This is a genomic window from Methanobrevibacter sp. YE315 (genome assembly GCF_001548675.1).
Lineage (GTDB): Archaea > Methanobacteriota > Methanobacteria > Methanobacteriales > Methanobacteriaceae > Methanocatella.
This window is the reverse complement of record NZ_CP010834.1, coordinates 403,347-461,017: the sequence shown is the minus strand read 5'-3', so window position 1 is coordinate 461,017 and position 57,671 is coordinate 403,347. Positions and strand designations below refer to the sequence as shown.

The window sequence follows — 57,671 nt, the reverse complement described above, 5'->3', positions numbered from 1 at the left end:
TTGGGGAATCTTATTATTTACCCGTATGGTTGTCTGTTTAACTGCAATTATCATATACTCATCAACAACACCCCTTCAGGAAATGGCAAGTTCTTTTAGAAAATTAAAGATGCCAAGAGATTTAGCAATGATTTTATCAATTATGGTCAGATTTTTATTTTTATTCGTAGATGAGCTTGCAGCGATTAGAAAATCACAAAAATCAAGGAACTTCACCATCCACGGAAATAATACACCCTACAAATGGAGAGTGAAGCAAGTCGGTTATACAATAGGCATGATGTTTTTAAAAGCATATGAACAGGGAGAGCGAGTTCACAAAAGTATGGTGAGCCGTGGATTTTCAGATGCATCTGAAATGTTTAATGAGAAAAAATCTCCTGAAAAAAGCGATTATATTTACTTATTTACAATCATAATCTTTGTTATTGTGCTGGAAATAATATTATTTAAATATTCTGGACAATTGGGTTACTTTGGTCAAAACTTAGCAATAAATTAGGTGGCGAAAATGGAACAAATACATTTAGAGACAAAAAACTTATCTTTCACATATCCCGATGGAACTGAAGCTTTGAAAAATGTAAATCTTCAAATTAAAAAAGGAGAGAAAATAGCTATCATGGGACCTAACGGTGCAGGTAAATCAACACTGTTTTCTCATTTCAATGGTTTAACAGAACCTACATCAGGCCATGTTGAAATTGATGGTGAAAAAATCATTTTTGAGCGTGACGAATTACTTAAAGTAAGACAAAAAGTGGGAATAGTGTTCCAAGACCCAAATGACCAATTATTTGCCCCTACCGTTAAGGAAGATGTCGCCTTCGGACCTATGAATTTAGGTCTTGATTATGATGAAGTTGAAAAAAGAATTGAAGAATCCTTAGAAATGGTCGGAATGTCCGGTTTTGAAGAAAAAACTCCTCATCATCTAAGTGGAGGCCAGCAAAAAAGAGTGGCAATTGCAGGAATTATTGCAATGCGGCCTGAAATAATGATACTTGATGAACCGACTGCGGGTCTCGACCCCGAAGGTGTTGATAAAGTATTGGCCATTCTAAATAAACTGAATGAAGAAGGAATAAGCATTGTAATTTCATCACATGACATTGAAATGGTTAATCAGTTTGCAGATAAAATTTTCGTTTTATACAATGGTGAAATAATAGCTGAAGGAGATAAGCATCAGATATTCTCCGATAAGGAACTGTTAAAGAAAGCTCATTTAAAAGCACCAGTTACAACAGAAATATTGTATAAATTAAAAGAAAATGGATTGGATGTTGATACTGAAAAAATCAGCATTGATGAAACTGTCGAAGAAATATTAAAAGTAAAAAAAGTTTAATTTGTTGAGTTTTTCTTTTTAAGTTTTTCCTTGAGTTTTGTTATGAATTCGAATTCCTGATCTAATTCTGGAGAGTTGGCAAAACCGCAGTTCGGACAGTGATAACTATTGCAGTTATGTTTTCCGCAACTAGAGCATCCTCGGTTTTCCAATGCATTTTCATCAAATTCAAACCCACACATTCTGCATTTCATAATATAACACCGTTAATAAAATCAGTCTAAAAAAATAAATGAAAAAATTGAAGCTTATTCCACTTCAATGTTTTCAGCTTCTTCTTTACGAAGGCAAACATCATATCCTTTAATACTCATTTCGATAGGATCGCCTAAAGTAGCTACTTTTTTAATTTTAATTTCAGCTCCTTTAACAAAACCCATACCTAATAAGTGTCTTCTTAAACCTATATCCCCAGTTTCATGATATTTTACCAATTTAACTGTTTCCCCAGGTTTTGCATCTTTTAAGGTTTTCATCTTATCACCAAAATAAAACATTGATAATTTTTAGGCATGCTAAAAACTTGTTATTTAATAGTATGTATTAACAAGTATATAAATATTTAGTTATGACTAAAAATCGAAAAAATGACAATTAGAATAAATCCTAATCATCATCTTTTGAAGGAAATTTTGCACATTCAACAATAGGAATTGACTATCCAAATCCTGCTAACATCCCAACATTGTAGATTAAGAATGAAACAACATATGCAGTCACTAAAGTGATACCACACATAATCAATGCCCATCTGTAACTGTTGGTTTCTTGTTTAATTGCACCGATAGCTGCGAAACATGGAGTGTATAATAGAGTAAATGCCATGAATGAAAATGCTGATAATGGAGTGAAAGTATCATGTACTAAACCAGTAATACCATCTTCATCATCTTCTTCCATTCCTGCAAGAGTACCGAATGTTGCAACTACAACTTCTTTAGCAGCCAAACCTGCGATAATTGCTACGGCAGCTTGCCAAGTTCCGAATCCTAATGGTGCGAAAATTGGTGCAAGAACAGTACCAATCATACCTAAAAGACTCATTTGAGGATCTGTTCCTCCCCATGGGAAGATGTTTTGTAAAATCCATAATACGATGGAACAAGCAAGAATAATAGTACCTGCTTTTCTTAGGAATCCTTTTACTTTTTCCCAGGTATGTAATAATACACCTTTTAGGGAAGGCACTTTATAGGTTGGCAATTCCATTACAAATGGAGTTGATAAACCTTTAAACATTGTTCTTTTGAGAATAGCTGCAACAATAAGAGCCACAACAATACCCAATACATAAATTAAAACCAACATAAGCCCTTGATTTTCTGTGAAAAATGCTGCTATAAAAATACCGTAAATAGGCAATCTAGCAGTACAGGACATGAATGGAACGAGCATCATAGCAAGCATACGATCCCCTTCGTTTTCCATGGTTCTTGTTGCCATAATAGCAGGCACACCACAACCAAATCCTAAAATCATAGGGATGAAAGCTTTACCGTGAAGACCAACAATTTTGTGCATAATCTTATCTAAAGTAAATGCTGCTCTTGCCAAGTAACCACAATCTTCTAAAATACTTAAGAATAAGAACATTAGAATAATAATAGGCAAGAAAGTGAGCACACCACCTACTCCTCCAATGATACCATCACAGATGAATGATGAAAGCAGACCTTCACCAAGAACTTCGGCAACAGCACCAGCTATCATTCCAAACAATTCATCAATCATATCCTGGAAAGGAGCACCGATAGTAAATGTTAATTGGAACATTGCATACATGATAATAATAAATATAAATGGAGCTAAAAGCCTATTTGTAACAATCTTATCAATTTTATCGGTCATAGTTTCTTTTTCAACAGCCGGCTTTTTAACAGCCTCGGCCATCAAACCGTCGATAAATGCGTATCTTGCATTTGCAACAACTTCTTCAGCACCTTCATTATAAATAGTATGAAGGTGTCCTGCAACTTTATCAGTCTCAGCCATAATCTGAGAACTTTTTGGAGATCCTTGTACTTTTTGTATTACGATTGAATCTTTTTCCAATAACTTGATTGCAGTCCAAACAGAAGGAACATCCAATAAATTGCTATCTTGTTCGATTAATTTTTGAAGGTCACCCAAGTGTTCTTTTAATTCATCACCATAAGATAATTTAGCACTGCTATCTACCGGATTTGCGGCTGCCTTTTCAACAGCAGTTAATAACTCTTCAAAACCGTCTTTGGTTTTTGCATTAACTTCAACCACTGGGAATCCTAAAAGTTCACTCATTAATTCAATATCGATGATATGATCTTTTTTCTTAGCAAAATCATTCATATTAAGCGCCATTACAAGATTAGCACCTAATTCCATCATTTGAACTGTTAAATATAAATTACGTTCTAAATTAGCAGCGTCAACTACATTGATAATAACATCAGAATCATCATCTACAATGAAATCCCTAGAAACAATTTCTTCCATAGAATGAGCACTTAATGCATAATTACCAGGCAAATCAATAACATCATATTCGTAGCTTCCATGTTTGAAATGACCTTCTGCTCTTTCAACAGTTTTACCCGGCCAATTACCTACATGTTGCCTCATACCAGTTAATTGATTGAATACTGTAGTTTTACCCACGTTCGGGTTTCCTGCTAACCCTACAATTAATTCTGTCATTAACCATTCTCCCGTTTATTGACTTTAATGAATCATATTTTACCCTTAAAATATCATTCATTACCAAAAAAATTATTTTTAGTTTAAGATTATCCAAATAATAATAAAAATTAGGTTAACCTAAACATGATTTTATATTGAATTTTATGTTATTTAAATATTTAGGTGCACCTTAAATATGTAATATTTATATAATATTAATAACAATTGTTATATGATAATGATTCTCTATCTTGAAAATATGTTGAGGAAATTTAGGCATACCTAAATTTTTAGAAACATTTATATACTATTATCGCCTACTTTTATACAAGTGAGAAATAATTTAGGTACACCTAAATTTTTCACTTGAAAAACATACAATGATACAAAACATGTATCAGTCAATAAAAATACAATCTCCAAAAAAAATACATACTTTATATTAAATTAGCTTTCCACAATTTTCTAATTTAATATATCCGGAAAATTTATCTGCCAAAATTTTCCAAAAAACACGAATTGGTGTTTAACTCTCCTCAACTAAACACCAATCATCTCTCTTTTTTTAAAAAAAATCAATATCCTTCACCGTCATAGGTGTAGGGATCATCATAAATCTCTTCATCCCAGTAATTATACTCAAGATAATCATCCACTTCCTGGTTCAATCCCCAATTATGATTATCATAATATGTGTAAGGATCGAATGCTTTTAAAATGACCGTTTTGGTTTCTGTAGCTTTATCATACTTTGAATCGCCTTTGAATACTACTTTAACCCTATATTCGCCGACATCATATTTTTCTCGAATTTCACCATTATATGATTTGCATTTCCACACGTAATTGCCATTTTGGTCTGTGATTGTGTAGTTTATCTTGCCTGCTGATTTTATCGGCTTCCCATTGCCGTCGAATAATTTGATTACGATGATGCCTTTATTATTCAATGGATATTCATCGGTTGAAATCTTTACATTAACTTTCTGCTTTGCGCATACAGGGCTCAATAGCACAAAGCAAATTCCGATTATTGCTAAAATGATGATGATTTTTCTTTTCATGTTAATAAATTGTTACAAATATTATTTAAAGATTGACATATTATTAACAGGTGCCAAGAAAAGACTTGGACAATCTGATTTGGGGAAATTGGATATCTCCATGATGATTTATCACCCAGAATTTCAATGAAATCGCAGGAACCCAATAGAAGAAGATTTCGACTATTTTTTGAAATCAACTCCCTCAAATAACTTCAATTTTACCGAATTGCTTAAACAAAGTTTAAATATTCGTTCAAATAATTAATAGCCATGATAGAATTGGTTATAGCTTGTTTTATAGGTATATTAATTGGAACGACAACAGGAATGATACCCGGAATACATGTCAATACTGCCGGAGCAATATTGTTTGCATCATCAAGTTTCTTATTATCGCAGGTGTCTCCAGAGTTCCTTTGCGTACTGATGGTTTCAATGTCAATCGCACATGCGTTAATCGAATTTGTACCATCAATGCTTTTAGGAGTGCCACAGGAAGGAACAGCAACTTCAATTCTTCCCGGACATAGAATGGTTTTGCAAGGAAGATCAAAGGAAGTGATACGCATTGTTAGTGTAGGTGGCTTCGGAGCAATCATAGTTACCATAATATTGCTTCCCCTATTTGCAATCGCCCTGCCGTTTTTACATGATGTTTCCAAACCCTATACATGGATTATTTTACTTGTTGCATCAGTTTATTTAACTTATAAGCTAACAAACACCACAAGAGACTTTTTATGGTCTTCATTACTGTTTATACTCTCCGGAATTTTAGGTTGGATTATATTTCAAACACCTATTCCATCAGGAATCTCGTTGATGTGCACATTTTCAGGACTATTTGGAATAAGCACCATACTATTCAGCCTCAATGATTCATCAACCATCCCCCATCAAAACCCTTTTTATGAACTCAATATAGACTACAATAAATTCAAAAGCATTTTTGCTGGAGGAATAACCGGTGCAATTCTTGGCTTTTTGCCGGGTTTTGGACCCGCACAGGGAACCGTAATCGCTCAAGCAGTCAGCGGAACGAATGACAATAATGATGATGATACCGTCAATTTTCTACTTGCGACATCCGGATTAAACATTTCAGATTGCCTATTCTCATTAATAGCCATTTATATCATCGGAAATCCCCGAAGCGGCATTGCAGTCTATATGTCCTATTTGATCTCTGAAATGAGTTTAAATCATTTGGCAATCTTTATTTTTGCATCTTTAATTGCCGTTTCCATATCCTTGGTGGTGAGCCTGAAATTAGGTGATTCATTTTCCAGATTAATGAGCAGGTTTGATTATAAAAAGTTATCAATTGCAGTCATCTTACTTCAAATTGCAATACTGTACATATTTGTTTTCTATTATAAAGCCCCTATTGGATATATGACCTTAGCCTTAATCACTTCAACGGCTATGGGAATGTTGCCCCACTATATTGGCGTTGGCAAATCTCATTTGATGGGTGTTTTAATCATTCCTGCCATAGCAATCTATATGCAGATGTTCCTGTTTTAAAAAAAATAAGCTATATGATGATGACATCATCTGCTGTTTTTTGTGCTTTTTCAATGATTTCAGAAGTGTCTGCTCCCGGATAAGCATCAATTACGCACAAGTCAACATGACCAACATCCAAGTCTTCAAATGCTTCATTGTATATTTCAAACTTATCATCGATTCCGTTAATGTCCAGATTATATTTCAGGGCTTCAATCATTTCAGGATTAATATCATTGAATATTACCTTTTCAAATCCATATTTAATCAAATAGATGCCTAATGCTCCCAATCCACACATTCCATCAATAGCTATACCCTTTTTAACGGAATTATTGTCCAAATAGTTATGTAATCTGAGCAATTTTTCTTCGGTTGTCATGGCCACTTCAATGTGATGTTTAGATTGGTTTTTTACCAAAACGACCTTTTCGCCCAGTAGGGTCCTCATTACATTGATTTGCGTATCATCGCCTTCAAGTATTTCAAAATGATTAATTTCGGAATCCTTGTCTAATTGACCTGTTAAAACTTGAGGACTTCCTTTTAAAACGCATTTGACTTCCGGAACCTCATTAATTAATTTTAAGGCGACTTCATTTGTAAAATCAGGATGAAGCAAAATCAATGTTTTTTCTCCAATGAACTGAGGGTTCAGACTGCTATAATAAAATTCAGAAAGCGGAACCGGTGAATTGCGCCTAAGTGTAGCGGTTTGCGGAACTATTTCCGATTCAATCATTATTTTTAGAATATGGCTCATAACAATGTCAATTGGCCTTTTTCCACACACACATTTCATATATTCCCCATCAAGTTCATCGAAATCTATTAACTTTTCCAATGGAGTGAATTTTTTTATTTGGATATCTTGACAATTTTCACATTCTTTGAGCAATTCTATTTTTTCATCTATATTTATCATGAAAAAACCCCCACAACATGTAATATTTTATTAGTGATTCATATTTATAATTATGATGTAAAAAGTAATAAAAACTATATAAATTAGTATTACTAATCTCTAAGTGTAATCAAAATCGCCATTGGTGAAAAATATGAACAAAAAAGAGATTCTACCTCAATATGACATAGAAAAACAAAATTATTCCAACGAAGAAAAAATCCTTTTGGGAGAAATAAGAGAAAATCTGGTTGATTTAGCAATATCTTCAGGTGAAAATTTCCAGCCAAACGAAGACAAACTGCTAAAAGACATTAAAAACTTTTTAGTCAACAGGTTTTTCGAGATGGATAACAAGCCTAACGCCACAAATGAATATTTAGATACATTATCAGAGAAATTTCTCAGGGACATAATCGGATACGGAAAAATTGATTCGCTAATCCAGGATGATGAACTGGAGGAAATCATGATTAATGGAACAAACAAACCGGTTTTCATCTACCACAGAAAGTACGGCATGATGAAAACCAACATTCAGTACACGGATGAAAATGAATTAATGAATCTGATAGATTCGATTGCAAGACAGATCAACCGCAGAATTGATAAGGAAACACCCATTTTAGACGGAAGATTAACAAACGGATCTAGAATAAACGCCACAATCCCTCCGGCATCTGCTGACGGACCTTCCCTGACCATACGTAAATTCAAAAAAGACCCATTTACCATTATCGACTTAATAAATTCAAAAACAATATCTTGCGAATTAGCTGCATTTCTATGGGTATGTATCGACGGATTAGGGGTAAAATCGGCAAATGCAATAATTTCCGGAGGAACAAGTTCCGGAAAAACAACCACTTTAAATGCTCTTTCAGCCTTCATCAACCCTAAAGAAAGAATTATAACTATTGAAGATACACTGGAACTTCAAATACCCCATGAACATATAATAAGAATGGAAACTCGACCGGCAAATATTGAAAACAAAGGGGAGATTACAATGAATGACCTGGTTAAGAACTCCTTAAGGCAAAGGCCAGACAGGATAATCGTTGGGGAAGTTCGCGGAGAGGAAGCAATAACATTGTTTACTGCTTTAAATACAGGACATTCTGGTTTTGGTACATTGCATTCCAATGATGCTCGTGAAACAATCACCAGATTGACTAACGAACCCATGTCCGTGCCGAAAATTATGCTTCAGGCAATCGATTTTATAATAATGCAGAACAGAATATATACGCCGTCAGGAGTTTCCTACAGACGCATAAGCGAAGTTGCTGAGGTAGTGGGTACAGAAGAAGGGGTTGTGCAATTAAACAGATTATTCCAATGGAATCCGGAACTTGATAAAATCGAAAATGTCTCTGTAAGCAGCAAGACATTGAATCAGATTGCTAATTTAAGTGGAAATTCATTGAATGCCCTTCACCGTGAAATTAACAACAGGGAAGTGGTCTTGAAACATATGGCTGAACAGGGAATCCGTCGTGTTGATGAGGTAAACCCGGTTTTAGACCTATATTATAGGGAGCCTGAAAAAATTTTAAATCAGATTATTTAAGGTGATTACAATTCTAGAGAATTTTTTTATAACTGTTGGGGGAATCTGCATCTCCCTTATTAATTTTTTAAAGAGCCCCAATCAAAAATCTGAAAATGAAGCACCCTCTAAAGACTCTGCATATAGCATATTTGAAAAATTGAATTTAAAACCGGACACTTCCCTAAAACTTGAAAACGATAAATTGAATGAAATTCGAATTGTTCTAATGAGGCATATGTTGAATAAAGGATTTATCATATTATTAATAAGTTTAATGATGATTTCAACGTTATTTTTTAGTTTGGAGCTAATCGGAATTGTTGTTGTTTTGAATATTATGGTTTATGTATTCATATTATATTATCCTCAGATAAAGGAACAGAATAGCTATTCTGATTTGAATCAGGAACTGCCCTATGCATTAAGGCATATGGGTATTGAACTGAAATCCGGAAAGGGGCTTCATGACTCATTGATAACAATCAGAAATGGGAATTATGGGTCACTATCCAAGGAATTTAATCGCGTTTTGGAAGAGATTAAATTCGGCAAATCAACCGAAACATCATTACTTGAAATGTCACATAGGGTTAACTCCCCGCGCTTTTCAATAGCTATTCAGCAAATAATCAGCACATTGAGAGTTGGGGGAAATCTGTCCAACAGTCTGAATATAATCGCAAAGGACATAACATTCGATATGCAAATTAGCCTAAAAGAATATTCTCAAAAGTTAAATTCTTTTATATTGATTTATACATTCATTGCTATTTTAGCCCCAGTTATAAGTTTAGTGATGTTGATGGCCAGTTCTACAGTAATAGGTGATGTTGTATCTTCAAATCTGTTATTTACAATATATACATTATTTTTTCCAATGATTGTAGTGTTCATGGGAATATTAATTAAAAAGCTAGAACCTAAAATTTAGTTTAAAAAAAAAGAAAGTGAAAAGGAATTACTTGAAGAAAGTTTCAATTCCTTTTGATGCTAATAATCCAACAAATGCCCCTTGTTGATCCATGATAATATTACCTTTTGAATATTGGTCAAGGGCAGCGTTCACCATTGCAGATTTTTTAACAGGGTCTTTTGCAGAGTTTGCAGCTGCTTTAACAATCTCCATTACTGCATCTCCTCTATCAACACCTTTGCCCCAATCTTCTTCACGAATAATATCAATACCGCTAGCGTTTAAAGTTTTGCCATTTACTTCTAATGGAGCGGCGGCTGATAAAACAGCATCTAAACCTTTAACATTAATGGCTACAACAGAGTCAACTGAATAATTAGTACGGTATTCAACAATTTCTTTAGCATATTGCATTCCTTTAGAATTATCCGCATCCCAGAAAGCATCGTGAAGTAACAGTGCTGATCCTGCACCTTGCTCTTGGGCCTCTCTAGGTTCGGAGGCCGTTGGATGTGTCATGCCTCCCGGATAAACAGGAGTATAATTTTCAAGAGTACCATTATCTAAACTAACAATAAATGCCATATCACAAGCGCCCATTCCAGGCCTATCTTCACTTTCATCGATAGCACATACTAGAATATTTTTCTTTCCCTCTTCCAGATGTGCATCGTTTCCAATGAATAGTACACTAGCAACAATTGCAGCTAACGCTATTAAAACAACAATTATTATTGCAATAATCAGTTTTTTTGTCCTATCCATAATAATACCAACTATTATTTATTTATAAAATAATTTTTATTTTATTATACTTAAATATTATTAAATATTAATAGAGTATTACAAAAATAAATTAAAAATAAAAGAATTAATGACAATTACATCCAAAAAAGAAACACCAAATTTTCTGCAGTATGCCTTTTTCCTTTTTTGAATCTTTTTTATCAATTGTACAGCATTTTGGTTTATTCTCATTTTCCGCCATAAAATCACCAATTTAGATATAAATAGGGAAATTAAATATGGCGACCATATTTAATTTCTTGAGAGTAGTTATATGCTTGTTATCAAATTAGAAAGAGAGTGTAAACTAATTTAATAACAATCGGAGTGTAGTATTGTGGTTTTAACCAACAACATAAAGTAGTAATTCAAATTAGATTTTTAGGTAAACCTAATTTTTATCACTACATAATAATATTGTTGCAAGTACTTATAAATGTTTCTAAATTTTTAGGCAAACCTAATAAAAATTAAAGTGATATTGAAAAAATCATGAAAAAGAGATAAATAATGGTGTTTAATGAGGAGATTTAAACACCATACGTGTTTTTCGGAAAATTTGGCAGAATAATTTTCCGGCATTAAATTAGAAAATTGTGGAAAGCTAATTTAATACTATATCTATATTTTGGAGATTGTATTATTATTGACTAATATTTAAAGAATTATGTTATACTTAAGCCCAAAATTGTAAAGATTATATTACATTTGGGTTGTGAATACTTGTCAAATGCTCTCACTATGTTTTATAATATTATTGAAAACTAAATGTGATATTATGAATGACGAGAACATATTGAATGAAGTACACAGTACCTTTAATCATTCAAAGGCAACACGAACCTTGTACAAACAAGCGGTAAAGAAATACACTAACTTCTTTGGCATGTCAATGGGTGAATTAATTGAAGAAGCAGAAACAGAAGAAGACAGTGGTGTCAGGTGGAAAAGAAGAACAATAAAAAGAAGACTAATCAATTATAGGCAATACCTTCTTGAAAACCATTGCATAAATACTGTACTTACAATGATGAGGCCTATTTTGGTAATCTACAAATATTTCGAAATTGAAATTCACGAATTACCAAAATTAAACAGGAAACAAGCAATCAAACCAGAACCTATCCGTTTTAAGGATTTGCCTGACAAGGAAATAATCCGTGAAGCGGTGAACATTTCTGATCCTAAAATGAAAGCAATAATATTGGTCATGTGCTCCAGCGGATGTGCAAGGCGAGAAACATTGAACTTAACTATTCAGGATTATATTGATGCTTTAAAAGAATATACGAATAAAAAAGACATTTATGACATATTGGAAGATTTGGAAAATAATAGAGATATAATTCCAACTTTCAATGTTCGCAGACAAAAGACAGACAAGTATTATACTACATATTGTAGTCCTGAAGCGGTCTTGGCAATTAATAGCTATTTGTTAAGCAGAGAAGATGAACTGGAACCTACCAGTCCATTATTTAAAATTCATGAGAATTATCTGACAAGAATGTTTGAGAGAATCAATGATGATTTAAATTTAGGTAGGAAAGGTAGTTTCAATCGTTTCAGAAGCCACATGCTTAGAAAGTTCCATGCTTCAGCATTATACAATGACGGCATGAGCAGAGACAATGTAAATGACTTGCAGGGAAAAGCCAAAAACAAAACTGATGATGCATATTTCATGACCAACCCCGAAGATTTGAAATATGAATACGTCAGGCATTTACATGCTGTAACTATCAATAAGGATGTAGAGAAGTTATCCATCAAATCTCCGGAATATATTAAAATGGAAAAAGAAAAAGACTATTATAAAAACAAGGTGGATACACTTAGTGGAAAAGTCGATTTCCTCATGGAACATGTTTTGGATGGAGAAATCGAATCTCCTTAAATTCAAAAGTGGAATTTATATTCCACTACTCTTTTTATTTTAACGTAAACACTCGCAAATAGCTTATTGTCTATAACTTTTTTTGAAATATTACTTACCAAATGCTCTCTTGGAAAATTCGCATATTTTTAATTAATATGATATATCAATAGGAGTCACATATTTCAGATGCTTTTTTTATAAAAAGTGTAAAATTGATAAATTAGGTGATGGTGGAGATCCTGGAAATGTGACTCCCTACTCATTTTTCATAAAGCTTTACATTTATTTAAATCACAAATTGGTAATTCACAAAAATGGAAAATGGTAATATGATACGGAAGAACAATAAAAACTTAATTGAATGGGTATATGAGAATATAGTTGACTTTACAGATGAGAATGACACCTCAACATTGACATGGAACAGCACACAAAAAGATGCCTTGAGATTTCTGCAGTCTATTCCTCAAAAGGAAAGAGTTCAGAAATACGGATTCTTTTCCAGCCGTTCACATTTTTTTCTTGTAGAATCCTTTGATGATATTAAGGAAGTTCTTGAAAGAGGATTCATCTCAGAGTTGACATGCAAAAAAATCTACCGGTGGAACTCAGAAGTCGAACGTGAAAATTGGAACATGACTGATGTTAGAGGAGTATTATATCCTGATGCTGCATTGGATGATGGAACAGAAGAAAAGTTTCTCTCCAACATGATGCTTAAATTATTAAATGCAGGCCTCCTTGAATCGGTCAATTCTGAAGAAGGGCATAAAAAGATGTTTATATTAACTGAAAAGGGCGAAGATGTATTTGGGGATATATTATAATTCCCCATTGTCCAAACTATTTTTACAATTAAATTCCTTTGAATAGATTTACATTAACGTCTGGGTATAGCTATTCAAATACTAATTTTAAAACCTTTGATATATATCCCGACTTTGAATCAGCTTTGTTTTTTAAATATTCTTTTGTTAATGTCAAATCCGATTCATTAAATTAATCAGATAACTTTAACATTAATTTAATGTTAGGGATTGTGAATATTTTAATAGCTATCATTTCATTTTTCACGCACAAAAATCATTTGAGATTTTATCATTTTGATTTTATACATTCTAGTTTTGTGACACGAAGTGGTTGTTTAGATGTTTAACAAAATCTCCAAAAATACTAGGGTCGAAAACATATTTTTTTGAAAAAAAATTAAACAATGTTCATTTAAATTCTATAGTAATCTTTAAATAGTTCAAATTGTAATGTAGTATTGCCCATCACAAAGTCAGTACAATTTTCCAGAGTGAAAGCAATTTTTCATGATGGAAACGATTTTTTGTGATGTAGTTAAACACGAGGTGAATATCGAAATAAAACAAGGAAAAAAAGATCAGCGTGAAATAAGGATTATAAAAAAAATATTTAATTGAATGACGAGTTAATATTTTTTACATAATCCTAGTGGGGTCAGTAAAGAAAATAGAAATATTAACAGAGCCAACCAACTATGTTGAAATTAATATTTTCCAAAACTTAACCCAAGTAAAAGTATAGTTCATAGAATATATAAACATTTGTACAATTTAAAAAGAAATGTTTATCTTATTTTACAATTTGGGCAAAGAAAGGAAAATCAACATTTATCTCTACTATTTTTATTTTATAATTTTCTGACCCTTATGACTGATGAAATTTTTAGATTGAAAATACAATCGATCCCAGCTGTTTATTTCAATAAGCAGCTGGTGAAAATAAATGGAGTCACAAATCATGAAGGGAATAAGAAATCGCATAACCCCAGAAGTAATTGTTCCAACTAACTTCCATGCACTGGAAGAGGCCATCAGTGAAATTACAGAATGTGAAAACATCACTGATGAAAAGGAATTCTTCGACTTATACCAAATCAGGATATTGAAACTGGAATGTTGAATGACATTAACATTAAAGGAGCCAATCAGCTATGTTGAGAAAAGAGATAAATGGAAAACAATATGTTTTAGTCCCTGAGGAAGCATGGGATGAAATAATTGACATATTCAAAATAATCAAACAAAAGGGTGAATAGAATGGATAGCTATTTGCCACATTGCGGAATTGCATATAATCAATTCGAAGACAACTACCATGGAATCCTAACTCACAATGGTGAGATTAAAGTTGCCAAAGGGGATGTTGAACACGAAATCATCTACATTGACGATGACGGTATCGTACTGGTGGATGGCGGTAAAAAAGCATATCAGACAACAATACACTCCAAGCTATTGTCAATGATTCAATATGCAAAGGCAGGAGATACTGCATTCATCAAATTCATAAAAGGTGAATCATATATTGTCGGATTCAGGAAAAACAAAAGGGATGATAAAAATGCAAGAGACAATTCTTGAAATGCAAAAGAACCTTGAAGAGGGATATTTTATTGCATTCATATCTGAAAATGAAAATCCATATTTCGTTGTGTTAAAATCAGATGAATTGAATTTCCCAGACAATAAAACAGTTGTTATTCGCAAAAAAAGGGGAAGAACTACAATAATTAACTTGAATTTAATTATTGAGGTTTGCATAAGGAGAGTTGGTCAGTATGCCTAAACCAGCAAGATTGTATCCAAAAGAAGAACCGATGGATCCAAATCCAAAAATGATTATTGTTGGAAGCGTTATGTTTGCCATAGCTATCGGATGGTTTGGAATTACAACCGCAAGCTTTGGAGTATTATAAAGGTGATAAGAATGGTAAAAGCGGAATTAATAGAAAATCCACAAGAAGCTGAAATTGTTACTGCTGTTGATAATGTCCCGGATGTTGATGTAGCTATTGAACAGTGGGACGCTTATCAAAAACTCTGTAAAGGGTTATTGAATGACAGTGACTATCAGGAAATAATTGTTAAAGAAAAAGATGAAGACGGAAACTACGTTAAAGTGAAAAGACACTTCAAGAAAAAGTCAGCATGGCAGAAGCTCTCAAGGGCATTCAATGTTGATACTGAAATTGTTGACCGTGACATTGAGAGAACCAAAATGGGCAGAATCAGAGAAGCATACTACTGTGTACGCGCAACCTTGCCTAATGGCAGAAGTGTAGAATCAGATGCGTTATGCTCCCGTTCTGAGAGAGGTAAAGACAAAGTGTCTGACCATACTATAATGAGCACTGCAAAGACACGTGCAACCAATCGTGCAATAGCTGAACTGATTGGAGCCGGTGAAGTGTCAGCAGAAGAAATGTCAGCAGAAAAGATTGTATCACAATCAAAATTTCTAAAAGAGGATAATTCCTCTTAAATAATTTTTTAGGAGACAAAAAATGAGTTTTGAAAATACTAGACAAACAATATTTACAGGAACAGAATTGGACTTTGAAGAAATCGTGGAAATCCCAGAAGGATATGAAAAAGCAGAATTAAGAGACTTTGAAGATGGAACACTCATCACCGGAAGGCCTGAAATGTCATCTGTCACATCCTACACTTTCGATGATGACGGTGAGGAAAAAACCGTCAACCGCTTTAAATTATTCATTTTCAAAGATGATGAAAAAATATACGTTGAAATAAACGTCAACCTCAAAAACGACGGCGACCTTCACAAAAACATCAGAAAAGGAAGTGTGCTCTTCGACTTCATCACTTCAATCTTAGAATTGGAAAATGCAGGTTCAGTTGGCAGATCCAATATCTTAAGAAACGTCAACCTTGCAGAATACCGTGAATTCGTAAACAACTTAGATGAAATGACAATACAGGTCAAAGAAAAGTCTGGAAGCTATGTATACTACAGTTTCATCGTACGTGACGTCCAAGTAAAATAAACGGAGTGTAGAAATGAGTAATGTAGCTGAATTACCGACAAAGGATACAATAACACTCATTATCAACAGGGATAATGTTGATAAGGTCACATATGTATTTAAAAACAGGTATGGTAATAAGATTGGAGAATACTTGAATAAATCTCCCGCTACATTATCTTCCCAAAGTAATGTCGCAAGACAGTTCAAGCAGATTGTAAATCCCAACGGTGAGATGAAACCGAGACAGGTCAACAATCAGTTTTCAGAACTGAAGCAATTGCTGCAGCTTCACTATGAAAATGAGCTCTCTGTTATCGAGCAGGAAATAGCTGACAAGAAACAGGCCGAGCAGGAAAAGGATTCCAATAAATTAAAGGAAGCTATTGTGAAGCTCAAATCATTGGATTGTCCATTGATTTATATCGGCAGTATTGTTGAATGGTTTACTGCAGGTGAGCGCAACAATATCCTTTATGCATTCACTGTATATGCCGGGCAAGTTATCTTGAAAAATCCTGTTTCAGTAATATGTCTTGGCGAGGCAAGCAGCGGCAAATCCCACATCCAGGAAACAGCTTTAAGACTGATTCCAAAAAGGTTTGTTGTCAATGAAAAAAAGATTACCGAAGCAGCACTCTTCAACCGTGCCAAAAAGGACAGGTACTTCTATGACGGCATGATTGTCAACTACGGCGATATGGGTGGAACCAATGACCATGAATTCATGGAGGAATCCAAAAACCTCATGAAGGAACTGCAGTCCGATGGATTTCTAAACAAGCCGTTAAACATTCCCGACGGTGAAGGTGGATGGGATGTAAAAGACTTGGAGCTTGAAGGTAGGCCGTGTCTGACATATACTACTGTACCTAATCATTATTTTGATGATCAGGAAATGAGTAGAAGCATTTTCATCACTCCAAGAATGGATAACCAGAAAATCTTCAACAGAAGAAAAAGTGCACTTGAATTCAAGCACGGCAAAAGCTATAGGATTTTAAAGCAATACGAAAAGGAAGCTGAACTGGTGCCGTATATGCTATTGCATCTAAAGGAGATATTTGAAAATACGGTAGTGATAAATCCTTATGTTCATTTTGTCATAGACTTTTTAAAAAACTCCGCTTTTTACAAAAGGGATTTTGACAAGTTCAACGGGTTACTCAAAACAATAACTGCCTTGAATTATTATAATCATAAAGTCTATGATGTTGACGGGAAAAAGGTGGTGCTGACAAATATAGCTGATGTGCAACTGTTCATGAGTCTGCTAAGGCCCTACAAGGAAAGCATATCAGCCAACCTTGCTCCTAAAGCCGTTGAGGTTTTAAATGATATCAGAAACAATATTGATGAGTGGAAGATAAGCAAGGACAGGGAAGTGCTGAACATGGGGATTACAACCAATGATTACTTCACACTTCAGAGTCTCGGACTGAGCAAGGCATCCTCCAGAAAATACATGTATGAACTGGCAGACAAGGGATTTCTACAGATTACTGACAGGTCAGGAAGATCCAATGTATATGATCTTGCAAAAAGTGAAGTGGAATCAATCAGCTATGATTTAAAGCACATGGATGATTCTGTATATGATGATATCTGCTATGAGATTGGGCAGTGGGTTGTAGACATTATGAAGGAAGATAAATTTATTGAGGGGTTAAGTATAATGAACTTTGATTCAGATATAAAAAAGCCAATATGGATTGGTAAAAAACCATAAAAACTGAAAAACCATGAAAACCAAAAAACTAAAAAAACCATGTAAACTTATAAAAACTTTTGTAAAAGTTTTTTTAAAAAATCGTTTATAATTGTTTTTAGGTTAATTGAAGGATTTTACTTTGGTTTTGGTGAGGTGGTTTACACAAAAAAACTGAGGTTGCGGAAATGTGTGGGGCATGTTTAAAAGTGGCCCCGCATACTCCAGCAAAATTTGGTTTTTTAAAAAATCATTTTCGTGAAACTTCCTTTAAATTATTCTTTTTGGATTTAAAGGATTTTAAGGTGTTTTTAAAAAAACCATTGAAAAAGTTTACAAAGGTTTTTATGGTTTTTTTGGTTTTTATAAAAATTGATTGTTATGAAATCTATTAAACAACAGATAATCGAAGCCAAAAAAGAAAAGACAGAAAGAGAGGAAGAATTGTGGTTTGTAGATTATTGCAACAACTGCAAAACAGGATTGGCTTCAGAACACGATATTCCCTGCCATCATCCATACTACTGCTGGCATGAAGGCGAAGCAGCTATTGTACAGGCAGCTATTGTTCGTATTGACGAGTTTAGAAGGCTGCATGGATACGTCACATCACAGATGTATTGGGAGTATAAAGAGTTAAGAAAAAGACAGCGTCAGTTGATTGGTAAAGGTAGAAGAAAATTGCTTAGGAGTTAAATAAATAACTATTAATCAACGATATTGTATTTACTAAAAGATTAATGTTTTTGAATACTTATGTATTATGCATAGATATTTTTATTTTAAACTAATTCTATAATTCCATTTTTTTCTTTAATAATATTCTCTGCCAACATATAATCAATTATATAATTAAATCTTTCTTTAATTTTTGAACCTGCAGATTTAAATCCTAAGTGTGTTGATGCAGATTTTATTAAGTTTGACCTACTTGATGAAAATTCTGTTTTTAATGTATTAATTATTGCTTTTGCTAATTCTTCTTCAGAAATACGATTAATATTTGGTTTTATTCTTTTCCTGACTTTCATAGTTTTAACATTGAAGCTAGTATCATAATAAAAATCATTGTAGCTATAAATTGTATCAACACGAGCTAAACAGAATTTAATATTTCTTTTAAATCGTTTATCAGCCCTTTGATTTCCAATTTTTTTAACAGTATCATAGATGTCATCAATATGTATCGGGCATTCACATTCAACTAAAGCTTTTAGGACAGCTTCATAGCTACGACCATATTTATTAAAATCAGTACAGTATTTATAATCTTCAAAATAATCATCAAATTGTTCATTAATTAAATCTTCATTTGTTTTAATTATTATTTCAGGTTCAAAATTTGATTCAACTGTTCTAGCAGCATCTTCATTATCCTTTTGTTTAATTGCATATTCAACAGCATCAAGTAATCTTTGCTTAGCAGATTTAGTTTGATGGAACCAATCAGTTGACCAAATCCTATAAAATTTCCATCCCAAATCTTCTAAAACACTTTGCCTTAGTCTGTCACGATCTCTTGCAGATTTTGATGAGTGATATGTTGCTCCATCACATTCAATAGCTAAAATATATCTGTTAGAATCTTCTTTATCAACAATTGCTAAATCTATTTTGTAACCTGCACATCCAACTTGTTTTTCAACTTGATATCCTTCATCAGTTAAAAAGTCATATACAGATTCTTCAAATGGTGAATCAAAGTCTTCTCCAGTGTGGTAATTTTCAGGTAATTCTCCTAATTCAGCATAATAAAGGAAAGTTTTCAGTGCTTCAACACCTCTAGGTGTTTTTTCATTAGTAACCATTTCTGAAGATTTAAAATTACTGAAAACAATACATTGCATTCTTGCTCTTGTTATTAATACATTTAATCTTCTCTCTCCACCATCTTTATTCAATGGTCCAAAGTTCATGGTCAATTTACCATTTGAATCTTTTCCATAACCCATACTTATTAAAATGATATCTCTTTCATCACCTTGTATGTTCTCAAGATTTTTAACAAAGAATCCTTCTTTTCCAGATTCATCAAAGTACTGTTCTAATTCTGGATGGTCTTTCAGTTTGTTTTCTAAAATATCTAAAATTGTATTTCTTTGTTTTATATTAAATGTAGCTACACCAATACTTCTTGAGTTTCCATATTTCCTAACAAGACCAAATAAGTATTCTATAAGGTTTTCTGCTTCTTTTATATTATTTGCTCCATATCCTCTTTGATATTCAGTGGTAGGATCATATTCAAATTTCAATCCTAAATCTTCATCATATATCATTGGAGATGGGAATACGTATAATTTATTATCATAGAATTCATTATTTGATACATTGATTAATGATTCGTGACGACTTCTATAATGCCATTTCAACATTTTAGTTTCAGTTGTATTTTTACATAGATGCAATATACTTTCAATATCTGTGGTGTAACTATCTTCATCTAGTTCATCAATGTCCAATTCTTTTTCAAAGAATGATGTTGGAGGTAATTGTTTTGTATCTCCCATAACCACATATTTTTTTGCTCTAAGAAATGCTCCAATTGAATCTTCAATTTTTACTTGACTTGCTTCATCAAAAATAACATAATCAAAATATGATTCAAAAGTTGAAGGATTTAAAAATTGAGCAATAGATATTGGACTCATCATGAAACAAGGTTTTATTGATGATACTGCATCAAAGGTTCTTGATAAAAGTTTTCTAATAGGCATTATTCTTCTTTTCTTAGTAAATTCATGTTTTAAAATACCTAAACTTGAATTTTGACTTACAAGAGTTAAAATATTTGGTCTATTATCGCTTAGTTTTTCTTTAACTCTGATTATATTAGATTTCATAATCTCTTCATCTAATTGTTTGAATTTTTCAATTTTTTCTTGATGAAGAGCATAATTAAAGTCATCCAAGATATTGTCTTCTGAAAACACTTTTCTCAAAGCAGTTCTAGCAAAATTATAATAGAAGGTATTAATGATTAAATCTGAGTTTATGTTATCTTTTTGAATAAGATTTATGATACCTTCAGTATTTTCATCTTTATATTCTTCACAATATTTAACAAATAATCTATAGTTATTTAAATCATCTATATTACTTAAAAAATCAGCCATATAGGTTTTGTACTCTGAAATATTAGTAATAGTATTATAATTAGAATCATTAGTTGATTCATCAAAACAATTTAATTCTTTATTGAGATAGAGTTTATTATTTAATTTATTATAAATAGAAATAATTTGATGTTTATTTTTCACTAACTGTGACATCAGGCCATTTAATTCATCAAAGTCAATTGTTTCAACTAATGTAACTGTAGTATCATTGAAAAATCCATCATGATAATATTCATTAAATTCATTTAAATTATTTAGTATAGCTATTAAATAATTTGTATTTGAATTGTAACTATCCCATCCTGTGTTAAAGTAATATGAACCTACATTATCACTATCACTTATTTTATTTAATAATTTATTTAATTCAATTAATTCTACCATTTTTTCTTTTATGGATTTTGGAGTGGTGATAATATTATATTTTTTAAATTCTAAACATATTTCATTTAACTGGGCAAAATAAGATAATAAGTTATTTGAATCAATTATAATTTCATTAACAGTTAAATTAGGTTCTTTAGAATAGTTTAAAATTTTATTTTTAATAATTTCTAACTCATTATGGGTTGGGATTAGTTTTTCTAAATCATCTATTAATTGTTGATCGGATATTTCATTAGTGTAATATTTATTGAAACTATTTTTTAGTATTGTGAATTCTTGATGTATTTGTATTAATTTTTCTAAATCATCAATTAATTCATCATCTTTTACTTCATAATCGTAATATGGGGTGAATTTATTTTTCAGTAAGTTATATTCTTCATTTGTTTTTATTAGTTTTTCCAAGTCGTTTATTATTTTATCTTCAGTGACGGCAACAGGATAGAAAGAATTAAATTCTTTTTTAAATTTTTTATAAGGAATATAAGTTTCTATTAATTCTTCTAAATCATTTATTATTTGATTATCATCGACAGGAATGACATAATATGAACTAAATTCGTTTTTAATAGTATTGAATTTGTTATTTGTTTCAATTAGTTCTTCTAAGTCAGCTATTATTTTGTCACTGGAAATTTCAGTTGAATAATATTCATTAAATTCATTATAGATGATGTTATACTCGTTATTTGTTTTAATTAATTCTTCTAAATCATTTATGAGCGCATCATCTTGTACTTCGTTATCATAATATGAGCTGAATTTATTTTTCAGTAAGTTATATTCTTCATTTGTTTTTATTAATTTTTCCAAGTCGTTTATTATTTGGTCATCAGGGGCGGAAATAGCATAATAAGAGTTAAATTCGTTTTTAATAGTATTGAATTTGTTATTTGTTTCAATTAGTTCTTCTAAGTCAGCTATTATTTTGTCACTGGAAATTTCAGTTGAATAATATTCATTAAATTCATTATAGATGATGTTATACTCGTTATTTGTTTTAATTAATTCTTCTAAGTCGTTTATTATTTTATCGTCTTCGACAGCAACAGCGTAATAGGAATTAAATTCTTTTTTAATTTTTTTATAAGGGACGTTAGTTTTTATTAATTCTTCTAAATCATTAATTATTTTGTCATCTGATACTTCAAGAGGATAATATTTATTAAATTCTTTTTTTAATGTTTGATATTCATTATTTGTTTTTATCAGTTTTTCCAGGTCATTTATTATTTTATCGTCTTCGACAGCAACAGTATAATATGAAGTAAATTCTTTTTTAATTTTTTTATAATCTCCGTTAAAAGTTCTTTTTAAAAAAGAATCTTTTTTGTTTTTGAATTGATCTAGTTTTAAGTCTAGTTCTGGGTCGGTTAATGTTTCTTTTAGGTTGGAATTTTCTATGAATTCTTTTTGTGATTTGAAGTTGTTGAGTTTTGTAGTTAATTGTTCGTCATTAAGTGTTTCTTTTAGATTGGAATTATTTATGTATTCTTTTTTAGATTTGAAGTCGTTTAGTTTTTGTTCTAGTTCTGGGTCGGTTAATGTTTCTTTTAGGTTGGAATTTTCTATGAATTCTTTTTGTGATTTGAAGTTGTTGAGTTTTGTAGTTAATTGTTCGTCATTAAGTGTTTCTTTTAGATTGGAATTATTTATGTATTCTTTTTTAGATTTGAAGTCGTTTAGTTTTTGTTCTAGTTCTGGGTCGGTTAATGTTTCTTTTAGGTTGGAATTTTCTATGAATTCTTTTTGTGATTTGAAGTCATTTAGTTTTGTAGTTAATTGTTCATCATTAAGTGTTTCTTTTAGGTTAGAGTTTTCTATGAATTCTTTTTGTGATTTGAAGTCATTTAGTTTTGTAGTTAATTGTTCATCATTAAGTGTTTCTTTTAGGTTAGAGTTTTCTATGAATTCTTTTTGTGATTTGAAGTCATTTAGTTTTGTAGTTAATTGTTCATCATTAAGTGTTTCTTTTAGGTTAGAGTTTTCTATGAATTCTTTTTTAGATTTTAATTGTTCTACTTTTAAGTCTAATTCTGAATCTGTTAAAGTATTTTGTAAGTTAGAGTTTTCTATGAATTCTTTTTGTATTTTTAGTTGCTCTAGTTTTTGTTCTAGTTCTGAATCATTTAATGTTTCTTTTAGGTTGGAATTTTCTATGAATTGATTTTTAATATCAAGTTCATCTTTTAAGTGTTCCAAATCTTCATTATCAATAATATTAAAATCGATATTTGAAACAAATATCTTTTCCCATAATTCATTTATTTCATTATTAAAATTCTCTAAATCTAGATTAAATACATCTAAATTGATATTACTTGTCTTTTCTTGAAAAGTTTCAATATCATTAATTAGCTCATTAGGATTATCCTCTGATTTAATTAATTTAGAATTAGAATTTAATATATTTAGTTTATTAATTTTACTTTCAATATCCAAACTATCAAATTTATTTATTCCTGTCTTGTCATGAATTTTTTTTGTATTTTCCTCAAAATCATTTAGAGTATTAATTAATTCCTTTAGATTTAATTCTATTTCTTTAATGTCCATTGTGGAAATATCATATGGGTATGTGTCCCTCCATGCATTTTCAGAAATAGGTTTTACTAAATCATAATAAGATTTTATTTCATCTAGCTTTTTAATATATTCTCCACGTGTTTCAAGATCAAATGATGAAACATCAGTCAAATGAATATCAAATAATAATTGTTTATTTTTCTCAAGAATTTCTTTATTTTGAATATAATACCCTATTAATGTAAATGCGGATAATCCAGTATTTCCATAAATAGAATGCAATGTATTAATATACTCATTTAATTCTCTCTTTAAATAGTCTAACTCTTGAAAATTACGTTTATCTTTTAATTGGATATGTTCTAGTTCTAAAGTATTTTGTAATTCTTTTAACACTTCTTTTTTATTTGAATTTTTTCCATGTAATTCTAAACAACCCTCACCTAATCCAAGATAATCAAGTCTAGATTTTACAACATCAAGAGCAGCTTTTTTCTCACTAACAAATAATATTTTTTTATTCAATGCCATTAATTCTGCAATAATATTAACAATAGTTTGAGATTTACCAGTGCCTGGAGGACCTTCAACAACTAAATTTTTTCCATTTTTAATATCTTCTAATACTGCAAGTTGGGAAGAATCTGCATCAAGAACATTATAAATTTCTGTAGAATTAATCTTATCGAAATCATATTCAGTATCTTGTTCTGAATCTATGGAATTAGCATTTTGTCCAGATAATCCATTTACACAAGAATTGCCTATGTTATGCCAATTTTTTGAATCTAAATCTTTGAACATGACAAATTTCTTAAAACTAAAATTAGATATAAATATGTCTTTTGTTATCCTCCAATCTTTTTTTGGAGTAATTGCTTTTTCAATACTTTTCAAGTAATTAATTAAGTCATATTCGCTTTCTAATTCATCAAATTCTTCAATATCAATATTTTGATCTTTTAATTTGTATATCAATGATAAATTTGAACGAACTTCATCTCCGGTCCAATATATGGTATATGGACTTGAAACTTTTTCTTTAACAATAGTCATAGGAACTAAAATAATGGGTGCAGAACGAAAAGCTTCTGAAGTATCATCTTCTTTCCACTCTAAAAAACCTAAAGCTAAAAATAAATTGTTATATCCTTGTTCTTCAAGATTTGTTTTGTTTTCACGATATAAATAATTTAATTTTTTTCTTAATTCATCTTTAGTATAATCAGTTTGAAGAAATTTATCTAAATGACTTTCTTTTATCTCAGCATTTGGATCCCAAGTATTGTCATTTAGATTAAGAGGATTAATTTTTAAATATCCATCTAAATTATTTTTATCGTATTCCGGTTCTGGTTCAGGTTCACTTTCTAAATTTTCTTTAGAGTAAAATTTCATTTTTGTTTCTTTTAAAACAATTAGGTTATATAAAGAAACAATATCTTCATCAACAATTTCAATGGATTTTTTACGTGGTTTAAAGTTTAATAAATTGTTTCTTAAGCTCATATCTAAGAGGTTATCTCGTAATAATTCAATATCCTTAAAATCAAAATTTTTAATATTTTCCATTTTAACCCTCTATGAAACTTAATATCAATTTAATATCATTATTATATATGTGTGTTTAAATTCCTATTTAACATTAGTGAATTTTATTTTTTGATAATTTCTCATAGTTATTCAACTCCCAACCCAAAATATATTACTTATTTTATATAAAAAATATAATAAATAATATAATAAAAATATATTTGGAAATGATTGATATGGGAATTACTGATTACATTAAAACCAGATTATTAAATAATCGTGTGGAGCAGTACAACACCAAGCGCAGCTATTGGGGTGAGGATGAAAGGCAGCCTAGAACTGATGGAATCAATACGGGTCTTGATCTTATTGATGCACTCCCTCCGGTTATTAATAAGACAATAGCTAATGCTCGTTATGCTGTTAAGCTTGATGGTTATACTTCAGGAATTTTGAAAAACAGAATTGATAAAGCTAATGTAAATATGGTGCTTGTTGATAAGGAAAATAAGTTATCTCAGGAGCAGAAATTGACTTTAATTTTGTGGGCGAGAAAAATTGACATCAGCCAAGTAGCTAAAAATATTCTGCAAGGAGGAATGGTTGATGGAGAAGGATTGATTAAACCTGTAGAGAGATGGGATAAATCTATAGGCAAATACATTAAACCTATCTTTTTGGAAATCGGTGCGCACGGTTACGGATTAAAGAAAGAGTTCAATGATGATAATGAAGTGCAGCTATACCTTCATGAAATGCCTAAGGATGTTGTTGCCGGATCGCCTGAAGAGTTTGCAAACTATGTTAGTGTTGAGGAAGGAACATTAACGGTCAAATATGAAGCTGATGAGGTTATTAACTTCATGTATAATGAAATATACTGCGAAGCTCAAAGCATTATCCTGAACTGTCTTGATGATATTTATCACAAATGCAACCTTGAAAGAAATCAGGTAGAGAGAATTAATAAGGATAATATTATTGAAGTAAAGCCTGCAATGGATGCAAACGGCCAGCCTTACATTACTGAGCTTTCAAGCACTGCTAAGGAAAACTTATATGCTGATTATGGAACTACTGCCGGAAGCAATGTAGCTATTGTGCCTCCAGGTATTGAATCTAAAATCTTAGGGGGTAACAACTATCAGTCAGACTATACAAGGCAGACTGAAATCTTTAGGAATAATATTTTAAGAACTTTCGTGACACCGCAATCTCAAGCGGGTAATGAAAAGTCAAATCAGAATGTGGCCGAGTACATTAACGATTCAGCTATTACTGGGTTTATTGTTAATGTTGCCAATGACCAGAAATGGGTGTTAAAGTATTGCAATCAGCTATTGAACATGCAATTGGAGCTGATGGGTATTAGTGAAAGTTTAGATATTTACTTCAGCTATTCAAGAGATGATGTTATAAAATACATTATGGAACTTTCTGCTGAAGGTGATGAAATCTATAAAAACTATCTAAGTAACTTTGAAGAGGAACAGCCGGTAGGTGAAAGGATTCTATCTGAAAGTGGTGTTGAAATATAATAAATATTTATATAAAATAAATAATAAATAATATAATAATTAATATAATAAAAAGTGATAATGATGAGGCATGAACTTTTTGAAGTCGGATCCTATGACTACTCCGACCTGGACGATAGACTTGACAAACCAGTTGAATGGACGGAAGATGATCTAAAGCTAATAGCTGAAAACTACCGTGGAGGAATTCCACTAACTTCCGAGCACGACAATATCTATGTAGGTATTGGAAATAATATTGAATTTGAGGAAGGAAAGCTATTCATAGAGATTCCTGATGAGCTGGATATGGAAGGTAAAGGACTGTCTCCTAAAGTTGATGTCTTATTGAAAGATAATGGAGATTCATTTGGAATTGATACTATGAGCTTAATAGACGTAGGCGTTACTAAACACCCAAGAAAAATAAGACTTCTGAATTCTGAAATAACTGGTGAAACTGGAAATCCAAATCCAGAACCAGCACCGCAACCACAACCTCAGCCACCTGCAAAAGACACTAATGTAGCTACAAGTTTACTGTTAGAGAAGCTGCAAGGTAAAGATGCGGAGATTGGAAAGCTTCAGGATGAAATAAATAATCTAAAAGAAGAATCTAAAAAATATGATGAGATAAAAAAAGCTATTGAAGAAAATAAGGAATTTATAGATTCTAAAGATGATATTTTAAAAGAATTGTCTGAGCTTAGAAAAGCTGAAAATGAAAGGAAAATAAAAGACTACGAAGCTAAATACAACTTTAACTATAATGAAAATGCTCAGGATAAAGAGATAATTGATAAGCTATTATCTGGTGATGTTGATATGGAGCTAATGGAAAAACTTGCTGAGAGAAGAATTAAAATTGAAGCTGCAAGTGACGGTTCCACACCTGGAGGAAGAAATCCTGCAAACTCCGGTGATGTAGGTGAAACTGGTGATACTGGAAATGCTGGAGATGAGAACGCTCCTTCTTTCACAACCCGTGAAGAATATAATAAGATATTAAAAGATATGGGATTTAATCGTACAAGGATTTAGCTATGATGGTGTTTTATTGCTTTTCGCCGGAGCTAAAATTTTTGATATGTAGGAAAACTCGTTATTCATAATTGGAGAAGTGTTTTAATGTGGCGTTTCTCCTTAAAAATCTTGCATTGAAACCCTTAATGCCTAATTAAGGGGGGACAAGCCCCCCTTTAATTACCCACGAATGCCAATGCAAGGAATTGAAGTTTATCAAAACTTAACCTCGAACCGACCGCTAAAGGGTCGGTTCTTAAATTTGACAAATTCATCTATGCCAAATCCATGAACTCGGAATGGGGGACAAGCCCTCATTCCTCGGATTCGACAAACTAATGTTTTCAAATCCATAAACTCGGAACAGGGGACAAGCCCCTGTTCCTCGGGACATGACGTGGCTATTATTGTTAGGTCTATAGTATTGGCCTTTCGCTTCGCTCAAGGCGTCCAGTCCTCGCTTACGCTCGGACGGAACATAATGGTAAAGAAACTAAAATGAAGATGTTTATTTAATTATTACTTACGGAACCGACCGGCGAGGGTCGGTTCCTCTCTACAGTATATGCTCGCCAATTCTATTCACCCAGGCCTCCCACACACGCCTCCCTTCGGTCGGCGTGGGGTCGGCCTGGGCGAATTGGCTCGCTTAAAACGTGGGTATGGCAAGGTGGCTTGATTCAAAAGTTACCAAATGCTCACTGAAACTTTATATCGTAGTGTAATGGGAAACAAGTTTTAAATTTGCAAATGTTAATTTTGAATCTGGTTGGGCTATCATCGTAAATGCCCTCACAATAAATTCATCTTAAACATAAGTTAATTAAGTAAAAGAAGAAAAATATAATATGTGTTTGAAATGAATATTTTCCCTGAGAATTATTCAAAACCATTTTAAGAGGTAAAATAATGGATAACATAGTGTTTAAAGATTGTGAATATCGTTTCACTGAAAACAATGAATTATACTGTAAAAACAAAACAGGTACCGACACAAACTGCGATAACTGCAAAGAAAACATTCACTTGAACTGTGACAACTTCAGTCCGAAAAAAGATTATTGCTTGAAATTTTTCAAGGAAAATATAAGTGAAGTAACTGAATGCCAAGAAAAAACAGTGTTCAATGATAAAGATTTGTCCAGAAAGTGGAGTAATTAGTTATTGCTAATCTTGTATGAATTGTAATGTTTTTTAGGGAAACATTCACCACAAACCTTTTTAGAATTATTTTCTTCAATTTTTTTCACATTAACAACAGGTAATGTTAATGTCGAATCCAGTTTTACTATCGTTAATGTTAACGTTAATACCGATAAAATCAAAAGTAGATTTCTATTTTTAATTATTTGAATCATATTTCACATTAACAGAGGGTAATGTTAATGTTGGTTTTTTCTCAAAGCTTGCATATATATCAAAGTGCATGGGGAAAACAAAATCCGAATATTGAATCGTTAATGTTAATGTTAATATTACTTTTTTTATTATATAATTTATATAAAAAGGATAATAAAATATTAATTATGACATTGCAGAAAAAATTACAAATCAATATTGTCATGAGTAATTACAACACAAGAAGCGGTAGCTTTTCATCCAGTTACGATTATATCTTCTTGGACAATTTAGCCAGCAGTTCTTTCTCTAATTATTTCAGAAGTGATTTGAAAAACCTGAAGATCAAAACTACTAATGGTACCGAATGTCCAGTTTTATATATTCCTGCTTATGGATCACAAGGCGCAGCAATTCTTGCAAGGGTTCCTGTTGGTCAGATCTCACAAACCACAAAGCTATTATTGGACGTCCATGATACCGGAACAACATTCAGCAGCACGTTATCAACAGGTAATGAAGTGTTAATGTTTGATGCAAACTCTGATACATACTCACAATTTTTCATGAACTACTCAGGTTTATCATCAAACAATGACTCAACAGATGGAGGTCATTTTTTAAGAGCTAGATTTGTTCCAAACCTTGACGGAACCTCCCCAACTGATTTAATCACAACATTTGCTTCAGGTCAATCTCTAAGTAACAATCGTGTTACTGTAGCCAGATTTAAACGTATTGGCGGTAATGTTGATGTTAATGATAATGCAACATATCATGGTTCAACTTTTGGAAATGTCATGATGCAAGTTGATGGCAGTCTCACAACTTATGGAGTAGATACGAAAGGCACAATATGCTACTGGGCCGATGAGGAAAAGGACTATTGTATGTTTAATGGTGCTAAAACTTTAGTAATGGCAAGTTCCTTCGATGCTTACGCTTCAGGCAGTGATGAGGAAGGAAATTATAAACAATATCACCGTCACGGCAGTGTAGGTACCGGAACCTCAAACAGCTCAGATTATCTGGAAGGATTCAGCAGAAACAATACGGGCAAGATTTATGAAACCAATTATGCTGAAATTCAAATCTCTCCAACATTTTATGCTACAACTGATTTCGAAGATTTCAATTATGTTGATCTAAAATGGTTGTTAGTATTTCCATCCCCATTATTTGCAGCTAATGGCATTCCAACAATAACTGTAACCAAAAGAGATAAGACTGGTATTCGCTTATATAAAGGAAGTCATGAATATACCAAAGCTTACAAAGGCTCAACGTTAATGTGGGATGCTAATGATGATGACATGGATGATACTGGACTTCATATTCCAGATAAAATAATTAACCATAATTGGGATTGGGTGTTTTAAAATGATTATTGATTATGATGTAAATTCAACAATCGGGCATGGCCGTGGATATCCAACTGGCCTTGAACATACAGAGAAAATGGATGTAATAGCTTGCCTTTTAGATGAGGGCGAAAGGACATATGTTAATGATGAGCATACGGCTTGGATTTGTTCCAATCAATGTGCAGTAGGGGACATGGTGACTTTAGACATGTCCTCAACTATGGAACATACAATAGTTAGGAAAGCCCAGGCAGGCGAACTGGCCTTCGGGTATCTTTTAGGTAAAGTTCAGGTTAAAACATCTGGATTAACATTAGTTGCTGTGGCGGTATTGGGAGATGTTTTCAGATTGAAACTCAAAAGGCCAGTGGCTGAAGATATATTGCCGAATACCAGAATCTACATTGACAGTGACGGCGAGTGCAATCCAGTCGAAGGTCATGACTTAAGGATGTTGTCAATCGTTAATCTTCAGGAAAATGAACATACGGATTACATTAGAGTTTATAGACAAATGTCTGAAGTTGAAATGTATCCTGAATCTCAGAACTGTATTGATCTTGGAGATTGCAGTTTTGAACAGGATGAGATAACTCATGTCGTTAATATGATTGTACCTTCAGAATCTAACATTATGGCGCAGGCCAATTATGTTAAGGATGCAGACGGCGTTACCTATTGTGAGCTTCCGGATGTAGCTATTGTCAATAATGTAAGGTTTGTATGGGAAGATAACAAGTTATACATGGAATGGGAAGGTTGTGATGATGGCCAAAGTGTACATTTTATATAAAATAAATAATAATTTATATAATAAAATATATAATAAAAAATATAATATTATTAGTGAGGGAATAACATGACAATAAGGAAACTTGTAGGAACTTTAGAAAACAAAGGGCCATACATCGACCAGTCAACAGGCCACTGGTTCTACTGGAACGGCACAAGATACGTCGATAGCGGATATCCTTACGCTGTTAAACCCATCATTGAATTCAAAATAGAAAACGGCATCTTATATTATTCAATAACTTGGGAGGCACAATGAAATACATCAAATACTTTGAAACAATCGAAGAATACGAATCCTGGATGAAAGTAGAAGAAAATGCTGAAGAGGTATATCAAAGTGAAGAAAAGATTCTTGTTGATGGAGTAATCATCAGCCACACATACAAAGAGGAGGAAATCTAAATGATTTACGAATGGTTAGAAGCAAACAGAACAGACATTGACATTTTAACTTCATTCCTTGTTACAGCTATCCCAATTGTCATGCTCTATTCAGAAGCATTAGGTATTAGTGAAAACACTATTCCTTATTGTATTCTCATGATAATTTTAGGTATAGCTAGTCATTACGCAAGCAGGATAAGAGGCGAAGCTGATGTTAAAGACGCAAAACAAAATGTTAAAAGAGTATTGGGATTCCCTGAAGAAAAATAAGATTCTTTGGAGGATATTGTTATCATGAACAAAATAAAAAAGAAGATACTCATTTGCAACTTTACCAAAACAATTTCAAGTGCTGTTTTAACAGCAATAGCTATCAACATTATCATGACCAATGCAACAAAGTATGCTTTAATCGAAGGACTATTGCCATTTACATTAGCCATCATTATTGTTGCATTAATCGATTTGTATGAGTATAGATGTGAGCGTGAAGATAAGATTAGTTTAGATGAACTGGAAGATAGAATCGAAAAGCTGGAAGGTAATCTTGATGAAAGGTAAGATTCTAATTGCAGTTCCGACATTTGAAAACATCAAACCGCAATGCTTCAAAAGCATTTATGGCCTCGCAAATCCTAAAGATTTTAATCTTTATTTTGATTATGTGAAAGGTTATGATTGTGCACGTGCAAGAAACGAAATAGCAAAACTGGCAATCAATTATAACTTTGATTATGTGTTAATGATAGATTCTGATGTTAGTGTACCTAAAGAAACACTTAATAAGCTATTGGATTGTAAAACAGACATTGCTTTAGGATGGTACTATAAGAAAAGAACAAGAACAGATGAGACTGTCATCTTTGATTTTGGAAAAGATTTCAATAACAAAAACATGATCTATGGAAAAACATTACGTGATTTGAATGATTCGTTTGACATTAAAGGTGGAGGTCTTGGAATCAGTCTCGTTAATGTTAATGTCTTTAGAAAAATGGCCTATCCTTATTTCAAGTATGTAATCTATGACAATGACACAATACTTTCTGAAGATTTATATTTCTGCAGTGAGGCCAGAAAATACGGAATGAATATAAAATGCAACCCAAATGTTAAAGGTAATCACATATATGAGGTGAGTGTATAAATGCAAGACCAAATCGTTTTATTAGAAGCAAGAAAAGAAGTCACTACATTTTTACTTGATGATGGAGATATAACCTCAAAAGACGTAGTAACAGAAACAGGACAAGGCATTGGCTATGAGTACAGCGCTAAACTCTATCCAGAAGATACTGTTACAATCTCTCCAAATTCACAAATAGGAAAAGAAATGGTTAAAAAATACTCTGGTGATAATGGTGAAGTGCCAATAGGTATAATCGTTAATGACCCCGTAGTTATGGATGGTGGTCAAAGAAAAGCTAGTGTTTTAGTGTTAGGCCAACTATACAGACTCAAACTAGCTAGTGGCATTACTGATATTTCACCAGCTGATAAAATCAAATTAAGCGATGCTGGAGCTATTAAAGATTCTTCAGGTGACTTTGTAGCTTTACATCCAGTAACAGATTCTGATGAATACAATTACGTTAATTGTTATAAATTAGCTAGTGCAGGAGCAACTGGTGAAACAGGAGCCAAAGGAGACACTGGAGATACAGGTCCTGCTGGACCTAAAGGAGATACGGGCGATACTGGTGCAACAGGTGAAACTGGAGCCAAAGGAGACACTGGAGCTACTGGGGCGGATGGTGAAAGTATTGAGGTATACAAAGACTCTGCACACAGACAAATAATCTTCACTGGAGAAAGCACAAGCATTTATTTAAGCTATGATGATATAACTGGTCCAAAAGGAGATACAGGAAGCACAGGATCAACTGGCGCTACTGGAGAAACTGGAGCAAAAGGAGATACTGGTGCAACAGGTGAAACCGGTGCCAAGGGTGATACTGGCGCTACCGGTGCAACAGGTGAAAAAGGTGATACCGGGGATACCGGCGCTAAGGGAGACACAGGAGCAACTGGGCCTAAAGGAGATACAGGCGATACTGGTGCAACAGGAGCGACTGGACCAGTCAATCTTGCAAGTACTTTGGACACTACCGACACAACCAATGCAATAAAAAATGCACCCGTAGCTACAGCTATTCAAAATCTTCAAACAAGCATTGGAACAATAACAACAGCACAGCAGAACAATCTTAATTTATTAGGGAGCTAGTTATCATGAGTTTTACACCACCTGACCTTTCTGGAGTATTGGCAAATGAACAAACAATGAATTCAAGATTAACAACATTCCGAAATGATGTTAAAGCTATTTTGGATGATGCAGAAATTAGTTATGCTAGTGATTTGGGAATTTTGGGGTTGTTAAGATTATTGCCAGTTCCTGATCCAAGGTCTATTGAGTTTAATTGTTATGACTCTTGGTTAACTAAAGATGGACCTCAAAGCCATGCCAAAAGTGCAAGGATGTATATTGTAGTCAGAGATAAAGATGGTATTTCCATGAGTGGTATTGATGTTACATTGCAAAGAAAACCAATATCTGGTGGTAATTGGACAACAGTAACTTCTGGAAAGTCTCCTTTATCATATACTGCTGTTGCCGATGCAAATAGGGGAGGTTATGTTTACAGGACTTATGTAACCAACAAACCTAGTGTCAGTGCCGAGCATTCACTTCCACAATACTATATGAATTACTTTAATGATGATGAATATGAAGACCGCATTCCTTCATCTTTATTGAATACCAGTAATCTTTTAAAAGCCACAAATGTAAAATCAGTAGACAAGACCGGTCTGGATTATGATGAAAATTATATTGAAGTCGTTGCTAATGCCGCTGGAGAAATGAAAGGAGCCATCATGATTAACAACACTCCAACAATTCTCGGAGCTAACAGCAATACTCATGTCTACATAGGATATGACATAACTAGAGGAAATGTTCCATCTGCAACTAAATTGAAAGGCTATGGTGGAGGATTTGTTGGAAATGGCGAAAGAGATTCATTGGGAATATTTTATGATAATTCCGATGCTGATTTTGAAGGTGCCTATGAATTTGATTTCTTAGGTTATCCTGAAGATGAAGGATATACAAAAGCGGGAAGTGCTACTGAATGCTATGTAGATATTGTAGGTGGAATTTCAGGAAATTATACCTACTACAGAACCGCTGACGGTAGTGTAGACAATTATGGCGGTTGGTGGTATGATTCAATGATTGGAAGCACATACGGACCATGCATTGTTTTCTATGCAAACAATATGGCAGCTAATGAAAGATTAAGAATTCCAATAAAATATATTAGGGCTGTTACTCCGTAGGGGGTGAGATGATGAGTATTGCAAGCAATGTTATTGATGAAAATACTAAATTAGGTACAGCAAGAACAATCTTAAGAGAAAAATTAACAGCATGGGACATTGACTATAACAATAATGATACACTATTTCAGCTATTGAAAAGATGGGCATACACTAGCAATCTATTGTCTGTATCCATATTCTGTCCTTCTGAAAATGAATGCATAGCCGGAGCACAAGTAACAGCAGGGGCAGTAATAGTTGATAATGATAATCAACCAATTCAGGATATGCCAGTTAAAGTAGTCTGCGGCGGACAAACATATAATGTATTCACTAACAGTAATGGAAGGGCAGAAGTCACATTAACAGTTGGAAATGTTGGTTCAACATTTTCAGGAACAGTATATGCAGGAAAAGAATCTGAAAGCTGGTCATTTGAAAACATAAAATTATTTGGAATGGAAGAAGAAAATCCTACTTCCTCAATGTTTGACATCATAAAATATCCAAGTGACATAACATTAACATTAGAACCATATGAATACGATACAGGATATAATGACTCTGGATTGTTAGTGAGCAAAGCCATTAACAGTGCAAGTGCAGCATTCTTAATTCCAAAAGGAACTCCTGCAATTACGGATTCTGGAATTCATTTCAAATGCGGAATGGTGCAAAAGAAAACAAGTAATTCCGGATGGGGAGATGCAATATGTCTATTGAACTCTAAAAATCTATCTCACGCAAGGGATACAAAGATTTTAGAGCTTGGAGCATATCCTGGTAAAAAAGGAGTCAAATATTCCAATAGTGATCATGTTGTAAGGGATGTTAGTGTCACTACAGGACAATTGACATTGGATTCAAAATGGTACACATTTGAATTCTATTATGATCAAGGCTATCTTGAAGCAACAATCAAGGACGGCTCAACAACAGTCTTCAGCTATTCTGGAGATGTATCTTCAAGTATCAGTTTGGATAGCTATTATCCAGCATTCATGATTTACGATTATGGTGGAAGCATGATATTTAATAATATTTTAATTGAACCATGGACTAAGGAGGAATAAATGTGGCAGATAAAGAATGGATAGCAATCGGAAGAGTAGTCGGAGATACTGGAGAAAAAGGGGATACTGGTGATGCATTCACATATGAAGATTTTACGCCGGAACAGTTAGCTGGATTGAAAGGTGAAACAGGTGATACTGGACCGGCAGGACCAAAAGGTGATACAGGTGATAAAGGAGAAACTGGTGCGAAAGGTGATAAAGGCGACACGGGTGAGACTGGAGCAACTGGGGAGAAAGGAGACACAGGACCTAAGGGAGATACTGGAGACACAGGAGCTACTGGAGATACTGGACCGGCCGGGGCGACTGGGGACACTGGAGCTACTGGTGCTGCTACTACTATTAAAGGCTCGTATAATACTTACCAGGAATTAATAGCTGCACATCCAACAGGTAATCAAGGAGACAGCTATATAGTCAACGGCTCCCTTTATGTTTGGAATGGAACTGCTTGGGAAAATGTGGGGAACATAAAAGGAGATACCGGAGCAACTGGTGCTACAGGTCCGAAAGGAGATACAGGAAATACTGGTTCAACAGGTGCTAAAGGCGATACTGGCGCTACTGGTCCTAAAGGTGACACTGGAGCTACTGGAGCTACTGGTCAAGGTAGTGATGAGGAAGCTGGATGGAAACTGCCAGTCGATCAAATATTAACTACAACAACTTTACCTACAGGCGTTAGTGCAGGTTATCGTGTAGCTATTGTCACAAGCTCTGTCATGGCCATAAAAGAATATAATGGCACATCATGGGATACAGAATCTCTTGACCCATATTCAGTAATACCATTAAAACATTCTGGAAGCATACAGATGTATTTAGCAAAATCTTCAGGTCCAGTTTACATGGGTGTTGAATATGGTGTCTTTGGTAAGTTTAGGTTTATGACTCAGGCAGCTTATGATGCGTTAAGTAGCTATGATAATGACACAATTTATTTTGTAAGAAGTTCATAAGTGATAGTATGGAATTATCGGATGACATGTTGATTGAAATTAGTTATGTAAATATTTCAAAGTATAGGACAAAAGTAATGAAGTCTTTAGATGGGGAGGTATTGATACCTTCTCAAATAGCTAAAAATTCGGGTATTAGGACAAATCATATTTCAAAGGTTTTAGGTGAATTGAAAGAGCATGAGCTAGTTGAATGTATTAATCCAGAAGTTAGAAAAGGCAGATTGTACAGATTAACTGAAAAAGGCGATGACTTAGTTAAAAATTTAGAATAAGTGATGGCTGGTTTATATTTTGAATTTTATTAATCAAACAATGACTCGGATTTAAATAACACTTTAGTCATTATTAATCATGAAATCTAAATCATGTTCGAACAATTTAATTAATTCATTGAAAGACTTAATGTGTTTATCGTTGTATTTTGTTTGTTCAACATATAATGGAATATATGTAATTTGAGTTTCTTGAGAATTAACATCACTACACCATTCTTTCAACCTTTTTAGTTTTGGAGGAACATCTAAATCAGCATTTCCTTTTGTTTCAATAACATAAACAGTATCTTCTGATGTTTTTACCAAGAAATCAGGATAATATTTTGAAAGTTTCCCATTTCTATCTTGATATTCTATATTAAATTGAATTGCAAGATAATTTTTTGCATAAGATATGATATCTTTGAAATCTTCCAAATCATTAGCTACATCTCTTTCAAAGCCACTGTCTCCAATAATTTTATTAAAAACTGATTTTTTAGGTTCAATGCACTCTTGTTCTTTAACAATAAATGGTTTTGTATCTGCTACTGATTTCCATGTCATTATTCTTGGTTCAGAAATACAAGAAGTTGTAATATTGTTTATATAATATATGAAAGTCTCAAGTAGTGCATTTGAAACTTCACTTCTAGAAACATTTTTAATTACATTTGCATCCTCTAAATCAACATGTTCTTTAAATAAATAATCAGAAATAAATTCTTTTAATTTACCATAAACTGTTGCACTTCCTGAAACTAATCCTGTTTCTTTTAAAATAACTTCAGAGTAATATTTAAGCATTGATCTATAATCTATATTGTTATTGCCTTTTAGTATTAATGTTTCTTTTTTATCTTCATCAATAATATGAACAAAATCAATTTCAATAAGTTCATCTTCAGTATAAGGCACAATATCAAATTTTTCTACAAGCTTGAATTCACTAACATCCATCTGTTTTAATTTCATAAAGTCTTTATAAAATGAAGGCTCCAAAACAGGGATTAAAATATCCAAATCATCGATATCTTTTTCATCATTATCTAAATCAACTTCGATACGCATTGCTTGTGCTGGCACATCAGGGCCAACATGATCTTTACCCACTTTAACACCTTCAATTTTAATTGATTCAATAAATTCCATAAATGGTTCAGTTCCGATTATCATGAGTTTTTCTTCACTGTCACGATACATCTTTCTTAATCCTCTTCCCAAAGTTTGTTCAGGGAGAATTTGTGATTTTGCACTAAATGATCTCAAACCAACTATTGTAGTAACATTTTTAACATCCCATCCTTCTTTTAAGACTAATACTGAAACAATTACTTTATATGGACTTTCTAAACTATCAATTTCATTAGCTGCTTTTCTAAGCATATCTAATTCTTCTTTAGCCTTTTTAGATTTTCCATCTTTTAAATCACCTTTAGCATTAGTGTGAATTGTTAAAACAGAATTTTCAAATTCAGGATATGTTCTTTCAAGATATGATGCTACATCATCACATTTTTTCGTATCTTCCACCATTATAAATAGAACTGCCTTTTTACCAACACCAATATGTTCATCATAAGCTTTTTTCCATTCATAATACCCAACATCAAGGTAATCAGCATATCTTTCTTCAACTTTGATTGAATCAACTTCTTTCATTTTTTCCCGACTTTCATCATCGGGAATGAATGGTTGTTTTACAATATTTTGATGAATTGCCTCAACTAGCGGATAATCAGAAACGGTTTGTGGGAAAATATATCCTTTAGTATCTTTAGGTGTTGCAGTGAAATCAACTTGCATAGATAACTTTTTTCCTTTATGTTTAAGATTATTATGGATATCTTCAATTGATTTGAACCATTGCAAGTTACTATCATGGATGTGATGTGCTTCATCATTTAAAACCATCAATTCATCAATATCTCTTACAATATCTCCTAAATCCACGTGATCTTCTTTAACATCTTTAGCTTTTTTGCCTAAAAAATGATCCATTGTATTTTCATCATCAAATGAAGGTTCCTTGTAGTTACTGTCGTAAACTCTATGAATATTTGTTAAAAAGATATTTCCAGTTTTGTTAGTTTGATGTACATTGTCTTGAATATGCACATCTAATTGAAAATCAGATTTCCAATTTCTACCTTCATAACCATCATCAGGAATCATAGGGTCTGCAAAAAAAGTTTTAAGACCTTCAAAATCAGAGCGAATTCTATCTAATACAATAATATTAGGAGTTATGACTAAAAAATTTCTAGATAATTCTGAATTTTCTTCATATGTTTTATTGAAAAATGACCAAACTAAAATTAAACTTAAAACTTTTGTTTTTCCACTACCTGTTGCCATCTTAATTACAAAACGAGCCCATGATTCAGTAAGGTCTCTAGGTTTAATAAGTCCAGTACTATCAAATTTCAATAAATCATCTTTATCTTTAACATTTGCGATTTCATGAAGATATATTATGGTTTCAACAGATTCTCTTTGAGCAAAATAATATTTAAACTCAAAAAATTCGCCATTAGAATTTTCTATCCAATGTTCTTCTTCAAACCAAAAATGAAGCAATGCTTTAGTAGTTTCACTTGCACCTTCATAATCCTTATCTCTCCATTCTTTAACTTTAAGCCTTATTTCCTTTACCAATGGGGGTATAAGACTAAAATTTTTTTCTAGAGTTTTTTCATCCGGTTTCCATCTGCTATCTGGATCTAAGATAGTATATGGAGAACTTGGGAAATTATCTGGAAGTGGCATTATTTCCCTCCATTATTTACTTCTATTATTTTCATAGTATCATTACCAAATATATCAACAACTTTAATAGCTATTTTTGTTTTTCCTTTTTTTATTGGATACGGAGTTGATTTTAATAATAACTTCCTATCACTTTTTGTTCTAAAACTTTGCCATTCATTTTCAAAAATATATTTACCCGTCCATTCTTCATCATCATTAATTCGAATAATTTCTTTTTTACTTTCGTAATCAAAATCAATAGACCAATAATCTATCCAGTCAGTCCAATGTTTAGTAATCATTTCTTGTTTAATAATTCCATTATCATTTTTAACTTTAATTAATTTACCATTTGAAATTTTAAGTATGGATTGACCTTTTCGAGTTGGAACTTTCTCTTCATCTTGATTATAGAAAACAGCAAAGTCAGTTAATTCAATTGAAATATTGTTGTTTTTTAATTCATAGTCAACGTCGATATAAGAAACATCATAAAATTTCACTTGATCTTTTTCAATAGCTCTTTTATCAAAAACATCTTTAGGAATATATTTTAAACTCAAATCAATAGCTTTATCTTTAGCATAATCCTGTATATCTGGGAATAAACCCATTTCAAATTCAAAACCTAAAATATCTACTTTAGTTAATTGTTTTTCAATACATTCATTAAGAACTTCTTCAACAAACAGTCTTGAAACAGGCATGTCAATAGGACCAATTGAAATAAATCGCCCTAATTTATTACCTTTAAGAGTATTGAATCCATTTACAGGTTGTGCTTTATATGCAGATAAAATTAATGAAGTGAATTGTTTTTCTTTTTGAGATAATATTATTTCTTGATTTTCATCAAGTACTTCTGAATCAATACTCATATAATATTGTCTTTCATATTTTCCAAGATTCAAAATTTCAAATGATCTATAATCTTTTCCAGAAGCTTTTAACTCTCTTTGAATATTAATCATTCGTTTTCTAGTTGTATGAATAGCAAATTTACCTAAATCGGAACCAATCCATTTTCTACCAAGTTTTTCAGCCACTGCCAATGTTGTACCAGAACCACAGAAAAAGTCAGCAACAAGATCATTTTCATTAGAAGCCATCTTTATTATACGGGTTAATAATATTTCTGGCTTTTGAGTTGGGTAACCAACACGTTCATTTGACCCTGATGCTAAAGGATTTACATCAGTCCATAAACTACCAACATCTCTACCTTGATATTCATCTGCGTAATTTTTATATCTAGGTCGACCATTGTTTGTCCAATAAATTAAATACGGATTTTTTTCTAGACGTTCATCAAATGTTTTTTGAGACCAAACCCAACCTATGTCACTTATTACTTTTTTTCCTTGGATAATCCTAGTCTCACCAGCTGAGGATGCATTTGATCTTTTTTCTAATTTTTCATGATTAAATCGTCTATTGGTTTCAGGTTCTAAATAAGGAAATTTCTCATCTAATTCTTCATCAGATAATACTTCATATTGTGGATTATAAACAAAATTATCAGATTTAGTATAATATAAAATAGTATCCGTCATCACATCCAATCTGGTATTAGAGATATGGTGACCTCCAGTTCTTTTCCAAATAATTTCACTTTTAAAATTATCTTTTCCAAATAATTCATCTAAAATTAATCTAATATAACTATTAACTCTATAATCGCAATGAACTAAAATTGAACCATCATTAGCTAGTAAATCTTTCATTAAGGATAATCTTTCATAAATCATAGCAATGAAACTATCTGAACCATTACCCCATGTATCTCTGTAAGCAATTTCTTCTAAAACATTTTGTTCTTTTGTAATTGATTCATCACCAATGTCGATATCCATTGAGAAGTCAGCACCTACATCAAAAGGAGGATCAATATATATGAGTTTTATTCCTCCTTGTGCTTCGATTTCTTCTCTTAAAGGCCCATTTTTTAGACTACTTAGAATTAATTTATTGTCTCCCCAAATTAATTTATTTGACCAACCTTTAAGTTGCCTACCTCTTGGATCAACATCAAAGTTAAACAAATCGGATTGCTTAAAAGATGTTTTTCCAGTTTTTCTAGGTTCATCAATACATTCAATTGTTTGAAATGGTAAGACAACATTAGATTTTTCATTTGTTTTACCATCCCACAGTAATTCGACCTTTTGATTATTATCAAAAAGTTTAAATCTGTATTCGTCAGGTAAAGATTCATCATCCTCAATCATTTGGACAATTTCTCTTTTTTCATTATCTGTTAATTTCATAAAAATCCCTTAATATATTAAGTGTTAATAATTTATGTTCATCATAAATTAAATGTTTTGTTATATAAGCATAATTATCAAGGAACTAAATTTATATTTCTAATATATATACTATTAAATACAAATAATCATCTGAAGACAATATTAATTCCTACTTTGTTTTCAAAATAGGAATAAGTCATCTAATTCATAATATAATTCTGATTGATTATTATCGACTTATTTCTATTCTATCCTTTATTTTGTTTCAATAAGTAAATATTAATGCCTCTTTCTATTTTTAAGCTATTAACAGAATATTATAAGTTAAGGTTAATCTCCACTATATTTTTAAAAAAGTAGCTATTATATATAAATCTTTATATATTATAAATAATAAATTATATAATAAATTAAGTGGAGGACATTTATGCCAGATTCAATTGTTTTACTTGAAGAAAGAAAAGAAGTCACTACATTCTTATTAGATGAAGGTGCTATCACTGCAACCACCGTAACAACTCCTACTGGAGAAACTCCAGGTTACGAATACGCAGGAAACAAAATCAAGACAGACGATGTTGTAACATTATCAGCTAATTCAGATATCGGAAAACCAACCGTTAAGAAATATACTGCTGCTGAAGGTGAAATCATCTTAGGAATTGCAGTCAACGATCCGGTTACAATGACTGGGGGAAAAAGAAAAACAGCAATTCTTGTATTAGGTCATTTGTTCAGATTGAAATTAGCCAGTGGAATTTCAAACATTGCAGTCAACAACAGAATAGCTTTAACCAGCACAGGAGCCATCAAATCCGATGAGGGAGAATATATTGCAATGCATCCGGTAACAAGTTCAGACGATTACAAATACATCGAAGTATTCAGACCATATGACATCGGTGCAACCGGTGAAACTGGCCAAACTTAAAGGTGATAATTAATGATTACAAAAGGAAATAATACCAAAGTTCAAAATGAGGTAATAGCTCAAACTATTACTGATGAAACCGCAAAAAGATTGAAGTTAGCTAGATTGTTTCCTAAACAAGAAATCAAAGAGAATTCCGATTACTACACATATTTCAGACAAAACATCAATCTTGATGAAGCTATTAAAAAAGGATTGCTCGGAGAAGCAAAAGACATTGCTCCTGGTGCAAGCCTTCAAGAGTTAAACATCAGAAAACCAGTAACCGATACTATCAGCATTGATACTGTTGGAGGTGTCCTCAATGTTAACAAAGATGTCTTTGATAGTGACATTGTTTCATTTGAAGATTTATTAGGTGATGTAGCTACCGTTATTGCAAACCGTATTGAATACAACATTTACGATACAATAATAAGCTCTCCAAACGTTCCACAATATAATACTACTCAAACCGATGATACTATGGATGCGTTCGGTAACTTTGTAATTAAAGCGCAGGAAGCATTTAAAGGTAATGCTGGAGCGGGAGCAGATTTAACAATAATGGCTGAGTCTTACAAAACATTATCATACGTTAAACAATTAGCTTACAGTTCTAACAAGTTAGTGCAACCTGTTGAAGACATTAAAGAATATTATGGTATTGACAATATTGATCTTTTAGGAACAACCCAAGCTGACGGCGGATCATTAATAGGTGAAAAACAATACATCGGTTTCGATTTAAGAAATGCGCCATTAACAGTTCTATACTCTAAAAGTTCTGGAACTACTGTTGCACCTATTACATCAGATGAAAACATTGCAGACTTCTATCCTATAATTGAAATCATGAGAAAAGATATTTACGATGAGTTACCTCAATATACAAAGTTATTTATACAAAGTAAAGTAGGAATATTATTAAATAAACCGGGACTTGCTTTGAAAGGTACTTGCAGGCCATAAAGGAGGATTGTTAATGTTAACTAAAGGAAATGATGCGAAAGTACAAAATGAAGTAATGGCACAAATTATTGCTGATACTTCAGCAAAGTGGATGAAATTCACCAGACTTTTACCAAAGCAAGAGATTCAAGAAAACAGCCAATATTATACTTACATGTCTCAAAGAGTCAATATCGAAGAGGCCATTCAAAGCGGCGTGCTTGGTGAGGCCAAAGATATTGCTCCTGGTGCAACACTTCAGGAATTAAACGTTAGAAAACCAATCTCAGAAACTATCTCAATCGACACTATCGGTGGAGTCTTAAACGTTTCCGCTCAAATGTTAGATTCCAATTTAATCTCCGTTAATGACATGTTACAAGACGTAGGAATTCTAATTGGTAGGAGTATTGAAAAGGCAGCTATTGACATGATTATGAACTCCAGTAAAGTTGCTACCTACAACTTTGAAAGTGGTGATGATACTGGAATGACCATCCTTAAAGCTCAGGAAAAGTTCAAGGAAGCAGCTGGAAGCTATGCCAACTTAAACAGTATGGCAGTAAGCTACAAATCATTGACAACTCTGAAATCTGATATATTTTCAAGTAACCGTCAAGTCGAACCTGTGGAATTAATCCAAAGCTATTACGGCGTTGATAACATCGATATCTTAGGAACAGCAGTATGCGACGGAGGTTCTGAAATGGGTGACAAAACATACATTGGTATGGACTACATTAACCCCGGAATGAAACTCCTATACTCCAGAACAACTGGAACAACCGTTGCTCCGTTAGGACCTGACGGTGAGATGTATGATTTCTATCCATTAATCGAATTCATGAGAAAAGATATTCGTGATGAATTGCCAATGTATACAAAGCTATTCGTCCTTTCAAGTGTCGGTGTATTAATGAATGCACCTAACAGAATTATCAAAGGTAATTTCAGAGCATAAAACCATATTTTATCTCCTAAAATATTAGTGAAGTTTCAAGCTTCACTAATTTCTTCTGCTCATATTTTTTATATGCAATAATCGCTATATTATATACGTGAGGCTATAAAAATGAAATTAATTCTTGATACTGAAAATTCATATCCAACCACATTAACAGTTAAAGGTAAAGAATTAACCTTGCTATTGATAGAATCCAGTATATTAATTGATAGCTCTCAAATAGCTAAACTGTTTGATAAAAAAGAAAAGACAGTAGCTACTAAAGTCCAGAAATCCAAACTGGAGAAATACGAAACAGAAAACGTCAAGCTACTCAAAAATTACGGACTGATGCATCCAGATGCAGTCAAACCAAAACCATTCTATGACTTAAGGCAGATGCTGGAAGGACCTGCTTATTACTATTTCAAAAAGGAAGATGAAACTGATTTGATTGATGTTATTGTGAGAGTAGCTATTGGAAAGCACCGTGAGTGGATTCATAACAGAGACATCCAACATTAGCTATTGAAAATCTACTTTTAAAAACTTGTGCATATATCGTAGGGTAAAATACAAATTTAAATCAGATAATTCTTCTGTTAATGTTAATGTTGATTAATTAAATGAATAAGTATTGATTCAATACCAATTAATTCATATTCAAAACTTTAAATTTTTAATTCTTGAAAGCAATACATTTTCAGGTATTGAAATTGCAATCGTTAATGTCAATGTGGTTTATACAGTAAATTTTTAAATTTGAAAAAATAAACACATTAAACAAACATATAAATAATAATTGGAGGTCATATATGTCAAAGCTAAATATTGACCAAAAAACTGTTAAAGATCTTTTTAGTGCTAAAAAAACAAAATTTTTAATTCCAGATTATCAAAGGCCCTATGCATGGGGAGAAGATGAATGCCAAACACTATGGGAAGATTTATTCAATTTTTCATTTCCTGAAGAAAATTGTGATAACTTCGATAGTGAAAGTGATGAATATTTCTTGGGCCCTATTGTTACTTTTAAAAACGATGCTGGAGATATGGAGATAATTGATGGGCAACAACGTTTAACTACATTAATGCTCTTACTTCGTGCATTCTATGATAAGTTCAAAAACATGAAAGATGATAAATCTGCAAAGACTAGAAAACAAATTGAACAATGCATTTGGAGAACAGATGAATTTGGAGATGCAATTAAAGATGAACTAAAAATTGATTCGGAAGTTGCAACTGATAATGACAAAGAGGAGTTTTCAGAAATATTAAGAACAGGTAATGTATCAAAAGGAAAGAGCAGTTATGCTAAAAACTTTAACTTCTTCCAAGATAAGATTAAAGAATTTACAGAAGAGTATGTAAGTTATACTCCATTGCTCCCTCTTAGAATTATGCAGAATTGTATTCTCTTACCTATTGAAGCTGAGTCTAGAGATACTGCATTAAGAATTTTTTCCACTTTAAATGATAGAGGAAAACCATTGTCTGATGCAGATATTTTTAAAGCACAATTCTACAAATATTATTCTGATAAAGGTGAAAAAGAAAGCTTTATTGAAAAATGGAAAGACTTGGAAGTATTATGTAATTCTATTTTCCAACCATCATCAGGCAGTGCATTGGATGAAATATTTACAAGATATATGTACTATGAAAGAGCAAAGCAAGGTATTAAATTATCCACAACAGAAGCATTGCGTAGATTCTATGAAAAAGACAGTTATGCTCTTTTAAAAAATGATGAAACCTTTGATAACTTAATTGACTTAGCTAACTTCTGGAATGATGTATATGATCAAAATATAGAAAGATTCTCTAACGAAGTTCTAAAAAGATTATATGTTTTAAATTATGCGCCGAATGGAATGTGGACATACTTTGTATCCGTTTATTATATGGAATATAGGGATGATGATGGATTGCTTGATGATGAAGAATTTTATAAATTCTTAAGTAAAATCACAGCATTTATCTGGGCATATGCCGTTATTAATCCCGGTGTTAATGCATTAAGAACTCCTGTTTACCCAGAGATGATAAATATTGTTAACAAAGAACCAGTAACATTTGATGAGTTCTTATTCAGTGCAGAACAAGTACAAAACAAATTCAGAAGCTTCGATTTCAAAAATCAAAGACCAATCACAAAATCAATGTTAACTTGGTGGGCATTCCAAGAACCAGAACAAGAATGTTTGCCTTTAGAAAAAGCAATTGAGATTGAACATATCTATGCTAGGAATCGTCAGAAAATAGAACAAGGACTTACAAATCCAAATAATATAGATAGTTTGGGAAACAAATCTATACTGGAAAAGAAAATTAATATCCGAGCTTCTGATTATAGATTCTCTGATAAAATCAAATACTATCAAGGTTTCACAACTAAGAAAGGTAAGAAAGAAGGCACTGCTATTAAAGAATTAGTTAATCTTTCAAATTCAGTGACTGATTTTACAGAAACTGATATTGGGCAACGTGAAACAAAAATAATCTTGAAATTCATTGAATATCTAAAAGACAATGAATTACTCAAAAACTAAGATTTTAAGAAACTATTGATAATATTAGATTAACATATTCAATAGTTTCATCATCCTTTTTTCTATTTCTATTTCTTCAATTTCAATAATTCCTTTATCTTTATTAAATAGATTTATTACTTATTTTATATAAAAAATATAATATGAAAGATAATATTAGTTGGACAAGTTTTTGCCAAGCTATGAATTCCATAGCATACTGGCTACTCCAAAACAAAAAGAAGTATAAGAAACGTGACCATTACCAAATATTAACATTAAACGGTAGTTGTAGTGATATAGAAAAGAAAGCTAAAAAACTTGGAAGCGATAAGCTAGTTGCAATGTATACAATGGCTTTAATCAAAGATAATACGTCTTTGGATTTCCTTCCAAACTACGTAACATTAAAGAATGGAGAGAAAATCGATAAGGCTGAATATGTGGATATGGCAATAAGGACGGAAGCTTATATAAGAGCAAATAAAAGACTTCCCGCTATTGTATATAGGATGTCAACTCTTCCAGATTACAAAGATTCCACAATGAAGCTATTTATCAATGTATTCAACTTCAAAGGAAATACAATTGATGAAGCTTTAGCTATTATAGCAAAGAAAGAATTATATAGTAAATACTTCAATTCGCAAAAAACAGACAAGAAAACAATCAATGATGCTAAATCTGGAAAAGGTTCAAATTGTGTGGACTGGGGACAAGTATATTACAGAATAGCTAAATCTTTAGGTTATGATGTACAATTTGTCCACGTTAAATGCAGAGTATCTGGAACAGGCCATATAAGACTAAGATTAAAGCATAAAAAACATACTGGAGGTAATTGGATTAATCGTGATCCTGCTGCGGTAGCAGATACTACTTCAGGTAATGTAAGGTCTCTTTGGTGTGAAGATGGATATCTCATAGCATACGACCCATCATGGATATTCACAGATTTGTACAGTAGCTAACGTTAATGTTAGCTTTTTTTATTTTTTAATATTGAAATCAGCTTCATATATTAAATTAACTTTTTTAAATGTTTTTATATGCCTCCCATAGTTAAACTAGGTTGATTTATTAAATGGTCTGTGTTAATGTTAATGTCAGTGGATTATGTTAAGTTTAGATGTTTGCTTTTGATTTAATTAATAGTTGCATTGAAAATTATATTCACAATATTTGCTCAACATATTTATAATGATTCTGATAAATTTAGTATTAATAGAAAAATTTATAAACCCCATTATACTAACAATTTATTAACAAAGTTTATACAATTTTTTTATACACTAATTAGAACTATCACCTAAACACGTAGATTTAGATGATTATCGAAAAAAATTCCAATTTCGGTGATAACATGAATATACAAGAGTTATTAGATAAATGTGAAGATGCATATTTTGCTCATGATTATAAAAGACTCATAGAGCTTTGCGATGAAGTTTTTAAAATAGATCCAGATAGCCAAAACGCAATCGGTTATAAATCAATAGCTTACTGCTTTTTAAACCAACCTGAAAAGGCATTAGAAATTTTAGAAAAAGGAATCAAACTTTATCCTGACAATTATTATATCAATAACCATCTTGCAATGGTATATTATGATTTGGGAGATTATGAAAAATCTTTAAAGTATTGTGAGCAGGGTTTAAAGATTAAAGACTTTGATTGGCTATTTGAAAACAAAATAAAAGCTTTACTTAAACTGGGCAGAATTGATAAAGCAATTGAGTGCTATGAAAATGCACCTGCAGATATTGAAATCTGCGATTTGTTAATTGAAGCAGAAAAATACGATGAAGCTTTAAAATATTGTTTAAATGAAGATATTGATGATTTTGAGTTGGTCATTGATAAAATCAAAGAGGCAAATACTCAGGGACTTGGAGAATATTACATTTTATGGATTGACAAAATAAAATTTAAATATGATACTGAAGTCTGTCCAGATTGCGGAGGGCCGCTACTTCCAATTATTTGGGGATATCCAAATCCAAAATTACTTGAAAAAGCTGAACGTGGAGAAGTATTTTTAGGAGGTTGTGATATTCCTCTATTTTATACAAATTACCACTGCAAAAAATGTAATAATGAATTTTACTTAGGATGTGAAGGTTTACATATAGAATGTGAGGATTACAAGTTAAATGAATATATCAAATATAAGATTAGAGAATTGACTCGTATACTAAAAAACAATTCAACAATCTTTGTTAGATCTCTTGATGCTCTTAAAAAAGAATTAAGAGGTTTTGACGATAAAGAATTTGATGCATTCATAAATCACTTAAAATATTTAGATTACATTGACCAGCCACGTGAAGGATATATTAAGCTAGTGGGATTTAAGGATTTGAAATGTGCAAAAGAGTATTTGGATGAAGGCAAATTCGCTGCCCCAGAATGGTTAGTTTATCCACAATTGTCAGCATGGACAATAGGTTGGAGAATGGGTGCTGGTGAACATTATGTAATGAACCTACCGCACCATGATGAGGAATTTAGAAAGCTATTTCCAATGCCAAAATACTGGAATTTCAGATTTTCCGAAAGTCCATACAAGCCACATCCACTACTTGGTTATTTCTGGAGAGAAGATGGAAAGCCAGAATATCCAAATATTTCAGATGGAATTGAAATAAATGATTTCATCAATTTAAATGATGAAAAGGAATTCACCTCAGATACATTCCGCTTCAAATCAATTGAACAAGCACTATTGCTTTCCAAATGTTTACATTTCAAAAAATGTGATAAAAAAGATGATTTTGATGTGCTAGATGCAGTTGAATTTACTTTAGAAGAAGAAAAAAACTGGGACATTTATAAATACTCCGTCTTGCTTAATGCAAGCTATTTTAAAATCATGGAGGATGGAGACTTAAAACAAAAGCTTCTGGAAACTGGTGATGAACCATTGATTTATGTTTCAGACGATGAGGAAAATCTCTTTGGAAGAGCATTGATGGAACTTAGGGATGAAATAAGAAGACTTTGTAAAAATGAAGATTTAATCGATTGGGAATATACTGAATATTTAAAATATAAACCATGGTATTAAAATAATAGCCGTTGATATAATCAGATTGGAATAGGTGGTGTTTCAATGGAAATTGAAAAATTGCTTGATGAATGTAGGAGTTTATACTGTGAAAATAACTATCCGGAAGTAATAAATACCTGCAATGAAATTTTAAAAAGGGATTTTAATAATCAAAGGGCATTGGGATATAAAGCAAGATGTTTATATCTTTTGGAGGAATGTGAAGAGGCATTAACACTTTTAAATAATGCTATAATTTTATATCCTAATAATTCTTATTTTTTTGATATTAAAGCAGACATATTGATGTATAAAGAAGAATATGGCAAAGCCGTTGAATGCTTTGAGGAAATATTGAAAATAGGAATATCTGATGAAGACGATTTCAATTTTATAAAAAGAGAATATGGGACATGTCTTAGCTTAAGAATAGATCAACTAATAGAATTGGAAAAATATGTGGATGCATGGCAATGTTACAATCGAATGTTAGAAATTGAATCAGATAATTTAGAACGCTCAGCGAGGATTGATAGATTTAAAAAGTATGTAAATGAATACACTTCAAGAGTAAAATATCGACAATATTATGTGAGAATATCCTCAAACGAATCAAAAGTAAAATTAATTGAATTCTTAAAAGAGAATGGATTTAAAAGCAGTTTTGAATCTGGATTATTGTTTTTGATTGATGTTGTTGATAAAACTTACAATTCTATTTCAGTTGATAAAGTAGGGGATAACGATATTATTTCTGAATCTAAATTCTATGATAAAGTCAATTATTATCCTAGAGACCAGATTGTACACAGGCAGCTGCATGATGAAGATGGTAAATTGGTTTATGAAGGATATACACTTCATTATTCTCCATACGGGTTTGGTAAAGCCTATTTTGCTAATGGTGATTTATTTAGAGAGGGAATATTTGATATAAAAGGAATAGTTCAAGGAAAAGAATATTATCCTTCAGGACAGCTTCGTTTTGAAGGACAATGGTGCTTAACACGAGGTTATGGGCCAAATGCACCATGCGACGGCAATGCCTATGATGAAAATGGGGAGTTAATATACTCTGGAAAATTTGAAATCAAAAGAGGTGGCGTGGGCTGGCCAATGATTCAAAAACCAAAAGGATTCCCACTTGAACAAAAAGAGCGTCCGAAAATCGATTATTATTAATATATGAAAAAATTTTAAAGGAGCTGTAATAATGTTTGGACAAGAGATTAAAGAACCAAAACTTAACTTCACTAATAAAGTTGAAGAGTTTTATGGTGCTGATGACGATAAATTTTCAATGGGGGGATTGTTTGGAGGGGGTAGAAATACTGGAGAGGAAACAATATGTAAAGTACAAACAGTTCACAATTTAAAAAAATTAAAGAAAATGTTTGATAATGTAGTTCAAAGAAAAGATAATTGTATATCTCCTGTTGGATATAGGTGCTATCTTTTTTTAGACAATGATGAAATAAAAATCAAAACTATTAAAAATAAAAGCTATGATAGAATGGTTAATACGTCTTTAGGTTTGATTACCTGTCAGGATAAAGGAGAATGGGGAGGTAGTTTAATATTAATTACAGATGATGGGCAGGAGTATCATTTTGATAGTTTTTCAGATTCGTTTGAAGATATTTTTGAATATGATTGTAAAGTATATGCAATTTCATCTTTAGCACATTTATTTGGTCGTGAATGCGCTTTACATGAAATTAAAAGATCAAATGGAAAATATCAAATAGCTACTATATTTAAATGTGACGATATGTATTTTTCTGGATATTATGTAGATGAGAATTATTTGTATTTCTATTCAAATGAACATTACAATGGTTTATGCAGGTTTAATCTTGACAATAATCAGCTAGAAATCATACATACAAATCTATGCCCCTCAATTGAAGTTAATAGTTTAATTAAACAAGACAATTTTATTTATATTCATGGAAACTATAATATTATTAAATATGACTTAACAACTCGGGGGATAGTTTCAATATACACAAATTTAGAATATGATGAAATTAGTGAATTTTGGTTTGTAAATGAAGATGTGAAATTAAGAGATGTATGGGATGAATTGATAATCAAGGAGGAATAATAATGGATGATAAAAAACTAGAAGAGTTAAAAGAAGAAACAGTAGTTGATAATTCCAGATTAGAAGAATTAATAAAACAGGACATTACTCCCCAAATGCAAAAGGAAGTTTTTGAAATACTAAAAGAATCAAGATTATTCTTGCCGGTTGATTTTGGTCCTGACGCATTTAAAGATATTGAAAACACAAAACCTGGTGATGAAATAGAAGGTCCAAGGGGTTTCAGCATTCAATTTCTAACAGATCATGAAGGCAGAAAAGCAGTACCGTTGTTTACCAGCGAGGAAATGATGAAAGAAGCAGGAGCTCGTACATCAGTAATGGTAATGTATATGAGTGATTTGGCAGACATGCTAAAACAAACAGACAAATATTCTGTAATTGCAATCAATCCATTCACTCAATTTGATTTGAACATGCCAATAGAAGCATTCTTAAGTCAATTCAATGATGAAGATAAACTTGAAATAACTGATATAAAAAATGATGAATTAAGGGAGTTTTTACATAGAAAAGAATTGTCTCAGGAGGATGCAAATGAATTTGGTGAGAAATTATTAAAATCAATAATGATTACTGGTTGTGTTGACACTGATGATGGTACAAACTTTGTTTTAATATGGAATAATGAAAACAAACCTCATCTTCCATTATTTACAGACATTGATGAGTTTAAAAAGATTTTTGATAATCACAAAGAAGATGTTTATCCGCAAGCATACCAGTTCACTGATTTAGTAAAAGTTGCAAAAGAAGATTTAGTGATAAATCCTGCATCTGAATCATTAGTATTAAATCCCGAAATGTTTAAACAATAGAATATGTAAGGAGTGTATATCATGAATAAAATAAAGTTGTCAAAATCTAAGTATTGTAAATGTGTGCAATGTGAAAAAATTCTTTGGTTAGAGAAATATAAACCGGAATGTGCAGTAATTAACAAAAATGAAGCTATTATTGGAAATGGTAAGAAAGTAGGTGAACTTGCTAAAGGATTGTTTGGAGATTATGAAGACATACCTTATAATGAAGATCTCAGTGTCATGATAGAAAAAACTGAGGAGTTAATGCAAGATAAACCTAATATCATCACAGAAGCATCATTTTCATATGATAACAATTTTTGTAGTGTAGATATTCTAAAAAATGATTCAGATGGTGTAGAAATCTATGAAGTAAAAAGCGCTACAGAAATCAAACCTTATTACTTAGATGATGTTGCATTTCAGTACTTTGTCCTATCAAATCTAGGTTTAACTGTCAAAAAAGTATGCATTGTTTATTTAAACAATGACACTTACATTAGAGGCAAAGAACTAGATATTAATCAATTATTTAATATTGTGGATGTAACTTTTGAGGCTTTAGAAAAACAGGATGAGGTAAAAAATAATATTGACATGATTAATAACCTTATGGAAACACAAGACAAAGATAATGAACCGGAAACAGATATATGTGTTAATTGTCTTGATCCAGATAGTCCTTGTGTTTTCTGGGATTACTGTACAAGAGATTTGCCAAAGCCAAATGTTTTCGATATATTCCTCATGAAAAAGGATAAGAAATTTGAAAAGTATTATGATGGCATAATATCCTTTGAAGATTTAGAAAATGATGATGACCTTACCACTCCAAGATTTGTAGAACAAATTGATTTCGAATTACATGACAGGGAACCTAAAATAGAAAAAGAAGCGATAAATGAGATATTAGATTCACTTAGTTATCCATTATATTTCATTGACTATGAAACCTGTCAATATGCGATTCCAGAATTTGAAGGAACAAAAGCATATCAACAAATACCTTTCCAATACTCATTACACATCATTCAAGAGGAAGGAGCTCCTTTAGAGCATAAAGAATTCCTAGCTGAAGTGGATGATGAAAATATGATTAGACATTTTGCAGAAAGTATGATTAATGACATTCCTGAAGACGGTAGTGTAATTATCTATAATAACTCTTTTGAACCTGCACGTAATAGGGAAATCGGAGAAATGTATCCTGATTTAAATGACGAAATGGAAAGGATTAATGAAAATATTGTTGATTTTATGGTGCCGTTTAGAAGCAGGAAGTATTATACAAAAGAGATGGAAGGTTCCTATTCAATCAAAAAGGTCTTACCTGCATTATTCCCAGATGATGATGAACTGGATTACAGTAAGCTTCCTGGAGTGCATAAAGGTGATGAAGCTGCAAATGCATTCTTAACTTTAAATGAACAAACTCCAGAAAAGCAAAAAGAGATAAGGGAAGGTTTACTCAGATATTGTGAACTTGACACTTATGCTATGGTAAAAATATGGGAAAAATTCAAAGAAGTAACTAACGAGGATTAAATCAAATAATAATCCTTATTCTTTAATTTTATTTTTTTAGTACCTTTAAATTATATTGAAATAAAAAATGGCGATAATATGGAGGAATGATTTATATTATCTCCTAATGGGATGTGTTGGAGTATTAAACATCTAACATATGAAAATATGCACTTATTTTAAATAAGGATTGAAATGTCAAATTACAAATCAAGTAGAGACTATATGTCAAGAGAAGAATGGCTGTATCTACTTTCTATAAAAATCATAGAAAAGGAAGATAAGTTATATTTGGTTGATTTAAATGAAACATTTAATCAAAGAATATATTCAAAAAGCCCCACGGATATTAAAAGGGGTTTAAATAAACTTAAAGAAAATAATAAAATCCGTTTTGATTCAAAAGAATCAAAAAATCTCTATGATAAAGTTATCTATAATTTACAGCATAAAAAATGTGCTTGGTGTGGTAAAAGTTTCAAACCAAAGAATAATGCTGACAAATACTGTTCTAAAGATTGTAAAAAGTTCGGAAAACAGGAAAAAGATAGAGACAATAAATGGAAACAAAGAAGGAATCCAGATTATCATGAAAAACGATTGGGTAATGTTAAACTAAGCCCTCATCGAAATCCAGATTATGAACAAGAATTGAAAAGCATTAAAAGTGAACGTAGAAGAACATTAAAAAATTATAAGCCGTATTAATTAAATTAATTTATTTTTAAGTAGTATAATGTTTTAAATAATTATTTTTTATATTTTTAATCGATTATAATTAGTTTGAATTTTATGACCCTATATAGTGAAGAAGACTATTTTTTACTAAATTTATTTTTTATTACTATTTTCGTTCTAATTGTATTGTAATTATTCTAATAGGTCACGCCACGTTTAGTGGTTGTGACCTTTTTTAATAGACTAATTTTGAAATACAAATTTTAGAAGAATGTTGCCATTACTATTTATGTTTATAATCTTGCCAGTAATGCCTAACTTACTAATAAGGGAGGGATTGACATGAGTACTTAATCCAAATTTCAAATCTAACAGGAACTATAAATAATTTAAAATTAAGAAAACACTGGTGAATAATATGGATGAAAAGGAAATATTATTAAATCTCGCTCTTCATCGCTATGATGAAGTCAATAATCGAAATAGTAGCGTTGATAACAAAAATAAATCAATGATAGGATTCATTGGAATAATACTGACTATTGAAATTACTATTTTACCACAAATCTTTAATAGATCCTCGGAAATTTTATTAATTAATGCTTCAAGAGCATTGATATGTTTAGAGATTATGTCAATTTGTTGTTATGCAATTTCCATCTTCTATTTCATTTCAGCAATAACTTTTGTTAGCACTTTTCAGGAGGCTCCTGTCATGAGCGGAATTATCTCATCAATTGAAAATAAAGATGATGCAGATTTAATTATCAATAAGAACATTGTTAGTTTACAAAAATGTATTGAAGACAATCATGAAATTGTAGAAGATAAAACTAAAAAAGCAAAAATAGGTTTTGAATTTTTTAAATACGGTTTAATATCGACTGTAACATTTTTTATTTTATTACTACTGACTTTTTGGAGGTGATAACGTGGGTGAAGATAAATCCAAACAAAATAATAAACCAAAGAAACAACCATCCCAACCATTGGGCATTGAACCGGAAACAGTATTTGTCACAAAATCCGCTGATAAATCTAAAATGCAAACAAAACGTTTAATAATTTAATTAATGATTTTTATCATTGATTATTTTTCTATTTGGATAAATTTTATTCAAGAACTTTTTATTTTAAAAATTGTAACTAATAAATGGAGTTGATAACATGATTGAAGTATCAATGTTTATTGGAGATCCATGTCCTAAATGTGGACATGCCAAATTAAATGTGATTAAAGAATTAGGACTTAGTAAATATGAATGCGAATGTGAAAACTGTAAAACTATAATTGTTGTTGATACAACAAATAAAGCTATTCTTGATGAGAATAAGGAGTGATAACATGATTGGCGAATATTCAAGTGAAAAATGTCCGAAATGTGGCGGAAACATGATTATTAAAAATGAAGTCCTCACATTTGATGGAACTGTTGTAAACTGCAAATGTGAAAACTGTGAA

The 57,671-nt window shown here is 31.9% G+C and carries 55 protein-coding genes (2 of these 55 cut by a window edge); 46 read left to right on the top strand and 9 right to left on the bottom strand.

Annotated elements, in window-relative coordinates; genetic code table 11:
* Together cbiQ and TL18_RS01995 are read left to right on the top strand one after the other, a co-directional pair.
* Window positions 1-502 carry the 3' portion of a cobalt ECF transporter T component CbiQ gene (gene cbiQ / locus TL18_RS02000; protein WP_067040584.1) on the top strand. It extends 329 nt beyond the left edge of the window, so the window shows 502 of its 831 coding nt (coding positions 330-831); its start codon lies beyond the left edge, outside the window; the stop codon is at window positions 500-502.
* A 9-nt stretch (window positions 503-511) separates the two neighbouring features.
* Complete coding sequence (locus tag TL18_RS01995) at window positions 512-1,351, top strand: ATP-binding cassette domain-containing protein (RefSeq protein ID WP_067040582.1); 840 nt, start codon at window positions 512-514, stop codon at window positions 1,349-1,351.
* Here the strand turns inward: TL18_RS01995 and TL18_RS01990 are convergent.
* The 4 genes from TL18_RS01990 to TL18_RS01975 all read right to left on the bottom strand — a co-directional run bounded on the left by TL18_RS01990 (window position 1,348) and on the right by TL18_RS01975 (window position 5,073).
* Window positions 1,348-1,545, bottom strand: a complete 198-nt coding sequence (locus tag TL18_RS01990; RefSeq protein WP_067040580.1) for a hypothetical protein — start codon at window positions 1,543-1,545, stop codon at window positions 1,348-1,350. The genes TL18_RS01995 and TL18_RS01990 overlap by 4 nt on opposite strands.
* A gap of 54 nt (window positions 1,546-1,599) precedes the next feature.
* Window positions 1,600-1,827, bottom strand: a complete 228-nt coding sequence (locus TL18_RS01985) for a FeoA family protein (RefSeq protein WP_067040577.1) — start codon at window positions 1,825-1,827, stop codon at window positions 1,600-1,602.
* Between the two features lie 181 nt (window positions 1,828-2,008).
* Window positions 2,009-4,027, bottom strand: coding sequence for a ferrous iron transport protein B (feoB, locus tag TL18_RS01980; RefSeq protein WP_067040575.1), 2,019 nt, complete (start codon window positions 4,025-4,027; stop codon window positions 2,009-2,011).
* Between the two features lie 557 nt (window positions 4,028-4,584).
* Window positions 4,585-5,073, bottom strand: coding sequence for a hypothetical protein (locus TL18_RS01975; RefSeq protein ID WP_067040573.1), 489 nt, complete (start codon window positions 5,071-5,073; stop codon window positions 4,585-4,587).
* 252 nt (window positions 5,074-5,325) lie between these two features.
* Between TL18_RS01975 and TL18_RS01970 the strand changes: the two genes are divergently transcribed.
* Window positions 5,326-6,582 (top strand): tripartite tricarboxylate transporter permease, encoded by a 1,257-nt coding sequence (locus tag TL18_RS01970; protein WP_067040570.1) that lies wholly within the window; start codon window positions 5,326-5,328, stop codon window positions 6,580-6,582.
* A 10-nt stretch (window positions 6,583-6,592) separates the two neighbouring features.
* Here TL18_RS01970 and TL18_RS01965 read toward each other — a convergent pair whose 3' ends face one another.
* Window positions 6,593-7,489: a 50S ribosomal protein L11 methyltransferase gene (locus TL18_RS01965; RefSeq protein ID WP_067040567.1), complete on the bottom strand. Its 897-nt coding sequence runs from the start codon at window positions 7,487-7,489 to the stop codon at window positions 6,593-6,595.
* Between the two features lie 133 nt (window positions 7,490-7,622).
* On the opposite strand from TL18_RS01965, the gene TL18_RS01960 reads away from it, so the two are divergent.
* The gene (locus TL18_RS01960; protein ID WP_067040559.1) at window positions 7,623-9,041 is read left to right on the top strand and encodes a CpaF family protein; all 1,419 of its coding nucleotides are present in this window, start codon (window positions 7,623-7,625) and stop codon (window positions 9,039-9,041) included.
* A gap of 139 nt (window positions 9,042-9,180) precedes the next feature.
* A complete protein-coding gene (locus TL18_RS01955; protein WP_231483634.1) occupies window positions 9,181-9,954 on the top strand; it encodes a type II secretion system F family protein in 774 nt (257 codons plus the stop codon).
* A 27-nt stretch (window positions 9,955-9,981) separates the two neighbouring features.
* Here TL18_RS01955 and TL18_RS01950 read toward each other — a convergent pair whose 3' ends face one another.
* Window positions 9,982-10,701: a DUF4012 domain-containing protein gene (locus TL18_RS01950; RefSeq protein WP_067040558.1), complete on the bottom strand. Its 720-nt coding sequence runs from the start codon at window positions 10,699-10,701 to the stop codon at window positions 9,982-9,984.
* Between the two features lie 799 nt (window positions 10,702-11,500).
* Between TL18_RS01950 and TL18_RS01945 the strand changes: the two genes are divergently transcribed.
* From TL18_RS01945 to TL18_RS01905, 10 genes are all read left to right on the top strand, one after another.
* Entirely contained in the window at window positions 11,501-12,619 is a 1,119-nt protein-coding gene (locus TL18_RS01945) for a site-specific integrase (protein ID WP_067040551.1), read from the top strand.
* Window positions 12,620-12,930: 311 nt separating this feature from the next.
* A complete protein-coding gene (locus tag TL18_RS01940) occupies window positions 12,931-13,428 on the top strand; it encodes a hypothetical protein (RefSeq protein ID WP_156064508.1) in 498 nt (165 codons plus the stop codon).
* Between the two features lie 940 nt (window positions 13,429-14,368).
* Window positions 14,369-14,530, top strand: coding sequence for a hypothetical protein (locus TL18_RS10915; protein ID WP_156064505.1), 162 nt, complete (start codon window positions 14,369-14,371; stop codon window positions 14,528-14,530).
* A 137-nt stretch (window positions 14,531-14,667) separates the two neighbouring features.
* Complete coding sequence (locus tag TL18_RS01935; protein WP_067040547.1) at window positions 14,668-14,991, top strand: hypothetical protein; 324 nt, start codon at window positions 14,668-14,670, stop codon at window positions 14,989-14,991.
* Window positions 14,972-15,196, top strand: a complete 225-nt coding sequence (locus TL18_RS01930) for a hypothetical protein (protein ID WP_156064502.1) — start codon at window positions 14,972-14,974, stop codon at window positions 15,194-15,196. Before TL18_RS01935 ends, TL18_RS01930 begins: the two co-directional genes overlap by 20 nt.
* Entirely contained in the window at window positions 15,189-15,326 is a 138-nt protein-coding gene (locus TL18_RS10910) for a hypothetical protein (RefSeq protein WP_156064499.1), read from the top strand. Before TL18_RS01930 ends, TL18_RS10910 begins: the two co-directional genes overlap by 8 nt.
* Before the next feature lie 11 nt (window positions 15,327-15,337).
* On the top strand, window positions 15,338-15,892 hold the full coding sequence (locus TL18_RS01925) for a hypothetical protein (protein WP_067040543.1): 555 nt from the start codon (window positions 15,338-15,340) through the stop codon (window positions 15,890-15,892).
* Between the two features lie 22 nt (window positions 15,893-15,914).
* A complete protein-coding gene (locus TL18_RS01920; protein WP_067040541.1) occupies window positions 15,915-16,418 on the top strand; it encodes a hypothetical protein in 504 nt (167 codons plus the stop codon).
* 13 nt (window positions 16,419-16,431) lie between these two features.
* Window positions 16,432-18,126 (top strand): hypothetical protein, encoded by a 1,695-nt coding sequence (locus TL18_RS01915; RefSeq protein ID WP_067040538.1) that lies wholly within the window; start codon window positions 16,432-16,434, stop codon window positions 18,124-18,126.
* Window positions 18,127-18,486: 360 nt separating this feature from the next.
* Entirely contained in the window at window positions 18,487-18,801 is a 315-nt protein-coding gene (locus tag TL18_RS01905) for a hypothetical protein (RefSeq protein WP_231483633.1), read from the top strand.
* Between the two features lie 86 nt (window positions 18,802-18,887).
* Here the strand turns inward: TL18_RS01905 and TL18_RS01900 are convergent, their stop codons facing one another.
* On the bottom strand, window positions 18,888-25,709 hold the full coding sequence (locus TL18_RS01900) for a DUF4011 domain-containing protein (protein ID WP_067040535.1): 6,822 nt from the start codon (window positions 25,707-25,709) through the stop codon (window positions 18,888-18,890).
* Between the two features lie 188 nt (window positions 25,710-25,897).
* On the opposite strand from TL18_RS01900, the gene TL18_RS01895 reads away from it, so the two are divergent.
* The 15 genes from TL18_RS01895 to TL18_RS01825 all read left to right on the top strand — a co-directional run bounded on the left by TL18_RS01895 (window position 25,898) and on the right by TL18_RS01825 (window position 37,728).
* On the top strand, window positions 25,898-27,208 hold the full coding sequence (locus TL18_RS01895) for a hypothetical protein (protein ID WP_156064496.1): 1,311 nt from the start codon (window positions 25,898-25,900) through the stop codon (window positions 27,206-27,208).
* A 63-nt stretch (window positions 27,209-27,271) separates the two neighbouring features.
* Complete coding sequence (locus TL18_RS01890) at window positions 27,272-28,228, top strand: hypothetical protein (RefSeq protein WP_067040530.1); 957 nt, start codon at window positions 27,272-27,274, stop codon at window positions 28,226-28,228.
* 891 nt (window positions 28,229-29,119) lie between these two features.
* A complete protein-coding gene (locus tag TL18_RS01885; protein WP_067040528.1) occupies window positions 29,120-29,371 on the top strand; it encodes a hypothetical protein in 252 nt (83 codons plus the stop codon).
* A gap of 365 nt (window positions 29,372-29,736) precedes the next feature.
* Window positions 29,737-30,927, top strand: a complete 1,191-nt coding sequence (locus TL18_RS10905; RefSeq protein ID WP_156064493.1) for a hypothetical protein — start codon at window positions 29,737-29,739, stop codon at window positions 30,925-30,927.
* 1 nt (window position 30,928) lies between these two features.
* Window positions 30,929-31,705: a hypothetical protein gene (locus TL18_RS01870; RefSeq protein WP_067040524.1), complete on the top strand. Its 777-nt coding sequence runs from the start codon at window positions 30,929-30,931 to the stop codon at window positions 31,703-31,705.
* Window positions 31,706-31,771: 66 nt separating this feature from the next.
* Window positions 31,772-31,963, top strand: a complete 192-nt coding sequence (locus TL18_RS01865) for a hypothetical protein (protein WP_067040517.1) — start codon at window positions 31,772-31,774, stop codon at window positions 31,961-31,963.
* Window positions 31,960-32,109: a hypothetical protein gene (locus TL18_RS10900; RefSeq protein WP_156064490.1), complete on the top strand. Its 150-nt coding sequence runs from the start codon at window positions 31,960-31,962 to the stop codon at window positions 32,107-32,109. Before TL18_RS01865 ends, TL18_RS10900 begins: the two co-directional genes overlap by 4 nt.
* Window positions 32,110-32,361: a hypothetical protein gene (locus TL18_RS01860; protein WP_067040514.1), complete on the top strand. Its 252-nt coding sequence runs from the start codon at window positions 32,110-32,112 to the stop codon at window positions 32,359-32,361. It begins immediately after the preceding gene.
* Between the two features lie 24 nt (window positions 32,362-32,385).
* Window positions 32,386-32,652, top strand: a complete 267-nt coding sequence (locus TL18_RS01855) for a hypothetical protein (protein ID WP_067040511.1) — start codon at window positions 32,386-32,388, stop codon at window positions 32,650-32,652.
* On the top strand, window positions 32,642-33,238 hold the full coding sequence (locus TL18_RS01850; RefSeq protein ID WP_067040508.1) for a hypothetical protein: 597 nt from the start codon (window positions 32,642-32,644) through the stop codon (window positions 33,236-33,238). Before TL18_RS01855 ends, TL18_RS01850 begins: the two co-directional genes overlap by 11 nt.
* Window positions 33,239-34,318, top strand: a complete 1,080-nt coding sequence (locus TL18_RS11280) for a collagen-like protein (RefSeq protein ID WP_067040500.1) — start codon at window positions 33,239-33,241, stop codon at window positions 34,316-34,318.
* A gap of 5 nt (window positions 34,319-34,323) precedes the next feature.
* Window positions 34,324-35,436, top strand: coding sequence for a hypothetical protein (locus tag TL18_RS01840; RefSeq protein ID WP_067040497.1), 1,113 nt, complete (start codon window positions 34,324-34,326; stop codon window positions 35,434-35,436).
* Between the two features lie 11 nt (window positions 35,437-35,447).
* Window positions 35,448-36,491 (top strand): Ig-like domain-containing protein, encoded by a 1,044-nt coding sequence (locus tag TL18_RS11085; protein ID WP_231483632.1) that lies wholly within the window; start codon window positions 35,448-35,450, stop codon window positions 36,489-36,491.
* 2 nt (window positions 36,492-36,493) lie between these two features.
* Window positions 36,494-37,453 carry a collagen-like protein gene (locus tag TL18_RS11080; RefSeq protein WP_197031836.1) on the top strand — a complete coding sequence of 320 codons (960 nt, stop codon included), beginning with the start codon at window positions 36,494-36,496 and terminating at the stop codon, window positions 37,451-37,453.
* Window positions 37,454-37,461: 8 nt separating this feature from the next.
* Entirely contained in the window at window positions 37,462-37,728 is a 267-nt protein-coding gene (locus TL18_RS01825; protein WP_067040494.1) for a MarR family transcriptional regulator, read from the top strand.
* A 63-nt stretch (window positions 37,729-37,791) separates the two neighbouring features.
* On the opposite strand, the gene TL18_RS01820 is transcribed toward TL18_RS01825, so the two are convergent.
* Both TL18_RS01820 and TL18_RS01815 read right to left on the bottom strand, forming a co-directional pair.
* A complete protein-coding gene (locus tag TL18_RS01820; protein ID WP_067040491.1) occupies window positions 37,792-40,479 on the bottom strand; it encodes a DEAD/DEAH box helicase family protein in 2,688 nt (895 codons plus the stop codon).
* Window positions 40,479-42,728, bottom strand: a complete 2,250-nt coding sequence (locus TL18_RS01815; RefSeq protein ID WP_067040488.1) for a site-specific DNA-methyltransferase — start codon at window positions 42,726-42,728, stop codon at window positions 40,479-40,481. Before TL18_RS01815 ends, TL18_RS01820 begins: the two co-directional genes overlap by 1 nt.
* 409 nt (window positions 42,729-43,137) lie before the next feature.
* Here TL18_RS01815 and TL18_RS11170 point away from each other — a divergent pair, with 409 nt between their 5' ends.
* The 16 genes from TL18_RS11170 to TL18_RS11065 all read left to right on the top strand — a co-directional run.
* Entirely contained in the window at window positions 43,138-43,641 is a 504-nt protein-coding gene (locus TL18_RS11170) for a hypothetical protein (protein WP_231483630.1), read from the top strand.
* A 12-nt stretch (window positions 43,642-43,653) separates the two neighbouring features.
* The gene (locus TL18_RS11165) at window positions 43,654-44,592 is read left to right on the top strand and encodes a hypothetical protein (RefSeq protein ID WP_231483629.1); all 939 of its coding nucleotides are present in this window, start codon (window positions 43,654-43,656) and stop codon (window positions 44,590-44,592) included.
* 13 nt (window positions 44,593-44,605) lie between these two features.
* On the top strand, window positions 44,606-45,532 hold the full coding sequence (locus tag TL18_RS01785; RefSeq protein ID WP_231483628.1) for a hypothetical protein: 927 nt from the start codon (window positions 44,606-44,608) through the stop codon (window positions 45,530-45,532).
* A 111-nt stretch (window positions 45,533-45,643) separates the two neighbouring features.
* Window positions 45,644-46,039 carry a hypothetical protein gene (locus TL18_RS01780; protein ID WP_067040485.1) on the top strand — a complete coding sequence of 132 codons (396 nt, stop codon included), beginning with the start codon at window positions 45,644-45,646 and terminating at the stop codon, window positions 46,037-46,039.
* A gap of 290 nt (window positions 46,040-46,329) precedes the next feature.
* The gene (locus TL18_RS01775) at window positions 46,330-48,069 is read left to right on the top strand and encodes a DUF262 domain-containing protein (protein ID WP_067040482.1); all 1,740 of its coding nucleotides are present in this window, start codon (window positions 46,330-46,332) and stop codon (window positions 48,067-48,069) included.
* A 143-nt stretch (window positions 48,070-48,212) separates the two neighbouring features.
* Window positions 48,213-49,019, top strand: coding sequence for a pseudomurein-binding repeat-containing protein (locus TL18_RS01770; RefSeq protein ID WP_231483627.1), 807 nt, complete (start codon window positions 48,213-48,215; stop codon window positions 49,017-49,019).
* 392 nt (window positions 49,020-49,411) lie between these two features.
* Window positions 49,412-51,115, top strand: coding sequence for a tetratricopeptide repeat protein (locus TL18_RS01765; protein ID WP_197031835.1), 1,704 nt, complete (start codon window positions 49,412-49,414; stop codon window positions 51,113-51,115).
* 45 nt (window positions 51,116-51,160) lie between these two features.
* Window positions 51,161-52,279, top strand: coding sequence for a tetratricopeptide repeat protein (locus TL18_RS01760; protein WP_067040476.1), 1,119 nt, complete (start codon window positions 51,161-51,163; stop codon window positions 52,277-52,279).
* Between the two features lie 31 nt (window positions 52,280-52,310).
* Window positions 52,311-53,204: a hypothetical protein gene (locus TL18_RS01755; RefSeq protein WP_067040473.1), complete on the top strand. Its 894-nt coding sequence runs from the start codon at window positions 52,311-52,313 to the stop codon at window positions 53,202-53,204.
* Between the two features lie 2 nt (window positions 53,205-53,206).
* The gene (locus TL18_RS01750; RefSeq protein WP_067040470.1) at window positions 53,207-54,022 is read left to right on the top strand and encodes an SseB family protein; all 816 of its coding nucleotides are present in this window, start codon (window positions 53,207-53,209) and stop codon (window positions 54,020-54,022) included.
* Between the two features lie 21 nt (window positions 54,023-54,043).
* Entirely contained in the window at window positions 54,044-55,552 is a 1,509-nt protein-coding gene (locus tag TL18_RS01745) for a DUF2779 domain-containing protein (RefSeq protein ID WP_067040467.1), read from the top strand.
* Between the two features lie 204 nt (window positions 55,553-55,756).
* Window positions 55,757-56,239: a hypothetical protein gene (locus tag TL18_RS01740; protein ID WP_231483626.1), complete on the top strand. Its 483-nt coding sequence runs from the start codon at window positions 55,757-55,759 to the stop codon at window positions 56,237-56,239.
* Between the two features lie 388 nt (window positions 56,240-56,627).
* Window positions 56,628-57,137: a hypothetical protein gene (locus tag TL18_RS01735; protein ID WP_067040462.1), complete on the top strand. Its 510-nt coding sequence runs from the start codon at window positions 56,628-56,630 to the stop codon at window positions 57,135-57,137.
* A 4-nt stretch (window positions 57,138-57,141) separates the two neighbouring features.
* Window positions 57,142-57,279, top strand: a complete 138-nt coding sequence (locus tag TL18_RS11075) for a hypothetical protein (RefSeq protein ID WP_197031834.1) — start codon at window positions 57,142-57,144, stop codon at window positions 57,277-57,279.
* Between the two features lie 97 nt (window positions 57,280-57,376).
* Window positions 57,377-57,550: a hypothetical protein gene (locus TL18_RS11070; RefSeq protein WP_197031833.1), complete on the top strand. Its 174-nt coding sequence runs from the start codon at window positions 57,377-57,379 to the stop codon at window positions 57,548-57,550.
* Between the two features lie 4 nt (window positions 57,551-57,554).
* Window positions 57,555-57,671, top strand: the 5' portion of a protein-coding gene (locus tag TL18_RS11065; RefSeq protein ID WP_197031832.1) for a hypothetical protein. Its footprint extends 24 nt past the window's final position; 117 of the gene's 141 nt are visible here — the first part of the coding sequence; it begins with the start codon at window positions 57,555-57,557; its stop codon lies off the right edge, out of view.

Coding starts and splice junctions, on each gene's coding strand:
- TL18_RS01995 (WP_067040582.1), top strand. CDS start 512: ATGGAACAAATACATTTAGAGACAAAAAACTTATCTTTCACATATCCC.
- TL18_RS01990 (WP_067040580.1), bottom strand. CDS start 1,545: ATGAAATGCAGAATGTGTGGGTTTGAATTTGATGAAAATGCATTGGAA.
- TL18_RS01985 (WP_067040577.1), bottom strand. CDS start 1,827: ATGAAAACCTTAAAAGATGCAAAACCTGGGGAAACAGTTAAATTGGTA.
- feoB (WP_067040575.1), bottom strand. CDS start 4,027: ATGACAGAATTAATTGTAGGGTTAGCAGGAAACCCGAACGTGGGTAAA.
- TL18_RS01975 (WP_067040573.1), bottom strand. CDS start 5,073: ATGAAAAGAAAAATCATCATCATTTTAGCAATAATCGGAATTTGCTTT.
- TL18_RS01970 (WP_067040570.1), top strand. CDS start 5,326: ATGATAGAATTGGTTATAGCTTGTTTTATAGGTATATTAATTGGAACG.
- TL18_RS01965 (WP_067040567.1), bottom strand. CDS start 7,489: ATGATAAATATAGATGAAAAAATAGAATTGCTCAAAGAATGTGAAAAT.
- TL18_RS01960 (WP_067040559.1), top strand. CDS start 7,623: ATGAACAAAAAAGAGATTCTACCTCAATATGACATAGAAAAACAAAAT.
- TL18_RS01950 (WP_067040558.1), bottom strand. CDS start 10,701: ATGGATAGGACAAAAAAACTGATTATTGCAATAATAATTGTTGTTTTA.
- TL18_RS01945 (WP_067040551.1), top strand. CDS start 11,501: ATGAATGACGAGAACATATTGAATGAAGTACACAGTACCTTTAATCAT.
- TL18_RS01940 (WP_156064508.1), top strand. CDS start 12,931: ATGATACGGAAGAACAATAAAAACTTAATTGAATGGGTATATGAGAAT.
- TL18_RS10915 (WP_156064505.1), top strand. CDS start 14,369: ATGAAGGGAATAAGAAATCGCATAACCCCAGAAGTAATTGTTCCAACT.
- TL18_RS01935 (WP_067040547.1), top strand. CDS start 14,668: ATGGATAGCTATTTGCCACATTGCGGAATTGCATATAATCAATTCGAA.
- TL18_RS01930 (WP_156064502.1), top strand. CDS start 14,972: ATGCAAGAGACAATTCTTGAAATGCAAAAGAACCTTGAAGAGGGATAT.
- TL18_RS10910 (WP_156064499.1), top strand. CDS start 15,189: ATGCCTAAACCAGCAAGATTGTATCCAAAAGAAGAACCGATGGATCCA.
- TL18_RS01925 (WP_067040543.1), top strand. CDS start 15,338: ATGGTAAAAGCGGAATTAATAGAAAATCCACAAGAAGCTGAAATTGTT.
- TL18_RS01920 (WP_067040541.1), top strand. CDS start 15,915: ATGAGTTTTGAAAATACTAGACAAACAATATTTACAGGAACAGAATTG.
- TL18_RS01915 (WP_067040538.1), top strand. CDS start 16,432: ATGAGTAATGTAGCTGAATTACCGACAAAGGATACAATAACACTCATT.
- TL18_RS01905 (WP_231483633.1), top strand. CDS start 18,487: ATGAAATCTATTAAACAACAGATAATCGAAGCCAAAAAAGAAAAGACA.
- TL18_RS01900 (WP_067040535.1), bottom strand. CDS start 25,709: ATGGAAAATATTAAAAATTTTGATTTTAAGGATATTGAATTATTACGA.
- TL18_RS01895 (WP_156064496.1), top strand. CDS start 25,898: ATGATTGATATGGGAATTACTGATTACATTAAAACCAGATTATTAAAT.
- TL18_RS01890 (WP_067040530.1), top strand. CDS start 27,272: ATGAGGCATGAACTTTTTGAAGTCGGATCCTATGACTACTCCGACCTG.
- TL18_RS01885 (WP_067040528.1), top strand. CDS start 29,120: ATGGATAACATAGTGTTTAAAGATTGTGAATATCGTTTCACTGAAAAC.
- TL18_RS10905 (WP_156064493.1), top strand. CDS start 29,737: ATGACATTGCAGAAAAAATTACAAATCAATATTGTCATGAGTAATTAC.
- TL18_RS01870 (WP_067040524.1), top strand. CDS start 30,929: ATGATTATTGATTATGATGTAAATTCAACAATCGGGCATGGCCGTGGA.
- TL18_RS01865 (WP_067040517.1), top strand. CDS start 31,772: ATGACAATAAGGAAACTTGTAGGAACTTTAGAAAACAAAGGGCCATAC.
- TL18_RS10900 (WP_156064490.1), top strand. CDS start 31,960: ATGAAATACATCAAATACTTTGAAACAATCGAAGAATACGAATCCTGG.
- TL18_RS01860 (WP_067040514.1), top strand. CDS start 32,110: ATGATTTACGAATGGTTAGAAGCAAACAGAACAGACATTGACATTTTA.
- TL18_RS01855 (WP_067040511.1), top strand. CDS start 32,386: ATGAACAAAATAAAAAAGAAGATACTCATTTGCAACTTTACCAAAACA.
- TL18_RS01850 (WP_067040508.1), top strand. CDS start 32,642: ATGAAAGGTAAGATTCTAATTGCAGTTCCGACATTTGAAAACATCAAA.
- TL18_RS11280 (WP_067040500.1), top strand. CDS start 33,239: ATGCAAGACCAAATCGTTTTATTAGAAGCAAGAAAAGAAGTCACTACA.
- TL18_RS01840 (WP_067040497.1), top strand. CDS start 34,324: ATGAGTTTTACACCACCTGACCTTTCTGGAGTATTGGCAAATGAACAA.
- TL18_RS11085 (WP_231483632.1), top strand. CDS start 35,448: ATGAGTATTGCAAGCAATGTTATTGATGAAAATACTAAATTAGGTACA.
- TL18_RS01825 (WP_067040494.1), top strand. CDS start 37,462: ATGGAATTATCGGATGACATGTTGATTGAAATTAGTTATGTAAATATT.
- TL18_RS01820 (WP_067040491.1), bottom strand. CDS start 40,479: ATGCCACTTCCAGATAATTTCCCAAGTTCTCCATATACTATCTTAGAT.
- TL18_RS01815 (WP_067040488.1), bottom strand. CDS start 42,728: ATGAAATTAACAGATAATGAAAAAAGAGAAATTGTCCAAATGATTGAG.
- TL18_RS11170 (WP_231483630.1), top strand. CDS start 43,138: ATGCCAGATTCAATTGTTTTACTTGAAGAAAGAAAAGAAGTCACTACA.
- TL18_RS11165 (WP_231483629.1), top strand. CDS start 43,654: ATGATTACAAAAGGAAATAATACCAAAGTTCAAAATGAGGTAATAGCT.
- TL18_RS01785 (WP_231483628.1), top strand. CDS start 44,606: ATGTTAACTAAAGGAAATGATGCGAAAGTACAAAATGAAGTAATGGCA.
- TL18_RS01780 (WP_067040485.1), top strand. CDS start 45,644: ATGAAATTAATTCTTGATACTGAAAATTCATATCCAACCACATTAACA.
- TL18_RS01775 (WP_067040482.1), top strand. CDS start 46,330: ATGTCAAAGCTAAATATTGACCAAAAAACTGTTAAAGATCTTTTTAGT.
- TL18_RS01770 (WP_231483627.1), top strand. CDS start 48,213: ATGAAAGATAATATTAGTTGGACAAGTTTTTGCCAAGCTATGAATTCC.
- TL18_RS01765 (WP_197031835.1), top strand. CDS start 49,412: ATGAATATACAAGAGTTATTAGATAAATGTGAAGATGCATATTTTGCT.
- TL18_RS01760 (WP_067040476.1), top strand. CDS start 51,161: ATGGAAATTGAAAAATTGCTTGATGAATGTAGGAGTTTATACTGTGAA.
- TL18_RS01755 (WP_067040473.1), top strand. CDS start 52,311: ATGTTTGGACAAGAGATTAAAGAACCAAAACTTAACTTCACTAATAAA.
- TL18_RS01750 (WP_067040470.1), top strand. CDS start 53,207: ATGGATGATAAAAAACTAGAAGAGTTAAAAGAAGAAACAGTAGTTGAT.
- TL18_RS01745 (WP_067040467.1), top strand. CDS start 54,044: ATGAATAAAATAAAGTTGTCAAAATCTAAGTATTGTAAATGTGTGCAA.
- TL18_RS01740 (WP_231483626.1), top strand. CDS start 55,757: ATGTCAAGAGAAGAATGGCTGTATCTACTTTCTATAAAAATCATAGAA.
- TL18_RS01735 (WP_067040462.1), top strand. CDS start 56,628: ATGGATGAAAAGGAAATATTATTAAATCTCGCTCTTCATCGCTATGAT.
- TL18_RS11070 (WP_197031833.1), top strand. CDS start 57,377: ATGATTGAAGTATCAATGTTTATTGGAGATCCATGTCCTAAATGTGGA.